General features: G+C 63.6%; 51 protein-coding genes and 1 pseudogene (2 of these 52 only partly in view). 25 read left to right on the top strand and 27 right to left on the bottom strand.

Annotation, left to right across the window (positions count from 1 at the left end):
• From GVL04_RS11760 to GVL04_RS11740, 5 genes and pseudogenes are all read right to left on the bottom strand, one after another.
• On the bottom strand, positions 1 to 868 hold the 5' portion of the coding sequence (locus GVL04_RS11760) for a beta-propeller fold lactonase family protein (RefSeq protein WP_200846827.1). 182 nt of this gene lie to the left of the window's left edge; 868 of the gene's 1,050 nt are visible here — the first part of the coding sequence; it begins with the start codon at positions 866 to 868; its stop codon lies beyond the left edge, outside the window.
• Positions 869 to 871: 3 nt separating this feature from the next.
• On the bottom strand, positions 872 to 1,702 hold the full coding sequence (locus GVL04_RS11755; protein WP_159704344.1) for an aldo/keto reductase: 831 nt from the start codon (positions 1,700 to 1,702) through the stop codon (positions 872 to 874).
• A 59-nt stretch (positions 1,703 to 1,761) separates the two neighbouring features.
• Positions 1,762 to 2,798 (bottom strand): annotated as a pseudogene (locus GVL04_RS11750) (NAD-dependent epimerase/dehydratase family protein).
• Positions 2,795 to 3,766 (bottom strand): aldo/keto reductase, encoded by a 972-nt coding sequence (locus GVL04_RS11745; RefSeq protein WP_159704341.1) that lies wholly within the window; start codon positions 3,764 to 3,766, stop codon positions 2,795 to 2,797. The pseudogene GVL04_RS11750 and the gene GVL04_RS11745 overlap by 4 nt, the downstream one beginning before the upstream one ends.
• A 32-nt stretch (positions 3,767 to 3,798) precedes the next feature.
• Positions 3,799 to 4,620: an aldo/keto reductase gene (locus GVL04_RS11740; protein WP_159704338.1), complete on the bottom strand. Its 822-nt coding sequence runs from the start codon at positions 4,618 to 4,620 to the stop codon at positions 3,799 to 3,801.
• A 201-nt stretch (positions 4,621 to 4,821) separates the two neighbouring features.
• Between GVL04_RS11740 and GVL04_RS11735 the strand changes: the two genes are divergently transcribed.
• On the top strand, positions 4,822 to 5,700 hold the full coding sequence (locus tag GVL04_RS11735; RefSeq protein ID WP_159704335.1) for a helix-turn-helix transcriptional regulator: 879 nt from the start codon (positions 4,822 to 4,824) through the stop codon (positions 5,698 to 5,700).
• A gap of 53 nt (positions 5,701 to 5,753) precedes the next feature.
• On the opposite strand, the gene GVL04_RS11730 is transcribed toward GVL04_RS11735, so the two are convergent.
• Positions 5,754 to 5,963: a dodecin gene (locus tag GVL04_RS11730; protein WP_011773002.1), complete on the bottom strand. Its 210-nt coding sequence runs from the start codon at positions 5,961 to 5,963 to the stop codon at positions 5,754 to 5,756.
• A gap of 186 nt (positions 5,964 to 6,149) precedes the next feature.
• On the opposite strand from GVL04_RS11730, the gene GVL04_RS11725 reads away from it, so the two are divergent.
• Positions 6,150 to 6,581 carry a universal stress protein gene (locus tag GVL04_RS11725; RefSeq protein ID WP_159704332.1) on the top strand — a complete coding sequence of 144 codons (432 nt, stop codon included), beginning with the start codon at positions 6,150 to 6,152 and terminating at the stop codon, positions 6,579 to 6,581.
• An 80-nt stretch (positions 6,582 to 6,661) separates the two neighbouring features.
• Here the strand turns inward: GVL04_RS11725 and GVL04_RS11720 are convergent, their stop codons facing one another.
• The 7 genes from GVL04_RS11720 to GVL04_RS24515 all read right to left on the bottom strand — a co-directional run bounded on the left by GVL04_RS11720 (position 6,662) and on the right by GVL04_RS24515 (position 14,908).
• A complete protein-coding gene (locus tag GVL04_RS11720) occupies positions 6,662 to 8,338 on the bottom strand; it encodes a thiamine pyrophosphate-binding protein (RefSeq protein WP_159704329.1) in 1,677 nt (558 codons plus the stop codon).
• On the bottom strand, positions 8,335 to 9,111 hold the full coding sequence (locus tag GVL04_RS11715; protein ID WP_159704326.1) for a cyclase family protein: 777 nt from the start codon (positions 9,109 to 9,111) through the stop codon (positions 8,335 to 8,337). The genes GVL04_RS11720 and GVL04_RS11715 overlap by 4 nt, the downstream gene beginning before the upstream one ends.
• Before the next feature lie 7 nt (positions 9,112 to 9,118).
• Entirely contained in the window at positions 9,119 to 10,750 is a 1,632-nt protein-coding gene (locus GVL04_RS11710; protein ID WP_159704323.1) for an NAD(P)/FAD-dependent oxidoreductase, read from the bottom strand.
• Positions 10,751 to 10,767: 17 nt separating this feature from the next.
• Positions 10,768 to 12,531, bottom strand: coding sequence for a flavin reductase (locus GVL04_RS11705; RefSeq protein ID WP_159704320.1), 1,764 nt, complete (start codon positions 12,529 to 12,531; stop codon positions 10,768 to 10,770).
• 27 nt (positions 12,532 to 12,558) lie between these two features.
• Complete coding sequence (locus tag GVL04_RS11700) at positions 12,559 to 13,800, bottom strand: styrene monooxygenase/indole monooxygenase family protein (protein WP_159704318.1); 1,242 nt, start codon at positions 13,798 to 13,800, stop codon at positions 12,559 to 12,561.
• A gap of 44 nt (positions 13,801 to 13,844) precedes the next feature.
• On the bottom strand, positions 13,845 to 14,633 hold the full coding sequence (locus tag GVL04_RS11695) for an SDR family oxidoreductase (RefSeq protein ID WP_159704316.1): 789 nt from the start codon (positions 14,631 to 14,633) through the stop codon (positions 13,845 to 13,847).
• Between the two features lie 116 nt (positions 14,634 to 14,749).
• Positions 14,750 to 14,908 carry a hypothetical protein gene (locus tag GVL04_RS24515; RefSeq protein ID WP_200846826.1) on the bottom strand — a complete coding sequence of 53 codons (159 nt, stop codon included), beginning with the start codon at positions 14,906 to 14,908 and terminating at the stop codon, positions 14,750 to 14,752.
• Positions 14,909 to 15,059: 151 nt separating this feature from the next.
• Here GVL04_RS24515 and GVL04_RS11690 point away from each other — a divergent pair, with 151 nt between their 5' ends.
• A complete protein-coding gene (locus GVL04_RS11690; protein ID WP_159704313.1) occupies positions 15,060 to 16,031 on the top strand; it encodes an AraC family transcriptional regulator in 972 nt (323 codons plus the stop codon).
• Here the strand turns inward: GVL04_RS11690 and GVL04_RS11685 are convergent, their stop codons facing one another.
• Both GVL04_RS11685 and GVL04_RS11680 read right to left on the bottom strand, forming a co-directional pair.
• A complete protein-coding gene (locus tag GVL04_RS11685; RefSeq protein WP_159704310.1) occupies positions 16,032 to 16,733 on the bottom strand; it encodes a FadR/GntR family transcriptional regulator in 702 nt (233 codons plus the stop codon).
• A gap of 77 nt (positions 16,734 to 16,810) precedes the next feature.
• Positions 16,811 to 17,611: an alpha/beta fold hydrolase gene (locus GVL04_RS11680; protein WP_159704307.1), complete on the bottom strand. Its 801-nt coding sequence runs from the start codon at positions 17,609 to 17,611 to the stop codon at positions 16,811 to 16,813.
• A gap of 131 nt (positions 17,612 to 17,742) precedes the next feature.
• Between GVL04_RS11680 and GVL04_RS11675 the strand changes: the two genes are divergently transcribed.
• The 5 genes from GVL04_RS11675 (at position 17,743) to GVL04_RS11655 (ending at position 23,082) form a co-directional block, all read left to right on the top strand.
• Entirely contained in the window at positions 17,743 to 19,266 is a 1,524-nt protein-coding gene (locus tag GVL04_RS11675; RefSeq protein ID WP_159704304.1) for a four-carbon acid sugar kinase family protein, read from the top strand.
• Positions 19,267 to 19,291: 25 nt separating this feature from the next.
• Complete coding sequence (locus tag GVL04_RS11670; protein ID WP_159704301.1) at positions 19,292 to 20,194, top strand: NAD(P)-dependent oxidoreductase; 903 nt, start codon at positions 19,292 to 19,294, stop codon at positions 20,192 to 20,194.
• Positions 20,195 to 20,298: 104 nt separating this feature from the next.
• Positions 20,299 to 21,765, top strand: coding sequence for a GntP family transporter (locus tag GVL04_RS11665; protein ID WP_159704298.1), 1,467 nt, complete (start codon positions 20,299 to 20,301; stop codon positions 21,763 to 21,765).
• Positions 21,765 to 22,640 carry a class II fructose-bisphosphate aldolase gene (locus tag GVL04_RS11660; protein ID WP_159704295.1) on the top strand — a complete coding sequence of 292 codons (876 nt, stop codon included), beginning with the start codon at positions 21,765 to 21,767 and terminating at the stop codon, positions 22,638 to 22,640. The genes GVL04_RS11665 and GVL04_RS11660 overlap by 1 nt, the downstream gene beginning before the upstream one ends.
• A 49-nt stretch (positions 22,641 to 22,689) precedes the next feature.
• Positions 22,690 to 23,082 (top strand): DUF1304 domain-containing protein, encoded by a 393-nt coding sequence (locus GVL04_RS11655; protein ID WP_159704292.1) that lies wholly within the window; start codon positions 22,690 to 22,692, stop codon positions 23,080 to 23,082.
• On the opposite strand, the gene GVL04_RS11650 is transcribed toward GVL04_RS11655, so the two are convergent.
• Together GVL04_RS11650 and GVL04_RS11645 are read right to left on the bottom strand one after the other, a co-directional pair.
• A complete protein-coding gene (locus GVL04_RS11650; protein ID WP_159704289.1) occupies positions 23,079 to 23,498 on the bottom strand; it encodes a VOC family protein in 420 nt (139 codons plus the stop codon). The genes GVL04_RS11655 and GVL04_RS11650 overlap by 4 nt on opposite strands.
• Positions 23,499 to 23,561: 63 nt before the next feature.
• The gene (locus tag GVL04_RS11645) at positions 23,562 to 24,581 is read right to left on the bottom strand and encodes an Lrp/AsnC family transcriptional regulator (protein WP_159704286.1); all 1,020 of its coding nucleotides are present in this window, start codon (positions 24,579 to 24,581) and stop codon (positions 23,562 to 23,564) included.
• Between the two features lie 126 nt (positions 24,582 to 24,707).
• Between GVL04_RS11645 and GVL04_RS11640 the strand changes: the two genes are divergently transcribed.
• The 4 genes from GVL04_RS11640 to GVL04_RS11625 all read left to right on the top strand — a co-directional run bounded on the left by GVL04_RS11640 (position 24,708) and on the right by GVL04_RS11625 (position 29,145).
• The gene (locus GVL04_RS11640; protein ID WP_159704283.1) at positions 24,708 to 26,126 is read left to right on the top strand and encodes an MFS transporter; all 1,419 of its coding nucleotides are present in this window, start codon (positions 24,708 to 24,710) and stop codon (positions 26,124 to 26,126) included.
• Positions 26,123 to 27,352, top strand: a complete 1,230-nt coding sequence (locus GVL04_RS11635; protein ID WP_159704280.1) for a M20 family metallopeptidase — start codon at positions 26,123 to 26,125, stop codon at positions 27,350 to 27,352. The genes GVL04_RS11640 and GVL04_RS11635 overlap by 4 nt, the downstream gene beginning before the upstream one ends.
• Before the next feature lie 81 nt (positions 27,353 to 27,433).
• Complete coding sequence (locus GVL04_RS11630) at positions 27,434 to 28,792, top strand: acyltransferase (RefSeq protein WP_159704277.1); 1,359 nt, start codon at positions 27,434 to 27,436, stop codon at positions 28,790 to 28,792.
• A complete protein-coding gene (locus GVL04_RS11625; protein ID WP_159704275.1) occupies positions 28,789 to 29,145 on the top strand; it encodes a GNAT family N-acetyltransferase in 357 nt (118 codons plus the stop codon). Before GVL04_RS11630 ends, GVL04_RS11625 begins: the two co-directional genes overlap by 4 nt.
• 3 nt (positions 29,146 to 29,148) lie before the next feature.
• Here GVL04_RS11625 and GVL04_RS11620 read toward each other — a convergent pair whose 3' ends face one another.
• Positions 29,149 to 29,730, bottom strand: a complete 582-nt coding sequence (locus tag GVL04_RS11620) for a hypothetical protein (RefSeq protein WP_159704273.1) — start codon at positions 29,728 to 29,730, stop codon at positions 29,149 to 29,151.
• Positions 29,731 to 29,875: 145 nt separating this feature from the next.
• Between GVL04_RS11620 and GVL04_RS11615 the strand changes: the two genes are divergently transcribed.
• Together GVL04_RS11615 and GVL04_RS11610 are read left to right on the top strand one after the other, a co-directional pair.
• On the top strand, positions 29,876 to 31,480 hold the full coding sequence (locus GVL04_RS11615; RefSeq protein ID WP_159704271.1) for a sigma-70 family RNA polymerase sigma factor: 1,605 nt from the start codon (positions 29,876 to 29,878) through the stop codon (positions 31,478 to 31,480).
• Between the two features lie 272 nt (positions 31,481 to 31,752).
• Positions 31,753 to 34,878: a DUF11 domain-containing protein gene (locus tag GVL04_RS11610; RefSeq protein WP_159704269.1), complete on the top strand. Its 3,126-nt coding sequence runs from the start codon at positions 31,753 to 31,755 to the stop codon at positions 34,876 to 34,878.
• Between the two features lie 117 nt (positions 34,879 to 34,995).
• Here the strand turns inward: GVL04_RS11610 and GVL04_RS11605 are convergent, their stop codons facing one another.
• On the bottom strand, positions 34,996 to 35,361 hold the full coding sequence (locus GVL04_RS11605; protein ID WP_159704267.1) for a hypothetical protein: 366 nt from the start codon (positions 35,359 to 35,361) through the stop codon (positions 34,996 to 34,998).
• Positions 35,362 to 35,648: 287 nt separating this feature from the next.
• Between GVL04_RS11605 and GVL04_RS11600 the strand changes: the two genes are divergently transcribed.
• From GVL04_RS11600 to GVL04_RS11585, 4 genes are read left to right on the top strand one after another with little or no spacing between them, the layout of a single operon-like run.
• A complete protein-coding gene (locus tag GVL04_RS11600; RefSeq protein ID WP_159704265.1) occupies positions 35,649 to 37,211 on the top strand; it encodes an aspartate aminotransferase family protein in 1,563 nt (520 codons plus the stop codon).
• Entirely contained in the window at positions 37,208 to 38,551 is a 1,344-nt protein-coding gene (locus tag GVL04_RS11595; RefSeq protein ID WP_159704263.1) for a lysine N(6)-hydroxylase/L-ornithine N(5)-oxygenase family protein, read from the top strand. Before GVL04_RS11600 ends, GVL04_RS11595 begins: the two co-directional genes overlap by 4 nt.
• Positions 38,548 to 39,138: a GNAT family N-acetyltransferase gene (locus GVL04_RS11590; RefSeq protein ID WP_159704261.1), complete on the top strand. Its 591-nt coding sequence runs from the start codon at positions 38,548 to 38,550 to the stop codon at positions 39,136 to 39,138. Before GVL04_RS11595 ends, GVL04_RS11590 begins: the two co-directional genes overlap by 4 nt.
• The gene (locus GVL04_RS11585) at positions 39,135 to 40,976 is read left to right on the top strand and encodes an IucA/IucC family siderophore biosynthesis protein (RefSeq protein WP_159704259.1); all 1,842 of its coding nucleotides are present in this window, start codon (positions 39,135 to 39,137) and stop codon (positions 40,974 to 40,976) included. The genes GVL04_RS11590 and GVL04_RS11585 overlap by 4 nt, the downstream gene beginning before the upstream one ends.
• A 52-nt stretch (positions 40,977 to 41,028) precedes the next feature.
• Here the strand turns inward: GVL04_RS11585 and GVL04_RS11580 are convergent, their stop codons facing one another.
• The gene (locus tag GVL04_RS11580) at positions 41,029 to 42,348 is read right to left on the bottom strand and encodes a BNR-4 repeat-containing protein (protein ID WP_159704257.1); all 1,320 of its coding nucleotides are present in this window, start codon (positions 42,346 to 42,348) and stop codon (positions 41,029 to 41,031) included.
• Between the two features lie 136 nt (positions 42,349 to 42,484).
• On the opposite strand from GVL04_RS11580, the gene GVL04_RS11575 reads away from it, so the two are divergent.
• Positions 42,485 to 43,264, top strand: coding sequence for an SDR family oxidoreductase (locus GVL04_RS11575; protein ID WP_159704255.1), 780 nt, complete (start codon positions 42,485 to 42,487; stop codon positions 43,262 to 43,264).
• 165 nt (positions 43,265 to 43,429) lie between these two features.
• Complete coding sequence (locus GVL04_RS11570) at positions 43,430 to 45,121, top strand: sigma-70 family RNA polymerase sigma factor (RefSeq protein WP_159704253.1); 1,692 nt, start codon at positions 43,430 to 43,432, stop codon at positions 45,119 to 45,121.
• Between the two features lie 3 nt (positions 45,122 to 45,124).
• Here GVL04_RS11570 and GVL04_RS11565 read toward each other — a convergent pair whose 3' ends face one another.
• On the bottom strand, positions 45,125 to 46,183 hold the full coding sequence (locus GVL04_RS11565) for an FUSC family protein (protein ID WP_159704251.1): 1,059 nt from the start codon (positions 46,181 to 46,183) through the stop codon (positions 45,125 to 45,127).
• 133 nt (positions 46,184 to 46,316) lie between these two features.
• On the opposite strand from GVL04_RS11565, the gene GVL04_RS11560 reads away from it, so the two are divergent.
• Complete coding sequence (locus tag GVL04_RS11560; RefSeq protein WP_159704250.1) at positions 46,317 to 46,787, top strand: SRPBCC family protein; 471 nt, start codon at positions 46,317 to 46,319, stop codon at positions 46,785 to 46,787.
• Entirely contained in the window at positions 46,784 to 47,299 is a 516-nt protein-coding gene (locus GVL04_RS11555) for a GNAT family N-acetyltransferase (protein ID WP_159704248.1), read from the top strand. The genes GVL04_RS11560 and GVL04_RS11555 overlap by 4 nt, the downstream gene beginning before the upstream one ends.
• On the opposite strand, the gene GVL04_RS11550 is transcribed toward GVL04_RS11555, so the two are convergent.
• The 3 genes from GVL04_RS11550 to GVL04_RS11540 are packed head-to-tail and all read right to left on the bottom strand — an operon-like array spanning position 47,300 to position 49,279.
• Complete coding sequence (locus GVL04_RS11550) at positions 47,300 to 47,719, bottom strand: VOC family protein (protein ID WP_159704245.1); 420 nt, start codon at positions 47,717 to 47,719, stop codon at positions 47,300 to 47,302. It abuts the gene before it with no gap.
• Between the two features lie 9 nt (positions 47,720 to 47,728).
• The gene (locus GVL04_RS11545) at positions 47,729 to 48,352 is read right to left on the bottom strand and encodes an FMN-binding negative transcriptional regulator (RefSeq protein ID WP_159704242.1); all 624 of its coding nucleotides are present in this window, start codon (positions 48,350 to 48,352) and stop codon (positions 47,729 to 47,731) included.
• A 6-nt stretch (positions 48,353 to 48,358) separates the two neighbouring features.
• Entirely contained in the window at positions 48,359 to 49,279 is a 921-nt protein-coding gene (locus GVL04_RS11540) for a DMT family transporter (protein ID WP_159704239.1), read from the bottom strand.
• Here GVL04_RS11540 and GVL04_RS11535 point away from each other — a divergent pair.
• Complete coding sequence (locus GVL04_RS11535; RefSeq protein ID WP_159704236.1) at positions 49,278 to 50,693, top strand: PLP-dependent aminotransferase family protein; 1,416 nt, start codon at positions 49,278 to 49,280, stop codon at positions 50,691 to 50,693. The two genes, GVL04_RS11540 and GVL04_RS11535, sit on opposite strands and share 2 nt — an antisense overlap.
• 153 nt (positions 50,694 to 50,846) lie before the next feature.
• On the opposite strand, the gene GVL04_RS11530 is transcribed toward GVL04_RS11535, so the two are convergent.
• Both GVL04_RS11530 and GVL04_RS11525 read right to left on the bottom strand, forming a co-directional pair.
• Positions 50,847 to 52,469, bottom strand: a complete 1,623-nt coding sequence (locus tag GVL04_RS11530) for an MFS transporter (protein WP_159704233.1) — start codon at positions 52,467 to 52,469, stop codon at positions 50,847 to 50,849.
• 263 nt (positions 52,470 to 52,732) lie between these two features.
• Positions 52,733 to 53,545 carry a putative protein N(5)-glutamine methyltransferase gene (locus tag GVL04_RS11525; RefSeq protein ID WP_200846825.1) on the bottom strand — a complete coding sequence of 271 codons (813 nt, stop codon included), beginning with the start codon at positions 53,543 to 53,545 and terminating at the stop codon, positions 52,733 to 52,735.
• Between the two features lie 247 nt (positions 53,546 to 53,792).
• On the opposite strand from GVL04_RS11525, the gene GVL04_RS11520 reads away from it, so the two are divergent.
• Together GVL04_RS11520 and GVL04_RS11515 are read left to right on the top strand one after the other, a co-directional pair.
• The gene (locus GVL04_RS11520; protein WP_159704227.1) at positions 53,793 to 54,038 is read left to right on the top strand and encodes a hypothetical protein; all 246 of its coding nucleotides are present in this window, start codon (positions 53,793 to 53,795) and stop codon (positions 54,036 to 54,038) included.
• Between the two features lie 89 nt (positions 54,039 to 54,127).
• Entirely contained in the window at positions 54,128 to 54,388 is a 261-nt protein-coding gene (locus tag GVL04_RS11515; RefSeq protein WP_159704224.1) for a hypothetical protein, read from the top strand.
• An 81-nt stretch (positions 54,389 to 54,469) separates the two neighbouring features.
• Here GVL04_RS11515 and GVL04_RS11510 read toward each other — a convergent pair whose 3' ends face one another.
• A protein-coding gene (locus GVL04_RS11510; protein WP_159704221.1) for an ATP-dependent DNA ligase crosses the window boundary here: on the bottom strand, positions 54,470 to 56,294 show its 3' portion. 761 nt of this gene lie beyond the right edge of the window; 1,825 of the gene's 2,586 nt are visible here — the last part of the coding sequence; its start codon lies beyond the right edge, outside the window; the stop codon is at positions 54,470 to 54,472.

The following is a 56,294-nucleotide window of genomic DNA, read 5'->3' as shown; positions in this document are numbered from 1 at the left end:
CGGCAAGGGGCTCGAGTTGCTTCCCGTCGTGGGTCACCTTCAGCACGCAGATCCGGTTGGAGCCCCGGACGCCCATGTAGGCGAATCGACCGTCCGGCGACAGCGCGATTTCCGCGCCCGAGTCGCCGTCGAACGGCTTGTTGATGCTGGCCGGAACAATTGCGGTGAGTTCGTATGTGCCGTCCGGCTCCATCCGAACCGCTGCCACCTCCACAGAGTATTCCGTGTCCACAAACACCGTTCCGCTGCGGTGCCGCGCCATGTGCCGCGGTCCCGAGCCCTTGGGCAGCACCACCTGATGGTCAGGCTGCAGGCCCTCGCCCGGCACGTACTTCCACACGCGAACCAAGTCATGCCCCAGATCGGTTGTCATGACCCTTCCGTCGGGAAGCATGAGGCTGGAGTGGGCACGGCTGGGCCGCTCGCGGTCGGTGGGTGCTGTGAAGTGGGGATCGACGGCGGCTGCCGCGCTTGTGCGCGACGTAATGGCGCCGTCGTCGTCCAGTTCGTAGAGGATGACCTGTCCATCGCCCCAGCACGTGGCCACAACAAACCGGCCTTGGGGATCCACGGCAACGTGGCAGGTGGCGTCACCTGCCGGCCAGGGTTCGCCGAACGCCTCCAGTTCGGCGTCGCCTGTCCGGCGATAGGCGCGCACTGTCTTGCCTTCCTCGGCAGCAGCATAGATAACGGGGACGGTGGGGTGCAGGGCGAGGAACGACGGTGAATTGGCCTCGATGGCCAAGCCAACGGACGTAAGCTGGCCATCTTCATCTGCCGAGAGCGCAGTGATTCCTTGTCCGTGGCCGTTCCTGTCGGCTGTGTAGCAGCCCACCCAGATCAGGGTTCCTGCGTCTCTTGCTGCCATGCGTCAGTGCCCCTGAACGTCCGAGTCGACGCCCGCGTCAGGTCCGCCGTCGAGGGTCTGCAGTTTGGTGAGGTCGTCCTGGTCCAGTTCGAAGTCGAAGACGTCCAGGTTTTCCTGCATCCGCTGTGGATTGGCTGTCTTGGGGATGGCAACGAGTCCCTGCTGGACATGCCAGCGGAGCACTACCTGGCCCGGCGTCTTTCCATACTTCCCACCGATGCTGGACAACACAGGGGCGTTGAGCAGATCGCTGCTGGCACCCAACGGGCTGTAGGACTCCGTGACGATGCTGTGCTGTTCGTTGAAGGACCGGGCGACCGACCGGGGAATGGAAGGGCTGACCTGAATCTGGTTGACTGCCGGCACAACGCTGGTTTCCGAGAACAAACGGTCCAGGTGCGCAGGCTTGAAGTTGGAGACGCCAATGGAGCGCACTTTGCCCGAGGCTTGCAGTTCCTCGAAGGTCTTCCACGTGGAGACGAACTCGTCGCGACGCGGGAGCGGCCAGTGGATCAGGAGCAGGTCAACGTACTCCAGCCCGAGGCGCTCCAGCGACCCGTCCAGTCCGGCAATGGCCTTGCCGGAGCCATGGAATTCGCCGTCCAGTTTGGTGGTGATGAAGAGTTCTTCGCGAGCCACTCCGCAGGCCCGGATACCGTTGCCGACCCCCTTCTCATTGCCGTACTTCTTGGCAGTGTCCACGTGCCGATAGCCGTGTGACACGGCCTCAACTACGGCGTCCGCAACCTCGGAATCATTCAACGGCCACGTGCCGAGTCCCAGTTGCGGGATCTTGAAGCCATCATTGAGCTCGATGAGTGGGGCAAGTGTCATGGCTTGGTCTCCTCTGGGTTTCTCTGTTTCTACGCTGACCGCTTGCTGCTTGGCAACAGCTATCTTCGCGACCAGTCATACAGCCGATCGCTCAACTCCATGAACTCCTCTTTCACTACCTGCAGCTCAGGGTGGGTGTCATGCCACTCGATGATCTCCCTGGCACCGTCCGCGAACGGAATGGTTGCCCGGTAATCAGGAACCAGCGCCTTGATCTTGGAGTTGTCGAACACCACGGAGTGGGAGCGGTCGCCCAGCAGGTTGGGGCCCAGTTCCGGGCTATGGGCGGCTATGGTCTCGGAGGAAACGTGAAACAGTTCGGGCTCCGCGACGCCGGCCGCGCGGGCAAAGAGTCGATAGACCTGGTCCCACGGCAGGAACTCGTCCGAGGTAATCGTGTAACTCTCGCCCGCTGCCTGTGGCCTGCCCAGCAGGCCGACAAATGCCTTGGCGAAATCCCTGCTGTGCGTCAGTGTCCACAGCGAGGTTCCGTCACCGTGAACCAGGACGGGCATCCCGGCGCGCAGGCGGTGAATGTCGGTCCAACCGCCCACCATCGCGATCTTGGTGCGGTCATAGGTATGGGACGGCCGCACCACAGTCACCGGGAAGTCCTCCTCCCGGTATGCCTCGAACAGGAGCTCCTCGCAGGCGATCTTGTCTCGGGAGTACTGCCAGAACGGATTCTTCAGCGGTGTCGATTCCCTGATCGGCAGCGTTGTTGGCGGTTTTTGGTACGCCGAAGCGGAACTGATGAACACGTACTGCCCTGTTCGACCTCGAAACATTTCCAAGCCGGCCAGGGCCTGATCCGGTGTGAAGGAGATGAAGTCCGCAACGGCGTCGAACTCCCTGCCTTGCAGTACCTCGCGCACCGCTTCGGCGTCCCGGATGTCTGCGTGGAGGACCTCGGCGCCGTCCGGAACCGGCCGCCCGGCCGACCGTCCCCTGGTGAGGATGGTCAGCCGGTGGCCCAGCGCGACGGCGCGTTCAGCCGCCGCCGCACTGATGACCCCGGTCCCGCCATGAACAAGATGTTCCGCGGCGAGACGGTGTCCGCCTGCGGGAGGAGGCTGCCCTGGATGAGGGTGCTCACCAGGCGTAATCCTCGGGAGCAGGACGGTGGCCCGGGAAGATGTCGTCGAGGCGTTTGAGGGCGTCCTCGTTCAGCGAGACGTCGAGTGCCCGGATGGCTGCGTCCAGCTGCTCCTGCGTGCGTGGCCCAACGATGGGTGCCGTCACTGCAGGCTGGTGAAGTAACCATGCCAGCGCGACATCACCGGGCGCGTGGCCGAGCTCGTCCGCGAAATCCTCGTACTGGCGGATCTGGTCCTCATGCTTCTTCAGGGTTTCGAGTGCCCGGCCCTCGACGCGGCGAACGCCCTGCTCTTCTTTCTTGAGAACGCCCCCCAGCAGGCCACCCTGCAGCGGCGACCACGGGATCAACCCAAGCCCATACTGCTGGGCCGCCGGAATCACCTCAAGCTCAAGTTCACGCCGGAAGAGGTTGTAGATGGACTGCTCGCTGACCAAGCCGGTGTAGTTCCTTCGGCGGGCAGCTTCCTGGGCCTGGGCGATGTGCCAGCCGGCAAAGTTGCTGCTGCCCGAGTACAGGATCTTGCCCTGCTGAACGGCAACCTCGATGGCCTGCCAGATCTCGTCCCAAGGGGTATCGCGGTCGATGTGGTGGAACTGGTAGATATCGATGTAGTCCGTCTGCAGGCGCTTCAGGCTCGCATCAAGTGCGCGCCTGATATTCAATGCTGACAACTTGGACTCGTTGGGCCGGTCCGTCATGGTGCCGTACAACTTGGTAGCCAGGACTGTCCGCTCGCGGCGCTCGCCGCCCTTCGCGAACCAGCGGCCGATGATTTCCTCGGTCCAACCACGGTGGCCGGTTCCGCCGTACACGTTGGCGGTGTCAAAGAAGTTGATGCCGGAATCCAGTGCGGAGTCCATGATCGAGTGGGCTGTTGCTTCATCCGTCTGGGGGCCGAAGTTCATGGTGCCCAGGCAGAGGCGGGAGACTTTCAGGCCGGAGCGGCCAAGGTGGGTGTACTGCATGGCTGTTGAGTCCTTTGCTTTTGTTCGGGAGCTTAGAGCTGCGTGAAAGCGGCGACGGCGGGATCGGAACCGATGCGGGCGCCCGCCTCAAGTGCCGTTATTGCTGCCAGTTCGGAGTCGGTGAGGCTGAGGTCGGCCGCGCCAAAGTTCTCGCGCATGCGGGTGGAGTCTGCGGATTTGGGAATCACGATGGTTCCCTGGGCGAGGTGCCAGGCCAGGATGACCTGTGCAGGACTGGTGCCGTGGGCAGCTGCAATGAGGGCCACCTGCTCGGCATTCAAGTCCTTGCCCTGGCCGAGCGGGCTGTACGCCTCAACGGCGATTCCCAAATCACGGCACTTGCTGGCCAGTTCGGCCTGCTGGAACGTCGGGTGGACTTCGATCTGGTTCACGGCAGGCACCACTTCTGCTTCCTTCAGCAGCGTGTCCACGTGGTCCGAGAGGAAGTTGGAGATGCCGATGGCCCGGATCTGCTTGTCCTGGTACAGCTTCTCCATCTCCTTCCAGGCCTGTGTGAAAAGGCCTTGGGATGGTACGGGCCAGTGGATCAGGTAGAGGTCGATGACCTCAAGGCCCAAGGCGTCCCGGCTGCGCTGGAAGGCGTCATAGGCCTCGCCTTGCTCGCCGTTGCGGAGTTTGGTGGTGATGAAAAGTTCTTCGCGGGGAATGCCCGAGGCCGCGACGGCGGCGCCAACACCGGCTTCGTTTCGGTAGGCAGCGGCGGTGTCGATGTGACGGTAGCCGGCTTCCAAGGCATCTTCCACGACCTTCTGCGTTTCGTCCGCAGGTACTTGGAAAACACCAAATCCGAGCTGGGGGATGGTGACGCCGTTATTCAATGTCAGCTCTGGCATGACGGTCTCCTTCGACGGGATGGCTATGGCGGTGACACTCCGTCTTCCTGGTTTCCAGAAAGCGTTTTCGGAGGCTCTGTACTGAGCCTATGCAGTTTTGGCGGCAGAGTCAGCAATCCAACCTGATCCTGTTTTTCCTAGGTCTGGCAGTCCTACCCACAATGATGGTCTTTCACACACCTGCAGCGGCAGAATAGACGGATGGGTCAAAGCGCCGAGTTCGGAAAATTCCTCAAAGTCATGCGTGCCCGCCTCTCACCCGAAGACGCCGGAGCGCAGGAGTCCAGCGGCGCCCGCCGCGTGCCCGGACTCCGCCGCGAAGAGGTGGCACGCCTTTCCGGCGTGAGCACCGACTACTACACGCGCCTTGAGCAGGGCCGCAACATCCACCCCTCCAGGGCTGTCCTGGATTCCGTGGCACGGGCATTGCGCCTGGACGCAGGGGAACAGGCACACATGATGGATCTGCTGGAGCACTGCGCCAGCTCTGCGGGCAACCCCGGACCCGTGCAAAAGGTGAGGCCTGCGTTGCGGCAGCTGCTGGACGCCGTCGGAGATGTTCCTGCCATGGTGTTGGGCCGGCGCGCGGATGTCCTGGCCGGAAACCGGCTGGCTCATTTGCTCTTTACCGATTTCTCGGTGCTGCCTGCACCCGAGCGGAACCTGACGCGATGGATCATCCTGGACCCCTCGGCCGGGGCGCTGTTCAGGGATTGGAAGACCGTGGCAGCCGAGGCCGTTGGGGCGCTGCGCATGGACGTGGGCCGGCACCCCAATGATCCCCAAACCAATCAATTGGTGGGCGAACTCGCCGTCCACAGCGATCATTTCCGTCAGTGGTGGGCCGGGCACAGGGTTGCCTCGCGCTCCGCTGGTACGGTCCGGTTGCACCACCCGGTGGTGGGGGACCTGGAACTGAACTTCGAAACCCTGAGTCTCCCGGACGACCCCGACCAGCTCCTCCGGGTCTATTCCGCGAAGGCTGGTTCGCCGTCGTCGGACGCTTTGACGCTGCTCAGCTTTGGTGAGGTTGGCACCCAAGCCCCGGTCCCCGAACCCGCTCGCCGAGACGACAGTTAATGCCAATGTTTTCCAGAAACATTGGCATTAACTGTCAACTCGCGTAGAGGGGTTCAGCGCTCCAGGCGGAACCCAAGCTTGATGGTCACCTGCCAGTCGGCCACTGCGCCGTCCTCCAGGTGGCCACGGATCTCCTTGACCTCAAACCAGTCCAGGTTCCGAAGGGTTTGGGAGGCTGTCGCGATGCCGTTCTTGATCGCGTCGTCAACGCCCTCGGTGGAAGTTCCTACAATTTCGGAAACGCTATATGTGTGGCCAGCCATGGTGCTCCTCATCATCGGTCCCTGAATCTCTGGAAACCGGCCCGCAAGGCAGGCCGTCCATGCAGATTAGCCCACTGATGTCCGCGCGGCCAGAGTCCCTTTGGCCCGGCTTTCGCCCGAGTCCTTGCTGGTGAGTGTAGATTTCTTGCAGCAGCACCCAGCGAATCCCCACAACCAGGAGTACTCATGTCAGAAGTTATTGTCGTCGGCGTTGACAACAGTGAGACTGCCAAGCGCGCAGCAGTTGCAGCAGCGAAGCTCGCCACGGCTCTCGGTGCCGAGCTGCACGTGATCAGCGGCTTCTCCGATGACCGCATCGAAGAATTCGGCAGCGGCAGCGACCGCATCACCGTCTCGTCGGCAGACTCCGCAGAATACGTCGCCCGCAAGGTTTCCGAAGAACTGGACGTCCCCGGTGGCAGCGTCAAGTACTTCGCAGCCCGCGGCACTCCGGCCAATGCCCTGATCAACTACGCAGAGACCAACAATGCCTCGCTGATCGTGGTCGGCAACAAGCGCATGAAGGGCCTCGGCCGTGTCCTGGGCAGCATCGCCAACAGCGTGGCACACGGTGCTCCGTGCGACGTGTACATCGTCAACACGGACGTGGACGCGTAACCCACCCATGTAAGTAGCAGCAGAGCGCGTTTTCAGAGCTCAAAACGCGCTCTGCTGCGACCTGGTTGGGCTGCCCGCGCTTAGTGGCCCTGGAACGCCTCAGCCAGCCACCACGAGCCACCGTCGGAAGCGATCTTCGCGTCGATGACCAAGGGGCGGTCCTGCGTTCCGGCTTCGTAGGCGGCGATCCACGGGCGTATCGCTTCGAGGTCGGCTACGTTCCGGACGGTCACGCCTTCGGCCCCGAAGCCGCGGGCGATCGCGGCGATGTCGGTGTCGGGGAAGACCACGCTGGAGAGGTCTGCTTCTGTATGTTCCGAGGCGAAGTGATGGACCTCGGCTCCGTACGCGGCGTCGTTGTACACGATGCACACCAGCGGCAGTTTCAGCCGGGCGGCGGTTTCCAGTTCGCTGATGCCCATGAGGAATCCACCATCTCCGGCGCCGAGGACCGGCAGCCGGTGCGGTTGCGCCAAGGCGGCCCCGATCGCCGTGTACAGTCCCAACCCGATCGCCTGGAACGCTTGGGTGAAGCAGAAACCGAACTCGTCCGGCACAGCAAGATACTGGCTGGGATAGCCCATGAAATTGCCCGAATCGACGGCCACGATCCGCTCTGCGGGGAGCATGGAGTCGAGTTCGCGGCTAAGGACGCGCGGATCGATGGACGTCGCCGTAGAGAGGTCTTCTGTGGAAACGTCCCGCCACCGCGAACCCTGCTTGATGGCCAGGGCGTTGGCTTCGGTGCGGTACTTTTCGGCGGGCTCCGGCTGCACGGCGCGCAATGCCTCCAACGCGTCGGCGGCCGTCAGCGCCGAGTCGCCCAGGAGCCCGAGGGTGATGGGCCGGTTCGCGCCCAGCGCGGAATCCTCAACGTCGATCTGCACCACGTTCGCGACGGCGGATATCAGCCGCCCATGCCGCATGGTCCACATATTCAAGGCGCAGCCCCACCCCACGATCAGGTCCGCATCGCTGATCAACTCGGCGGTCAGCGGGGAGGAGAAACCTCCGGAGATACCGAGGTTGTGGGAGTCGCCGTTGAACAGCCCGTTTGCCACAGCAGACGTCGCCACCAGCGCCCCCGCATGGTGCGCCAGCTCCAGGATTTCGTCCCGGGCGCCCCGTCCGCCCCGTCCGGCCACGAAAACCGGCCGTTCGGCGGCGGAAATCAGCGCCACCAGTTGCCCAATGGCGGCAGCATCCGGGCGAACCTTCAAAGCTTGAGGCACGACGACGGTACCCACCTCGTCCGCAGCGGTGGCACTTTGGACGTCCAGCGGCAAGCTCAGGACAACCGTGCGGCGCTCGTTCACTGCGGTCCGGAAAGCCCTGGCGGTGTCCGCGACAGCTGTGGCGGGGGAGTGGATCCGTTCCGCGACGGCGCCGACGCTCCGGGCCAAGGCATCCTGGTCGATCTTGAAGTTGGACCTGATCGCGGCAGCTTGGGTGTCGGCAGTCAGGACGATCATTGGGGTACGGCCCTTCGCTGCCTCCCCGATCCCCGTGATGGCGTTGCTCAGCCCGCAGCCCTGATGCGTGGTGATCACGCCAACCTTGCCTGACATCCGGGAAAAGGCGTCTGCCATGGTTGCGGCGCCGCCCTCGTGCCGGGTGGCGGTGAACGGGATACCTTCGGCCATGAGGGTGCTTGTGACGTCGAAGTTGCCGCTGCCCACTACACCGAACACGTGGCCGACGCCGAGCTTGGCCAGCGTCCTGCCCACCAGGGCCGAAACCCTAACCTGTTCACTCATGCTTTTTCCACCAACGCGTATACCCGGCTCGGGCTGCCCGTGCCGCCGACGATCGGCAAGGGAGCAACCACCAGCGTGGCGCCCGTGACGGGGAGCCGGTCCACGTTCCGCAGCGAGGTGACGCCGTACTTGTCCGCTCCGAGCAGGAATGAGTGGACGGGGAACATCGGATCCAGGGCACCAGCCTGGCCGGCGTCGATGCCCACGGTTTCAACACCGAAACCGCTGATGGAGGCGTTGCCGGCGAGCCACTTGGCACCTGCCGCGGAGACCCCCGGTGTGTGGGGTCCGGCGTCGTCCGCGTTGGCGAAAGCCGCGGCGTCGGTGCCGCGGGCCGCCCAGCCGGTCCGGAAGATGATCCAGCAGTTCCCGGGGAGGGCGCCGTGCTCTTCCTGCCACTGTTCGAAGTGCTCCGGTTCGAGGAGGAAATCCGGGTCCGCGGCAACTTCTGCGGTCTTGTCGATCACCACAACGGGACCAACCAGTCGCTGCGGCTCGATCTGGTCCACGGACTTGCCGTCCTTGCCCGTGATCCAGTGCACCGGAGCGTCCAGGTGCGTCCCGGCATGTTCGCCCACGGTTACGTCGTTCCACGCCCAGGCCGGGCCGGCGTCGTCGAAATTGCTCACGGGCGAGACGGACAAGCCCACCGTGTTCGCGAACGGCTGCGGCAGGTTCAGGATGGGGGTTTCGGAACTCAGGGGCGTGGTGAGGTCGATGATCTCCACCGAACCGCTCGAAAGGGCTGCAGTGAGCCCGGCCAGAACAGACATTGTTCTCCTATCGCTTGCTTGGTTTCAGTGCTGCTTGAAAACGGGAAAAACGGGATGGCTGTGTGGTCAGTTTTTGGGCCACCAGGTGCCCGGAACCGCCTGACAGTCCGGGGCCCGGGTGGGTTGAGGCGCCGATATGCCAGAGCCCCTGGATGGCAGTCCGGTGTCCCGCTGCCTGCGGGAAGGGCCGCCAGAGGAGGTTCTGGAAGAGCTCGGCGGAGCCTCCGTAGGGGTCGCCGTTCACTGCGTTGGGGTTCGCGGCGAACAGATCCGTCGGGGCGATGATGTCCGAGGCCAGGACCGTAGCCCGGGTGCCAGGGGCGAAATGCTCCAGCCGGGCTAGAACGCGCTCCAGGTAGCCCTGCTTCAGTTCGTCGGTCCACCCATCCTCAACCGAAAGTTCTCCGGCAGCGTCTCCCACCGGGGTGAACGGCAATTCCTGCAGCTGCAGCCACAGCGTGGCCTTGCCTTCCGGTGCCCGCGATGGATCCAGGACGCACTGCTGGCCCACCACCACCGTGGGCTCGCTGGGCAGCAGGCCGGCCTCGGCCTGGGCGCACGCAATACCTGTGCTGTCCGAACCGTTGCTGATGTGAACCAGCGGAACCCGGTTGAGCCGGGGATCGAGCCACTCCACGGGCTTATTCAAGGCGAGGTGGATCTGCATCGCACCACGGCCGTTCTGGTAGCGTTCGGCAGCCGCGGCGGTTCCGGCCGGCGGCTGGCTGAGAAGGTGTCCGTAGAGTGCTTGGGGAGAGACGTTGGCCAGCACGGTACCGGCTGAAAGACTGCCCTGCGAGGTCCGGACCCCCGTTACAGTTGTGCCCGAAACCAGGATCTCCTCCGCCTCAGCGCCCAGCAGGATCCGCACCCCGTTGTCCCGCATCAGAGACTCAAAAGCGGCCACAAACTGCGCAGCCCCGCCCTTCACCACCGGCAGCCCGAAGCCGTGCATGCTCATGGCCATCACCGGCAACATCACCCCGCCTGTTGCCTGGTCCGGGCCCAGCCCTGCATGCAAGAGCCAGGGGGACCACAGCTGGTCAGCTTCCCAGCCATCGAAGCGGCTCCGTACGTAGTTCCGTCCGCTCATCACCGAGTCACGGACAAAAGCCTCTGTCCCGGAGAAACGCCCGCGTCGGACGGCCCCGAAGGCGATTTTCGCGACCTCCCCAAACGATCGAAGTTCTGCCCCGAACGCCCCGAAAACCGTGCCGGAGTTCCGGCCGAGGTCGTCAAGCATGGCCAGATAGGCGGCCTGGTCGCCCGGAATCTTGAACGCGGCGGCTGTTTCAGCCGGATCCCGGTGAGCGATCACCACGCGTTGGGCTCCCGTGGCGGGGTCCGCAGCAACGCTCGCCGTCACCTCGCTGGTGGTGTTGCAGTATTCCAGCCCCCTGGCGTGCAGCTCCTTGCCCAACGCCGAGTACGCGCCGCCTGACACGAACAGAGGATGCCAGGAAGAGAAGGAGTCGTGGACAAAGCCCGGCAGGGTCCGCTCCGAGGAGTGGATGAAGCCTCCCAGCCGGTCCGCACGCTCGATAATGCACACGCGCTTCCCGTCCAGGGCCAACTCGGCTGCCGCGACCAGGGAATTGATGCCCGAGCCAATGATTGCGACATCAACGGAATGGTCCATATCCGCTCCTTTCAAAACTAGAAATCCGGGTGGCTGGCGGTGGCGTGGTATTTGCCGGCGTGGAACACCAGGGGAGCGCCGCCGTCGTAGTTGTAGCTCTCCACTTCACCCACATAGATGACGTGGTCGCCGGCGTCATGCCGGGAGACCGTGCGGCACTGGAAAGTGGCCACGGCGCCGTCCAACAGCGGGACGCCGGCGATGCCCTCGGTTGTCTCCGTCCCGGCGAATTTGTCGGTTGCCGGCGTTGCGAACTGACGGGACAGGACGTGTTGGTCGCTGGCCAGGATGTTGATGGCGAAGTGCGTGGCATCCTCGAAGTCGCCCAGGCTTGGTGCGCGCTTGCTGGGGCACCACAGCACCAGTGGCGGTTCCATGGAGACTGACGTGAAGGAATTCGCGGTCATTCCCACCTTCCGGCCGTCGGCGGCAACAGTGGTCACCACGGTAACCCCCGTGGCGAACTGGCCCAACGCGCCCCTGAAATCACGGACGTCGAAAACCGACGTGTCTTCTTCTTTGCGGGCCTGCATGGAGTCCGCTGCTGCAGTGGGATCGAACCACCAAGGGTACGACGTCCGCGGATCATCGAACCCGCCCACAATGCTCGCTGCCAATGCCGGATGCTCCGCAGCCTCGCGCAGCAGTGTCTTCTGGTGGTCCCTGCGCGGCTTGAGCAGATCGTTGGTCCACTCAACCGCCCACTGACCCCAACCACGCCAGAACTCGTCGAATGTCCGCTCCATCCAGGCGCGGTCAAAAGGCTGCTGGCCACGGCGAACGATCGAATCAAGGTAGTACTTGGCGGCCAGCGTGGCGTTGTTGGAACCTTGCCCGGTGAGGGGATCGTTGAGGAGCACGGCGTCGCCCAGGCCGAAGACCAGACTGCCGTTCCCAAGTTCCCCGACGGCGGATCTTACCGTGGGCGTGATGCGTCCCAGGAGCGTGGCGCCGCTATCGGTCAGTTCCGCGGTGGCGAAGTTTTCTGCCTCGTGCGGGAAGTGCTCGCGCAGGATCTCCAGTGATCGCCCGAGTTGCTCTTCTGGGGTCCCGACGTCGGTCCAACGGTCCATGGGGCCACCCACCACGCCCTCGAACACCATCATGCGGCAGGGGCCGGAGACGGTCAGGCCTGGGAACGTGAAGAACTCGCCGACGCCGGGTGCCATGGACATGCGGATGGCGTCGCCGCCGCTGGGGTTGCTGTCGGGTGACGCGTCGGTGGCGCCGGCGGCAGCACCGCCGTCGGGCTTGACGTAGTTCAGTGCCAGAACGCGCTGCGGCCGGTCGAAGGGCGACTTCGCCTTGTCGCGCGGGAAGATCTGGCCGATCTCGCCCTTGCCAGTGCTCACAATGACGAGTTCGTAGTCGCGGGCCAGCTCTTCGAGCATGCGTGGGGTGACCTTCTCGATCCGGAAGTCGCCGCCGTTGGACACGAAGGTCTCGATCCACAGGGCACTCTTGATCCGCTGGTCGATGGAACGGGCGGGCCCGTCCAAGGGAGCTTGCCACTCGATGGGTTCGTCGGCTTCCACGCGCAACTGGATGGAGTCGATCTCCGGTACTGATCCGGACCCGTAGAATTCCGTGAGCGCTGTCCCCAATTGGGCCTCGGCGTCGAGGGCTGTGGAGAACATGCACTGGCTGGACATGACCTTGCCGGTGCGGATCTGGGCCGCGGAACGGTCGGACAAGAGTGTTACCGCGTAGCCGTCCCGTTGCAGGCCCAAAGCCAGCTGGGCGCCGGATTCCCCGGCCCCCACGATTGCTATCTTTCGCATGATTGAGTCCTTATTAGCAGGGTTGTGCTACGAAACCTTGGCGGCAGAAAGGCTCGCAAGGTAGTTGGCGGCTTTGTCCGGGTACATGAACCAATCCTGGAATTCCGGAGGATGGTTGAAGCCGTTGGCGAAGCGGTGCGCGATGTCCGGCTCGCTGTTCGCGGCGCCCAGGAGTTCAAGGACATGGGGCGGCGGCGGGGCCAGGAGGGCATTCGTCCAGTGTGCAACGTGCTGCGCGTAATCCCAATAGCGCTCGAACGTCGCCTGCATGAACGGTGCGTCGAAAACCGCACCACCGTGCTGGATGATGCTGTCCAGATATGACGCCGCGCACTTGCTCGCATTGTTGGACCCCTGTCCGGTGATGGGATCGTTCAAGACCACGACGTCGGCCAGGCCCAGTACCTGCCGGCCGCTCGGCAGCGTGGCAATCGGGTGGCGGACGGTCGGGGCAAACCTGCCCTGGAGGACACCATTGGCATCGGTCAGTTCCACATCAGTGGCCCGCTCGGCTTCCCACGGCAGGAAGGTCTTCAGGATGTTCTTGGAATTCTCCAGATGCTTTTCCGGGGTGAGGCCCTTCCATGTGTCCATCGGGCCGCCGGGCACGCCTTCGAAGACCATGATTTCGCACGGTCCGGTGGTGGTGAGCGCGGGGAACACGAAGTACTCGCCAACGCCCGGAATGAGGTTGAACGAAACGGCTGAATAGTCCTCGCGGGGCTTCAAGCCCTTGACATACGTCAAGGCCAGGGCTCGCTGCGGGGCATCGTAGGTGCTGCGTTCGGCGTCGCGGGTGAACAGCTGGGCGATCTCGCCCTTGCCGGCGGCCACAATGACCAGATCCGAGTTCTGCGTGTACTTTTCCAGCTCTTCCACGCCTGCGTCTTCGAAGACCAGCTCCCCGCCGCGTGCCGTGAACTCCTCCATGAACCGCGGGAACTTCACCCGCTGGTCGATCGACTTGGCGTGGTGGTCCAGGCGGGAGGCCCAACTGATCGCCTTCTCGCCCGGCAGCTCGGGGTGGGGGATGGTGAACGAGATGCCGTCCACGGTGGGGGCGTCAGGCCAGAAGTCCAGCCCCAGCGCCCGCTCGTGCTCCAGCGCGTTGTGGAAGATGCATTGGCTGGAGGCCACTTTGCCTTCATGGATTTCTTCCGGCGTGCGATTGGAGATGGTGGTGACCTGGAATCCGGCGTCCAGCAGGCCGATGCCCAGCTGCAGTCCGGACTGGCCGGCCCCGACGATGGTGATGTGGCGTTGCGTCATGGTGTTGCCCTTCTCTCTGGTGGAAGTTGTGGTGAAGCGTGGTGCTAGTTGGCGGCCAGCAGCGGAATGGTTTCTTCGGCGCGTTCCGGACCCAGTGCGGAGTAGCCGCCGTCGACCGCCCAATCTGCCCCGGTGACGAAGCTGGCCTGGTCGCTCGCAAGGAACGCGACGACGTCACCCACCTCATGTGGCCGGCCTACGCGCTTGAGGGCGTGGAACGGGGCGGCCACGGAATCGGTCTTTTCGAGGCTTCCGTTGCTGAGGGTGTCCATGATGTTGCTCCATACCCAGCCCGGGCTCACGGAATTGACCCGGATGCCGTCTTCCGCGAAGTCCACGGCCATGCTGCGCGTGATCTGGACCAAGGCGGCCTTGCTGGCCGGGTACAGCCAGCGGCCGGTTTGGGCGATCGAGCTGGAGATCGAGGTGAAGTTGATGATGGCGCCGTGCCCGGAGGCCTTGAGGTAGGGGCGGGCTGCGTTGCTTGCCACTACTGCGCTCACGAGGTTCACGTTGAGGGCTTCGAGCCAGTCGGCGCGACCGGAAGCGGCTCCGTCATCCTTGTAGGTGCAGGCTAGGTTCACCAGGATGTCCAGGCCGCCGTGCTGGGCTACCGTCCCGCTCAGGAGAGCGTTCACGGCGGCGTCGTCGGTGATGTCCGTGTGGGAGTAGTGGATTCCGTCGCCCAGTCCGGCGGTGAGCGATTCGCCGTCGGGAACTATGTCCGCAATCACCACCGTGGCTCCGGCGTCGCGCAGGGCGGTCACCACGCCGTGGCCCACTTTGGTTGCCCCGCCAGTGACGATTGCTGTCCTGCCTTCGAGTGCTGACATAACCAGACCCTTTCATCGCGGATTAGCTGTTACGAAAATATGACGCGCGTCATAATCTTCCTGAATGCGACTCTAGGCAGTCGCTTCCCACTTGGAATATCCACTTGGCGCAGGGGTCATCCGAATTGCGCAGGGTCTTCCTCTTCTTCGTGCCAACCGACCCAAGCCGCGGAGGTGAGTCGGGTGTCCTTGGCTTGGAGCTCCGCCGCCCAGAGCTCGAAATGGTTCCGATCCCATTCTTCGCGCCGGTCGTGCACGAGCTTGATGTTCTTCACTTGTCCTCACCCCGCTTCCTTGGTTGTTATGGTTTTGTGAGCTGCGTCATACTTGTCTTAAAAGCGACTCTAGACAGCCGCTGCACTCCGGAATATCCGCTCGACGCGGGGATCATCCGAAAAGCGAAAAGACCTGTGAAGTAGGTGTCGGATGGTGAGGATTCTTCCCCGGGACGTTCTGCGGGGGCGGCCGACGACGGCCACTACCGACGTGGACGAAGCACACGCCAAAATTGCCGAGCTGTTCTGCAGCCACGAACTGGCGCCACGGACGAGGCAGTCGTCAGTGGACATGAAGCTGCGATCCCTGCACCGTGGCGACGTGGGGATAGAGTTCCTTGACTACGGCGCGGACGTTCGGATTGACCCTGAGGGCCTGCAGGATTTCCACCTTGTCCAGATCCCGTTGGCAGGCCACGCATCCATGCAAGTTGGCTCAAGCATTGTTGACTCCAGCCCACGTTTGGCCACGGTTCCGCCCATCGACCGGCCATTTTCCATGAGCTGGGACGGCGGTAGCCCGCACCTGATCGTCTACGTCCGGCGCTCAGCGCTGGAGCGCGTAGCCGGGCAGTTGAACGGCGGCGAGAGCCCCGTGGCCCTTGGCTATGGCATGGACCTCACGGGTGCCGCCGGTCGCGCCTTCTTGAGGTCCGTCGTCGAACTTCATGACGACATGATCAGCCAGCCGCAGTCCGCAGCCCCCGCGTTTGTGCAGGGGTTGTTGGCGGACAGCATGGTGTCGCGGTTGCTGATGGCGATGGAACTACCCGGTAGCGGGACCCGGGACGCGGATTCCGAAAGCCGCCTGGTCCGCGAGTGTCGCGAACTGTTGGAAAAGCACGCTTTTGAAGAACTGACTGTCCCGGACATCGCCGAGTGCCTGGGGGTTTCGATCCGCACGCTGCAGACGGCCTTGCGGGCAGAGGCCGGTGCGACGCCGTCGGAGCTGCTGCGGAGTATCCGGCTGGATCGCGCCCACGAGATGCTGCTGGAAGCAAGCCCGCGCGAGCAGACGGTCACGGCCATCGCGGAACTCTGCGGCTTCACGCACCAAGGGCGGTTCTCCGCGCTGTACGTCAAAGCCTTCGGCGAGTTGCCGAGCGAGAGCCTGCGCCGCTAGCTAGGCCTCCAGTACGTACGTCTTCAGGTCATCCAGCGTCTGCTGCATATGGGCGTCCATGGCGAGACGCGAGTCGTTGGGATTGCGTGACTCCAATGCGGCAGCAATTTTCCGATGATGGCCGATCGCGTGTTCCTGGATTTCCGGGAACGCCGAGGTCTCGGTGCGCCTGGCCTCGAGGACCCGGTGCAGCGGCTCAAACAGGACGGCCACGAACACGTTGCCCGAAGCGTGGAGGATCACGTCGTGGAAGGCGAGGTCTGCCTCCACAAAAGCTGCGAGGTCGTTGGCCTCATGGGCTGCCTGCATTTTTTCAACGTGTTCCTTAAGCGCAACCAGCTCGTCGTCTGAGATGCGCTCCGCCGCGAGTTCGCACGCACCGGTTTCGAGCATCCGACGGAGCTCAATGAGCTGGATCGCCGCAGCAGCGTCCTTGGTTCCCTCAGACGCAGCACGCAGCACGGCTTCCAGCGATGCCCACTGGTTCAGGGGATTCACAAAGGTTCCGCGGCCCCGCTCGACGCTCAGGATTCGCTGCGCCTCAAGGGTTTTCATGGCCTCACGCACGGTCATGCGGCTTACCTCGTGCTTGGCGCTGAGCTCCAACTCTCCAGGGACCACCGTTCCAGGCGGAAACTCGCCAGCGATGATCCGGTCCAGCAGCTCATCAGCCACGACGCCGACCAGCGACTTGCGTGCCATGTATCCCCATTTCCTGTACTCCGGACCGCCCGACGCCCCGTGGATCTTCCCCCGGGGCGGGATGGTTGTCAGACATCTTACGCTGGCGGTGGCCAGCTCGTTCTCCAAAATTCGTGCAGTGTGTCGGCGCATTCTTGCGGCTGCTCCCAGTGGACGCTGTGACCCGCTCCGGGAATGGCCTTCAGGTGCCGATTTGGGCTGGCGTCCACGAAGGCCGCCATTTGCTCGATGGACCGCACGCGGTCCCCGGTCCCGGCGATGACCAGCAAGGGCGCGTGGACGCGCCCGGGCACTGAAGGCTCGACGCCGGTCATTGCCGCCAACCCGCTCGCGGCCAGAACCGCGAACGGTGCGTCGAAGCCTTTGCTGAGCCGCTCCATGTCGTCCCCGGCCAGTTCCCCGTACCAAGCGTTCATCAGCTTCGCCTTGGTGCCGGCGTCGAAAAATCCCTGCTCCAGCTGCGAAACCAGCAAGTTCTTGAATCCCTCGTTCTGTGGCGCGGGGACCATGCCCACCAAAGTCACCGTGGCAACCAGATCGGGCCGGGCTGCCGCCAAGGCCAGGGAGACGCTTCCGCCCATCGAGTGCCCCACGAGATGCACCGGACCGGCTCCCCGACCGTCAAGTGCCGCAGCAACCGAGGCTGCTGCGGAGTCCAGTGTCCACTCATGCTCATCGGGTAATTCGTCTTCGGGGTGGTAGCCCGGAAGGTCAAGAATCCAGACCGGCCTGCCGTCGTCGAGCAGTTTCCCTGCCAGCGGTTCCCAATACATCGAACCCGAAGCCCAGCCATGGATCAGCACCGCCGGGACTTCGTCCGCAGCGTCCGTGGGCATCCGCACATCCACGAAGGGAAGCGGCACCGCGCTGTCAGCCATGCACCCAGCCTAGTGACGGCAGGCACCTTGCGCGGTGAAGAGCCGTGTGTCACACTAGCATTCAAATGTTAGATGTCAGACATCTTACATTCACTCAACCGCTACACAGATTTCCCACGATGGAGTGCACAGTGACCCTTGAAGCAGACGTTCTGGCCGCCTTCCCGGCGGAAGTCCAGATTCCCGCTCAACTGGTGGCCGACGCCGTAGCAGCGTCCGCAGCCACCACCCCGCGCGTGCTGGTTGTCCTGGACGACGACCCGACAGGCACGCAGTCCGTGGCTGATCTCGCAGTCCTCACGCGCTGGGAAGTGGAGGACTTCACCTGGTCCTTCACCCACATCCGTGAGAACCAGACCAAGCCCGCCGTCTACGTCCTCACCAACACCCGCAGCCTGGACCCGGCAGAAGCCGCCGCCCGCAACGAGGAAATCGTCCGCAACGCCCTGGCCGCAGCCGCTGGCAACGGTACTGGTCCTCGGCTGCGCCTCGGCTTCGTCAGCCGCAGCGACTCCACCCTCCGCGGCCACTACCCGCTGGAGCCGGACGTCATCGCAGCCACTGTTGCAGCCGAAACCGGCGAAGCAACCGACGGCGTGGTGATCGTTCCCGCTTTCCCCGACGCCGGCCGCGTCACCATCGGCGGCGTGCACTACACGCGCGGCACCGGAGAAAGCGTCGGAACACTCACCCCCGTTGCCGAGACGGAATTCGCCAAGGATGCCAGCTTCGGCTTCGCCAACTCGGAGATGGCCAAGTATGTGGAGGAGAAGTCGCATGGCCGGTTCCCCGCCAGCGACGTGATCGTTCTTGACCTGAACATCATCCGTGCCGGCGCCTCCGCCCAGGACCCCACCATCTCCGCCAAGGCCATCGCCGATGCCCTGGAGTCCGCCACCAACTCCACCCCGATCGTGGCCGACATCGTCACCGAAAACGACTTCCGCGCACTGGCTTTGGGTCTCGAAGAAGCCGAACGCCGCGGCAAGAAGCTCCTTTACCGTGTTGGTCCGCCGTTCGTCCGTGGCCGCATCGGCCAGGAAATCCGCACCGCGCTGACCTCCGAAGAAGCCTTCGCGGGAAACACTCCCTCCACAACCGGTGGCTTGATCGTGGTCGGCTCGCACGTAGGCGTCACCACGCGCCAGCTCAATGACCTCAAAGCCGCACACGGCTCGGCACGGACCATCGAGATCGACGTCGAGAAGCTCATTGCCGGAACCAAAACCGAGGGCGAAGCCGAAGCCGATGCCTATATCGGAACCGTCGTGTCCGACGTCGTTGACGCCCTCCACCAAGGCGACGTGATCGTCCACACCAGCCGCCTGCTCATCAAAACCGACGACGCCGCAGCGAGCCTGAAGATCGCCCGCACCGTCTCCGCCGCCGTCGTGGCCGTTGTGAACCGGACGCTGAAGACCTTCCCGCCGCGCTTCGTCATCGCCAAGGGCGGCATCACGTCCTCGGACGTCGCCGCGCACGGCCTGGAAATCCGCCACGCAATCGTCCGCGGACCCATGCTCCCGGGCATCGTTTCGCTGTGGGAGCCGGTGGACGGCCCCGCGAAGGGCATCCCGTACATCGTCTTCGCCGGCAACGTGGGCGACGACCAATCCCTGACCCAAGTCACCCGCAAACTCAGCGCCACTTTCTAAACGCACACATTCAACGGAGAACACCATGACCAGCAGCAACTACACCGTCACCGTCCTGGGCCTCGGCGCCATGGGCCTGCCCATGGCAACCCGCCTCGCGTCGGAGCTCACGGTCCACGGCTTCGACATCGCCGAGCCGCGCCTGGAACTCGCGGCAGCGGCCGGCATCAAGACATTCGCTTCCGCCCGCGAAGCTTCGAATGGCGCTGACGCGCTGCTCCTGGCCGTCCGCAACGGCGAGCAACTCAACGATGTCCTCTTCGGAGAGAACGGCGTCGCCTCGGTACTGAAGCCGGGCGCCGTCGTGATCCTTGGCAGCACCGTTGGCACCGAGGCCATCCCGGCCACGGTGGAAAAGCTTGCAGAGTACGGCGTTGCGCTGGTTGACGCTCCGCTGTCCGGCGGTCCCAAGCGTGCCGGCGAAGGTGACCTGCTGATCGTTGTCGGCGCCGAGCCCGAGGCTCTTGAGAAGGCGCGCCCCGCACTGGAACTGCTGGCCTCCACCCTGAGCATCGTGGGCGACAAGCCCGGCGACGGCCAGGCACTCAAGACCGTCAACCAGCTCCTTTGTGGCGTGCACATCGCTGCCGCTGCCGAGGCCATGGCCCTTGCCGATGCGCTGGGCCTCGACCAAGCCAAGACCCTCGCTGCCCTCGAAGCCGGAGCCGCTGGTTCCTTCATGCTCTCCAACCGCGGTCCGCGCATCCTCGAGGCCTACTCCGAAGACGGCGCCGAGGTCCTCAGCCGCCTGGACATCTTCGTCAAGGACATGGGCATCGTGGGCAAGGCCACCCGCGCCGCAGGGCTTGCCGCGCCGGTGGCCGCCGCTGCTGAACAGCTTTACCTTCTCGGCCAGGCCCAGGGCCTCGCCGCTGCCGACGACTCCGCCGTCATCAAGGTTGTTGCGCCCTCCAAGCGCACCGCCTAACCACTCCCACCAAAGAACCCGCGACGACGGCGGTCCCCCCTTCGCCGTCGTCGCACCTCCCGCCGGTCTTCTCTAGACTGGTATGTCAAAGGAGACACCCCCCAATGAATCCCCTCGTCAACTCGCTGATGGTTCGGGCGGCCGATGCCCCCGCCATCAAGCCCGCAGTGGAGCTGGGAACACCGCTTCTGCTGACCATCGCCGCTGCAGGAATCGCATTGCTGCTGGTGCTGATCATCCGCTTCAAGATCCAGGCTTTCGTCGCCCTCCTGGCCGTCAGCATCCTGGTGGGCGTCGCAGCCCAGATTCCGCTCAAGGACATCTTCACCGTGGTGACCACCGGCGTTGGCAGCACCATGGGCAAGGTCGCCTTGCTGATCGCCCTCGGTGCCATCCTTGGCCGCATGATCGAGGTGTCCGGCGGCGTGCAGTCGCTGGCAACCCACTTCACTGAGAAGCTCGGAGCCAAACGCGTTGCTGTTGCTTTGACGGCCGTGGGCTTCCTGGTGGCCATCCCCGTGTTCTTCGAGGTCGGCGTGATCGTCCTGGTCCCGATCGTCTACGCGTTCGCCAAGATCGCGAACGTCCACCCGATCAAGTTCGGCCTGCCCATGGCCGGCATCATGCTGTCCATCCACGTTGCAGTCCCGCCGCACCCGGGCATCGTGGCCGGCGCCGGAGTGTTCGGCGCGGACATCGGACTCATCACGATGATCTCGCTCATCATCTGCATCCCGCTCGGATTCCTGTCCTACTGGGTTGCCAGCATCATGAACCGCAAGGACTACGAGCTTCTCCCCGGCGTGAAGCAGCAGGTGGAAGAATTCGGTTCCGAATCCCTGGTCCACGTTGGCCACGAAGGTCCGGGCGCCCGCGCCATTGCTCCTCCGCGTCCCGGCCTGATCATGTTCCTGATTGCCGCCCCGATTGTCCAGATCCTCCTGGGCACCGTCGGCACGCTGACCATCGCCAAGGACAACTACTGGTACGGCGTGGCCGCGTTCATTGGCAACCCGTTCTTCGCGCTCCTGGTCGCCGTCGCCCTGTCCTTCTTCCTGCTTGCTGTCCGCCGCAACTGGTCCCTCAAGGAAACTGGGGAGATCTTCGAAGGCGCGCTGCCTCCCATCGCGTCCATCCTCATGGTCGTTGCTGCAGGCGGCGTCTTCGGTGAAGTCCTCCGTACCTCCGGTATCGGCGCCGCCCTTTCGCACACCCTGGACAGCCTTGGCCTTCCGGTGATCGTGCTCGGCTTCATCATCTCCTTGGCACTGCGCGCCGCCCAGGGTTCGGCCACCGTCGCCATCGTGACGACCACCGGCCTGCTTACTTCCGCGGTCATGGAGGGTGGCTACTCGCCCGCCCAGATCGCCGTGATTGTCATCGCGATCGGCTTCGGCTCGCTGGGCCTCTCCCACGTGACTGACGCAGGCTTCTGGACCGTGATCCGCTACTACGGCCTCACCGTGTCCGACGGCCTCAAGACCTGGACTGTCCTGACCACCATCCTGGGCCTGGCCGGCTTCGCACTGACGTACGTCGCCTGGATCCTGGTGGGAGGACTGGCCCACTGATGCGCACCAAACTCGACCACCTGGTTACCTCTGCACTGGCCTCCGGCTCCGCTGTTCCGGCCTTCACCTGCTACGACTTCACCACCGCACTGGCTGTTGTTTCGGCTGCCGAGGAAGCACGGCTTGGGGTCATCCTGCTGGTGGCCCCGAAGACGGCTTCCACTCCGAACGGGCTGCGCCTCATCGCTGCCCTGCGCGGCCTGGCGGATGACGCCGGCGTTCCGGTCTCCGTGCAGCTCGACCACGCATCGGACTTGCAGGTCATCCGTGATTCCGTGGCTGCAGGTGCGGACGCCGTCCTGGCAGACGGTTCGTCCTTGCCCTACGAGGACAACATTGCCCTGGTCCGCGAAGTCCGTGCCGCGCTGGACGCGCAAGGTGCATCCGACGTCGTGATCGAAGCAGAGCTCGGCGGTCTTGCGGGCGACGAGGACAAGGCGTTCGGTGCGGAAGATGCAGCGGACGACGCCGGCACTCCGGTACCGGGGCTCACCAACCCGGCACAGGTGGCCGACTTCGTGGAGCGAACCGGGGCGCAACTCCTCGCCGTTGCGGTGGGGAACGTGCACGGCAAGTACAAGGGCGAGCCGAACATCAGGTGGGACGTGCTCCGGGATGTCGCCGCGAACACCAACGTGCCGCTGGTGCTCCACGGTGCTTCCGGCATTCCGGCAGACGAGCTTGCAAAGGCGCCGACCATGCAGGTGGGCAAGGTCAACTTCAATACGGAACTCCGGACCGGAATCCTCTCCACTCTCGAAGCTGAAACTTCGGCGCACCGCGCGGACGGCGAGAACCTCCAAGGCCTGCTGGCCAGGTGGAACGGTTCCGCTGCGATGTTCGCGGGCGCCACGCTGGAACTGCTTAGCGCCTGAGCCCCGGCGTATCACCGGCACAGTACATCAGGGAGGCTAGGATCAAACCATGATCCTGGCCTCCCTGATTTTTGCCCTGATTGCCGCCCTGCTCCACGTTTACATCTTCACCATGGAGTCCATCACCTGGACCAAACCGGCCACGTGGAAGCGTTTCAGCCTCACCTCGCAGGCTGACGCCGAGACCACCAAACCCCTTGCCTATAACCAGGGCTTCTACAACCTGTTCCTGGCCATCGGCGCACTCATCGGCATCATCGCCGTCTGGGCTGGGTCACCCCAGGTCGGCTGGACCCTTGTCTTCAGCAGCTGCGGTTCAATGCTCCTGGCAGCCTTGGTGCTCGCAGCGAGCGGCAAAAAGTATCTCCGTGCAGCGACGCTACAAGGCACCACTCCGCTGCTCGCGGTCGTGCTCGGGGTGCTGGCGGTAACGCTGGGCTAGTGCTCCGGCGGGCCAGCCTGCGCTGCGGCTTCGTCCATCCAGAGGACTTCCCAGTGGTGGCCGTCCAGGTCACGGAATGCCCGGCTGTACATGAAGCCAAGATCCTGCGGGTCATACGTTTCGGACCCGCCGGCCTCAAGCGCCTTGCTGGCCAGGGCGTCCACGGATTCGCGGCTGTCGGCGGAGAGGGCGACGATTGCCGCCGTCGAGTTCTTGGTGTCTGCGATGGGCTGTTTGGTGAATTGGCTGAATTTGTCGTGGGTCAGGAGCATGGCGTAAATGGTGTCGCTGAAGACCACGCAGGCGGCTGTCTCGTCGGTGAAGTTTGGGTTGATGGAATAACCAAGTGCTGTGTAAAAGGCTTTGGAGGCCTCGAGGTCGCTGACGGGCAGGTTTACGAAAATGGACGTAGTCATGCGTCTGATCCTGCCGGTGTTTCTGCGCCCCGTCCAGACCCCAATCACCACTTGTGGATTCCTTTAAGGTGCTTCCCTCCACAGCGGAAGGGGCACCACGGACAGACTGCGTCCGCTCCCGTCAAGCACGTGGCCCAATCGTTTGTAGGTACGGACGACGGCCTGCCGGGAGATCACTGTGCTGCCCGGTGCGCGCTCTGCCAGTTCCCGTTCAAACGCCTGGGCCTCCAAGTAGTCTCGCACCCACAACGTGACCACCAGGTTCTGCGTGCCCAGCACTTGGGCACAGAGGCGACAGTTGCTTTGTGCCGCGAAGTAGCGGCCAATGTCGTCAACGAATTGCGCCGGGATGTTGAGCATGAGCGTGACCTCCCGCAGGCCTCTGTTCGCTGCAGTAGAGGCATCGCACCTCAGCGTGACGTAGCCGGACGCCAGAAACCGCTCCACCCGGCGTCGTGCTGTTTGCGGTGAAACGCCACAGGCGGTGCCCAGATCAGCCCAACTGGCGCGGCCGTCGTTGGCGAGTTCCTCCAGCAGTGCGGCGTCCAATCGATCGAGTGAGTAGCCTGCGGGCGCGGCCTTGGACTGCGACGAGACCTGTCGAGCGCGAGCGGGTTCCAGCGTCCCACTGCGCCATTCAGAGGCCTGCCGGTACAGCTTGGTGACGAAAACGACCTCGCGGTGCGTGACGCCCGGAAGCTTCGGAAAGGAGTCCGTGACAATGTCCATCAGTTCGTCGTGGCTCGCCGCGAAGCAATCAATGAACACATCGTGCGAGCCCGTGACCATCGACACCGTGCCGAAGGCGGGCTCCGCGCACAGCCGTTGAATCAGAGCCTCGGTTTCGCCAGGCAGCGACGAGAGTTGGATGAAAGCGGACCAACCTGCGTTGAGGTAGCGCTGGCCGGGGGACGGCGTAATCCATGCCAGCCGGCTCTCCGCCAGGCCTTGCCAGCGCCGCGCGACGGTTGGGCCGGACAACCCCAGCGCATCCGCCACCCGGCTCCATTCCGCCCGCGGATTGATCTGGAGTGCATTGAGGATTTCCAGGTCCAACTCGGTGATGATGGATGATTCGTTCAATATTCGCTGCCTTGTGTTGGTTTCGAACAATCTGGAGCTCAGTGTAATTGACCACCCTAACGTTGTGACTCGCATCACCACAGGCGAATCCGGTCGAATCAACCGGCACAACATCCAAGGAAACACATGGCAAGCAACACAGCATCTCCTGCGGCAGCGGCCACCACCCGCAGGGCCATAGCGGGCATGATCCTGGCAATGGCGCTCATCGAGTCGCTCAGTGGCGTCACCCAGGGGTACTTGAACCCCATCCTGCCTGCGCTGGGACCGGTCTTCGAGATTGACGACCCCACCATCAACGGCATTTTCCTCATCTCCAACGTCAGTTTCGCGGTCCTGACCCCCATCATTTCGAGGCTCGGCGACAGCTACGGTTACCGTCTTGTGCTGCGGTGGTCCACCGGTGTGGTGACTGTCGGCGTGCTGCTCATGGCGTTGTGGCCATCGCTGTGGACGGTGACCCTGGGCGTTGTCATGCTCACCTGCGTGGTGGGCTTCATCCCCCTGATGATGGGAATCCTCCGCGTTACCAGCCACGCTGATACCCGCACGGGTGTCAGCGTCATGATCGGCATGCTCATGATCATGGTGGGTGCCGGTGGCTTGCTCGCCGGGATCGTGGGCGTCACGGATCCCACCTTGGGGTTCTGGGTCGCTGTGCCATTCGCGGTGATCGCCTTGGTTTGTTCCTTCTTACTGCCCGACGCCGGGATCCCGACTCGTGAGGGCATCGCCCTGGCCCCGCTGTTGGCGTGCTCGCTCGGTCTCATCGCCTTTGTTGTGGCGCTCTCCATGGCACCGGAATGGGGATGGCTGGACGCCCGCACGCTGGGGGCCGGTTTGCTGGGACTCGCACTGCTGGCCTATTGGGCCAAACGCGATTACAGCGGCGGTGCCGGCAGTCGGTTCATGGACTTGCGCATGCTCGCCAATCCGCGGATCCGGGTCATTTCCCTGGCAACGTTCTTCTTCGGCTTTGCCTCCATCAGCTACTTCGGCACCAACGGTATCTTCCTGCACTCCAACCCGGACAAGACCGGCTATGGGTTTGGCCTCAGCCCCCTGATGATTGCGATCGTCCTGGCCTTGGCTTCCGTTCTTTCGCTGGTGTCCTCATTACTGACAGCACGGGCCTTGCGGCGTTTCGGTGAGCGGGCCACGCTCGTTCTTGCCGGCGTCATGCTCGCAGGCGGATTCCTGGTCATGATGCTCGCCCATGGTTCCTTTGCCGGCTACTGCCTCGGCTTCGCGATGTTCAACCTGAGCCTGGGGATGTACCAGGCGGGAACCCGCTCCCTGTCGGTGGAGGGCGTTGCCTTGGAGGAAACGTCAACGGCCGCGGGGCTCAACGAGCTGGCATTGTCAGTAGGCATCGCGGTGGGAGCGGCAGTAGTCAAACTATTGTCATCAGCGTCCGTCGAGTCCGGCCGCATCACCGAAACCGGGTTGTTGACCATCTGGGGAACCCTGGCGTTCGCGGCACTGGTTGCTGCAGCGGCCAGCGCCCGCTACCCGAAGCGACAGCCCGCTGGGGTGACGGCATGACCGCCGGGGTTGAAAGCGGGACCCGGGGGTCCGCCGTCGTGATTGCTTCCCAACGCGACCTTCACGCCACGCGGGACAGCCTTCACGCCACGCTGGACAGCGCAGTGCAGCGTTGGATGACGGAAATTCTGGACCTCAGCCACGCCATCCACGCTGATCCGGAGCTTGGTGGGGAGGAGTTCCGCGCCGTCAAACGCGTTCAAACGTTGCTCCGAAAAGCCGGGTTCACTTTCGATGAAGCGCAGCCGGCGCAGCAGACGGCCTTCAGCGCGAGATACGGCACCGGTGAACTGGTGGTGGCGCTCTGTGTTGAATACGACGCCTTGCCGGACATCGGGCATGCCTGCGGCCACAACGTCAACGCGGCCAGTGCGGTGGGGACAGCCTTGGCACTGGCCGCTGTGGCCCGGGAGCTGGACATCACCGTCAAGGTGCTGGGGACGCCGGCGGAAGAGACCACCGGAGGCAAAGTGGACCTGATCGAGGAAGGCTTCTTCGACGACGTATCGCTCGCCATGATGGTCCACGCCGGCGCTGCGGATGTAGTGGGGGGCTCCTCGTTGGCGATGTCCATGTGGGAGGTGCTTTTCGAAGGGCGCCCGGCACACGCGGCAGCAGCACCTTCTGAAGGGGTCAACGCTTTGGACGCGCTGGTGGTCGCACAGTTGGCCATTGCTTTGGCGAGGCAGCAACTCCCGGCCGGATCGATCGTGTCCCTTATCGTCACCGAGGGTGGCAGCGCCGTCAACGTCATTCCCGAGCGTGCACGGGCGAGTGTGGAAATGCGGGCTCCCGGAATCGACCAGCTGCGTCTGATCCAGGACAAGGTCCGGCGCTGCCTGGAAGCCGGCGCCCTCGCGAGCGGTTGCACCCTGCACGTGACCCCGAAGGGCAACGATTATGCCGAGTTGCAACAGGACCCGTTCCTGTCCCAGGCCTACCGGGAAGCGATGCAGGACAAGGGCAGGGACGTTTCCTTCAACGCAGATCCTGTGGCTTCCACGGACATGGGCAATGTCTCGCAAGTGGTGCCATCCATCCACCCCGTTGTCGGCTATGACGTGCGTGGCGCCGCCCACCACACCGCGGAGTTCGCCGCATTCGGTGCAACGGCAGGAGCGGACACGGCTGTTTTGGAAGGATCGTTCGGGTTGGCGGCAGCGGCATGCGCAGCAGCCCGAGACCCGGAACAGAGGAGGCGGCTGCTCCGGGGTGGGCGGGACTAGCCTGGCCCGCCTGCTGGCTCCGGCCCCCGCCCGGGCGGACAATGGAGTCAGCACGCAGGTGCGTGCCTCGTAGGGAGAGCCATGGAGAGGGACACGTATCCTGCGGTCAACGCAATAACGGCTGCGCGAAGGGATCCGGCGATCGATCTTGTCCGCTTCACCTGCCTGCTGGTGGTGGTGGCATGCCATTGCATGATGGTCAGTTCTGCTTTACACAAGGACGGGACGGTCACCACGGAGAACGTGCTCATGGATCAAGGCTGGTTTGTTCCCGTTGCCTGGGCGCTCATGATCGTTCCGTTGTTCTTTGTCCTTGGCGGTGTGACCGGGCTGCAGTCGTGGCGGCGGTTGAAGGCTCGCGGCGGTACCGGGTTCGACTTCGCCCAGCTCAGGCTCCTGCGCCTGGTCCGCCCGGCCATGGCACTGCTCGCTTTCATGTGGGGAGGGCTGTGGGTGGCGCTGCTGCTTGGTGTCCATCCCCAAGTCATCCAGCTCATGACCGCCGGCGCGGCCATGCCCTTGTGGTTCCTGGCCGCCTATCTGACCGCGCAGCTCAGCATTCCCCTCATGGCCCGGTTTCACCAACGCGCACCATTGCTGACTCTGGCGGCTTTGGTGGTACTGATTGTCACCGTCGATTCCCTTCGCGGCGCTCTCCCCGTGATCGCGTTCACCAATCTGATCTTCGTGTGGTGCGCGGTCCAGCAGTTGGGATTCCTCATGGCCGACGGCTTCTTCGAACAGCGCAGCCGCACTTGGCTGGTTGGTGCCGTTGTTTCCAGCAACTTGCTCCTGGGACTCGTGACTGGCGTGGCTGTTTATCCCGGGAACATGGTGGTCAATATCAACCCGCCCAACCTGTGCCTGCTGTTGCTGGGCATCTCGCAGGCCGCAACACTCCAACTGCTGCGAAACGGCATTGGATGGCTTGCGGGAGTTCGCTGGATCCAGTCGACGATTGCTGTCGTGGGGCGCCGATCCATGACCGTTTACCTGTGGCATCTGCCGCTGCTGGTAGGTATGTCAGGGCTGCTGTTGCTCACCGACCTACCCAAACCCCTGGCCGGGACCGCAGAGTGGTGGTGGGCGCGAATTCCCGTCTTTTTCGCTGTCGTGAGCCTGCTCGTTCCGGTGGTGTGGCTTTTTGGCCGCCTTGAGAACCGTCCGACGGCGGCCAGCCACGCCCGTGGTCCCTCGCGTACCGCTGTGGTGACGGCCGCCGTCGTGGTCTTGATTCCAGTGGCGGACGCAGCGTTCAACGGTTTGACGCTGGCTCTGTTGGGTGGGGGAGCGGCATGCTTTGCCCTTTCAGTTCTTTTGCTTGGCAGGGTTCCGACGCCGGTGCTGCCGCCACCGCCCGTAGGTAATGTCCTGGAGCGTCGGGAAGGTCGGTCGCCCACGTTGCCAGAGCCAGGTTTAAGTGCCAATCTCGAACCATGACCGAGTACACGGATTCACTGGCAGAGTCTTTTCGCCCTGGCGTCACTACGGTGCGCAATGACAAGTTCCACCGCTATGAGCTGCACGTAGACGGCGAACTGGCCGTGATTTCACAGTTCCTGGACCGGCCCGGTCACATCGACTTCATCCATACCGAAACGAAGCCCCAGTTCAATGGCCAAGGCCTGGCCAAGGTGCTGGCCCATTTTGCTTTGGACGATGTGGTGGCGGCCGGCAAGCGCATCATTCCGCATTGCCCGTACATCGCTGCGTACCTGAAAAAACATGAAGGATACGAGCAGGATGTCGACTGGCCCGCGGAGAAACCGGTGGGCGAACCGGACAACGAGTAGGGCCTAAGCGGGCACCGGCCGCCCGGCGTCCTTCCTGCGCCTTCGCGGCTGTTCGGCCCTGTCGAACGGGAACGGCCAGTCCTTCCGTGTACCGCTGAGGGAGACTATCGCGTCGTGCTCATCGGAAATTACCCGGCCGCGGCATGTCGCGCGGACCTGCATTGCGCTGACCAGGCAGCCGCCATGGATGTGGTCGGCGTCCGTGACCAGGTAGGAAAAGCTCCGCATCACGGATTGGCCGGGAGCCAGGAGGCGGATTCGCAGGTCACGCTCGACGGGTTCTGCTGTGTAGGACAACATCTCCATGCCCTCGTTGGTGAAGGAACGGGGTACCAGCGTCACGTCGCGAAGGTGGCTTGCGGAGTCGTTGGTGATCCACGCGGTGAAGATGACGGTATCGCCCGGAATGGCCACGGACCTGTCAGCTCCATAGACCAGAGCAACATGTCCCGCATTCTTCTTCCTGGCGAGCATGGCCGAACGGCGTGGCGGCAATCCGCGAACGATTGCGTTTTGTTGCTGCGCTGCGTCCTTGTGGATGGCACGCATCAGCTTCAGGAAGGGGCGGGGGCGCTGGATGTCCATTGTTCCTCGATTCGCACCTGGGGGTTGGAAGGTCACGTCATATACGTGGGGCGGGAGGCGGAATCGTGATGCGAAAAGAGGAGTTCTCTACAGGCGGGGGACACCCGATTCAAGTCAAACGACTTCTGATGTCACACTATTGTTTATGGATCAAGTATTTGCGGTAGGCGCCGACGGGGAGTCACCAACTTTGGCGATGGCCACCGGCAGCGATCCCCAGATCATTTCTTTGGTGCGCCAGGGTGTCACGAATGCGTTCGACGTGCTTTATGAGCGGCATTTGAAAGTCGCCCAATATGTGGCCCGCTCCCAGGCGGACAACCCCAGCGATGCCGATGACGTCGTGGCCGAGGCTTTTGCCTCGATCTTCCAACTGCTGACAGAAGGCAAGGGGCCTAAGGAGTTTTTCCGGTCCTACCTCCTGACAGTTGTGCGGCGTACCGCCCACGATCGGAACCGCAAGGCCCGCCGCATGCCGACCGCAGACGATGACACGCTTCTCGATACGCCTGTTTTGGATGACGATCCCGTCCTCAGCGACCTTGAGTCGACCATTATGGCCAAGGCTTTCAAATCATTGCCTGAGCGTTGGCAGGCCGTTCTTTGGCACTTGGACATCGAAGGCCTGAAGCCCGCAGCGGCTGCTCCCTTTGTGGGGCTTACCCCCAACGGTGTTTCGGCATTGGCGCTAAGGGCCAGGGAAGGCCTGCGCCAGGCTTACCTGCAACATCACATCAGCGGTACGGTTGACGAAGCCTGTGACGAATATGCCAGCCAATTGGGGAAGTACGCCCGCAATGCGCTGAAGCGGACGTCGAAGGAAAAGGTCGGCGAACATCTGGAAGGCTGCGCCAAATGCACGGCTTTGTTGCTGGAACTCAATGACGTCCAAGGCGGCATGCGCGCCATCCTGTTCCCGTTGCTCACAGGGATCACATTCACCCCGGGTGTAGCTGCAGCCATTGGCTACGGAGGAACGGCAGCAGGCGCGGCCGCTGGCGCAGGAAACGCTGTACCGGGCAACGTCGCCAGCCACGGGTTCCGCAGCCTTAGCAAAGTATGGAAGTTGACCGCTGCCGTTGTCTTGGGTGTGGTGGCGATGGCTGGTGCGCTAGCTTGGTTTCTTCAGCCGGCTTCGCAGTCCACCGCCACTTCAGAGGCTACGTCCGACGTCCCTCCGGCCAAGGAAGCGGCGCCCACGGCGACGCCTAGTCCCTCCGAATCACAAACGTCCGCACCGGCATCGGGACCTCCCGTGGAAGCGGCACCCCAGCTTCCCGCCGTCGTGATTCCTACGGCGGCGCCGTCGCCGCGGAGTGCCGTCGTGGTCGACTCCGGGACCGTAACGTCGACGCCGGCAGCCACGGCTTTGGCGTCCACGGCTTCCTCGACCCAAACGGTTGACGCTACATTCTCGGCCGCCGAGGGGCCGATTCCGACGGAACGGGAACTGCAGGTGGAGTTCTCGCTTCAAGGTGAGGGCGTACCGACAAGCGGTGACGTGCTCTTCATCATTCCGGACCAAGCGACTTTTCTGGCGGGACAGACGGTTGCCCCAGCGGGATGGAAATGCGCCAACGAGTCTTCGAGTGTCCGCCAGGTTCGTTGCACCACTGATTCCCTGGCCAATAACGGCCTCGCGTTCACGCTGGGAATTGCCATGCCTGCCTCCGCTGAGAGCGGAACGTTGAACTACCGATTCACCGGGCAGGGCGTCGTCACCAAGAACTTCACCAACACCTTCCACTAGGCGCTCTCTGCATTTTGCGGCTGACCTCGCTTTAGTTACGCCAGCGGGCTTTAGCGTGCCCTTTGGTAAGCCTTCGGTTGGCATTCCACGCCCGGCAGGACCTGCCCGGGAGTAGTCTGCCGAGAATTTCTTAAATATTTTTGAAATTTCTCAGATTTTCGCGTCACGAACACGCGACTTCTTCCACTGGAGTACTGGCGAGAAGCCTAGCTCGATGCCGGTTCGTGTCTGTGGATCGGCCTCTTGCGTGACCACTAGAAGCGAGAAAACCCGTGAAACACACACGTCCACAGAAGCTGTTGGCGGCAGTTGTCGCCACAGCGATCATGTCGCTGTGGGTAGGTGGCGCCTTAGCGCCGCCAGTCTTGGCCACGACGCCCGGCACCCCTGGCGTAGCTCAACCAGGCACACCCGTCTACACGGAAGACTTCTCGAACCAGAATGCCACCGCTGGTGCCATCAGCATTCTCGACTACGCGGGTGGCCCGGCCGCAGCCAACGAGATGTACACGGCTGATACGCCCTATACGCCGGCCGGCGGACAATGTGACGGCTGGATACTGAACTCCCTGACCCCGCTGCCGACCTCTGATACCGGTTGCCTCAGGAACCAGCCCGAAGGCTGGGGCCAAATCCAGCAAATGTCGACTGCCCTCGGCATAGCGCAAGGGCAAGCAGCATCGCAGGCTGCCAGCAACCAGTCGCTCTCTGAGTACACCAACAGCGCCTCGGGAATCATTGCGCCGGGTGTCCAGTTCCGTACCAAAGCCAACACGATTCCCGCGATCGCGGGCCATTACTACGCCGTGTCCGGCTACTTCGCACAGGTGAATTGCCATGCGGCACACGCCAGCGAGACCTTCAGCCTTCTCATCAACGGCACACGGCAAGTGCTCAGTACAGGGCTTGACCCCTGTGGCGGCAGCAACCTGGCAAAAGTGCAGGTCACTAAGCTCCAATCTGCTGCCTACCAGATTCCCGCGGGCACAACCCCTTCCCTTGGCCTCGAGCTGAGGAACGAAGCCACCACCGGATCGGGTAACGACGTCGCCTTCGACCTCCCGCAGATTGTGGACGTCACGCCCCAAGTGGACAAGTCCTTCACGCCCTCCCTCATCGGACCTGGCGAAACCTCCACGGTTACCCTGACGGTGACCAATACGGATGACCTGAAGGCCAAGAACGACTGGTTTATCACGGACACCCTCCCGGACGGAGTGGTTGTCGCCGGGACCCCAAACATTGGGGGCACGTGTGTTCAGACGTCGGGTACCAATCCATTGGTACGGACGGCCATAGCTGGAAGCAACACCCTTTCCGTCATGGGCGGTGATATGGCGTTGGGAATGACCTCATGCACCATCACCGTAGATGTCACGGCCGCCGGGGAGGGAACCTATGTCAACGGTTCCGCCAACATCGCGATCAACCTCAACCCTCCGGCAAACGCCACTCTGATCGTTCGTGCACCGCGCCTCGAGCTGACCAAGGCACTGGACGCCCCGAGATTGCTGGATTCGGATCAATTCACCGTTGAAATCCATACGGGTTCAGCCACAGGACCCGTTGTCAGCAACACCGCCAACGCGACCACCACCGGTACGGGTTCCACTGTTACTGCTGGTACGGGCGTGACTGGCGAATACATCGCCACAGCAGACGCCACCTACTTCCTGACCGAGTCTGGCGGCGCCAACCTGGCCAGCTATGACAGCGCCATCACTTGCGTCGATGCCAACGGTCTGCAGGCCGGACTGCCCAACGGTGATGCCTTTGATGGTTCGCTGGATCTCGCACCCGTTGCCGGCGCCGATATCAGCTGCGTGCTCACCAACACGGCCGTTCCGGCAACGGCGATGGAGTTCACCAAGTCTGCGGATGCATCTGATATCCAGACGCCGTCGGTTGCAGGCGACCAGATCACCTACACCTTGACTTCGAAGAACACCGGAAACGTGCCGCTGACTGGCGTCACCATCAATGACCCGCTGCATGGCCTGTCCGCGCTGACCTACACCTGGCCGGGTACCCCGGGCGAGCTGCTGCCCGGCCAGACGGTGACCGCTAAGGCAACGTATGCGATCACGCAGGCTGATATCGAGGCGGGGCACGTTGCCAACTCGGCAACCACCACAGGTAATCCTCCGACAGGTCCACCAGTCACCCCGCCGCCCGCAGGAACCGATACCCCGTTGACTCCTGGTCCGGCCATGGAGTTCAGTAAGTCAGCCGACTCTTCTGACATCCAGAATCCGTCGGTTGTAGGCGATCAGATCACCTACACCTTGACTTCGAAGAACACCGGAAGCGTGCCGCTGACTGGCGTCACCATCAATGACCCGCTGCATGGCCTGTCCGCGCTGACCTACACCTGGCCGGGTACCCCGGGCGAGTTGCTGCCCGGCCAGACGGTGACGGCTAAGGCAACGTACGCGATCACGCAGGCTGATATCGACGCCGGTCATGTCGCCAACAGCGCCACGACCACGGGTACTCCGCCCACCGGTCCGCCGGTAACTCCTCCTCCGGGCGAAACGGATACCCCGTTGATCCCGGCTCCTGCGATGGAGTTCAGCAAGACCGCTGTGGCACCTGCAATGGACGGGCCGTCGATGGTGGGTGACGTGATTACCTATGATTTCACGGCCAAGAACACCGGCAACGTCACGTTGAAGGACGTGTCCATTTCGGATCCGCTGGCTGGTCTCTCACCGCTCACTTACACCTGGCCAGGCATCCCGGGCGAGCTGCTGCCCGGCCAGACGGTGACGGCTACGGCAACGTACGCGATCACGCAGGCTGATATCGACGCCGGTCATGTCGCCAACAGCGCCACGACCACGGGTACTCCGCCCACCGGTCCACCGGTAACGCCACCTCCGGGCGAAACAGACACCCCGCTAACGCCGAATTCCGGCTTGGCGTTCACCAAGACAGCGGATGCTTCCGGCGTGGGCGACCCCACCAAAGTGGGTGACATCATCAGCTACAAGTTCACGGCAAAGAACGCCGGGAATGTGCCCATGACGGATATTGCTGTCAACGATCCGATGCCGGGCCTGTCGGCCGTGGCTTACGCCTGGCCTGGTGCTGCAGGGACCCTGCTGCCCGGCGAGACGTTGACTGCAACGGCAACTTACGCAATCACCCAGGCGGACATCAACGCCGGCAAGGTCGCCAACACGGCGACCGCGTCGGGTACGCCTCCGACGGGACCCCCTGTCACCACACCACCTGCAAGTGTTGTTGTGACTTTCCCGCCGGTTGTTCCGAACCAACCTGAAGGCCCACTGGCGAACACGGGAGTTGTCCTCACCGTGTTGCCGATCAGTCTTCTGGTGGTTGGCTCGGGACTGTTCCTGTTCCTCGTTGGACGCCGCAAGCGTTCCGAGGCGTAGGACAGGAATGCGCGGCAATCGGGGCCCCAACCCCGGTTGCCGCGCATTTTCCTTGAACTCACAAAACCGGAAAGAACCAGTCAGCCATCACATGAGTGCGGCCGCCGTCGTCAACTACTACCTGGTCGGTCGCTTCTTTTGCCACTGAACCGCGTGCCAGAACAGGAGGCCGGCGGTGATCAGGGCGGCGCCCAAGAGCGCATACGGTGCGTTGGAGAACATCATGAAGTTCACTTGGGCTGATTCGGCGGACTGGACTGGCATAGGCCCCACCATCGCGCTGATCGCATTAGTAAGAGCCCACATTCCGAACCAAGCAAGGCCGGCGTCGAGAACCCACAACGCAATGATGAACGGGTTGACCGGGACGCGCTTGCGTTCGGGGCCTGCGGTCTCCGGCACGTGGGGGCTGACGGCCTGCACGGCGTTCCCATGTTCGTCGATTTCGCGGAAGCCGATGCGCTCGTGAACGTGGTCCTTCATGTGGTCCCCCAACCGTTGACAGCGGATAGTCCTTGCACTCTACCCCTTGTCGCCCGGAAGGCGGGGCCCGCGCATGTGGCCTGATGGCAACACTCGGTGGCCGAAAAGAGTGCCATATTTTGCACCCAAAGGGGCCTGAAGAAAAGTCAATGACGTGCTACCGGGCGGTAGAAGCACGAGAAACCGCCTTCTAAGCGAAATAGGTCACAAAAGTTTGACGGAAAGGTTTACCTAAGTAAGGCTTGCCTTTGCTAATAAGCGCCCCAACGCAATGGAAGGAAGCTGACGTGACGTCACCTAGTGTCGAAGAGCGGATCGCTCAGGAGCAGGATTTTGGCTCCAAAGTGGAACTGGCCCTCGCTGCCACCAACCAGCTGTTCAACGCACGAAATTCTCCCAGTTACGTCGCGCAGGTTCTTCAGGGAGTCAATGCGGTCTCCACCAAAGTCCAGCGGACCACCCAGCCGTTCACCGGCGTCGGGCATGCTGAACTGAAGGCGAAGGTCGGAGCCGTCGATCTTGAGCGTCCGTTGCCGGACACGGCCGCCGCTCTCGAGGAGCTCGACGAGCTCTACCTCAAGGACGCCATCTACTTCCACGATTCCCGCTACGCCGCGCACCTTAACTGCCCGGTGGTCATTCCCGCGTTGGTTGGCGAAGCGGTGCTCTCTGCCGTGAACTCCTCCATGGACACCTGGGACCAGAGCGCCGGCGCCACCATGATCGAGCGCCGCCTCATCGATTGGACCGCGGAGCGCATCGGGTTCGACGCCGAAGCTGACGGAGTGTTCACCTCGGGTGGCAGTCAGTCCAACTTCCAGGCACTGCTGATTGCCCGCAATCACGCCGTCGCCAAGCTGCGGGCCGCGAATGGGGACGCACGCCTGCCGCACCTGCTGGACCGGCTCCGGATCTTCACCTCCGTGGACAGCCACTTCAGCATCCAGAAGTCTGCTTCGATGCTGGGCCTCGGCTTCGACGCCGTTATCGCAGTGCCTACCAGCGAAGACCACCGCATGGACCCGACCGCCCTCGCGGCCGCTCTGGCTGAAGCGCACGACGCCGGCCTGGTGCCGATGGCGGTCGTGGCAACTGCCGGGACAACGGACTTCGGTTCAGTTGACCCGCTGTCCGAAATGGCCGCCTTGGTTCGCGCCTACGATTCCTGGCTGCACGTGGATGGCGCCTACGGTGGAGGACTCATCGTTTCCGGCCGCCACCGCCACCTCCTGAACGGGATCCACCTTGCGGACTCCGTCACAGTGGACTTCCACAAGACCTTCTTCCAGCCGGTCAGCTCCAGCGCGGTCCTGGTCCGCAACGGCTCCATGCTGGGCCACGTCACCTACTACGCGGACTATCTGAACCCGGAGAGCGCCGCGAAGGCCGAGATCCCCAACCAAGTGGACAAGAGCATCCAGACCACCCGCCGCTTTGACGCCTTGAAGCTGTGGCTCACGCTGCGCATCATGGGTGCAGACGCGATCGGTGCGCTGTTCGATGAAGCGATCGACCTCGCCGCGCGAGTGGGAACGCTGCTGGCTGACGACGCCGAATTCGAGCTCGCCGCCGCACCGCAGCTGAGCACTTTGGTGTTCCGCTACCGCCCCGTGATCGACGGCGTTCAGTTGGATGAGGATGCTGCGGACGCCCTTAACCCGGCCATCCGCGCCGCGATCTTCGCCTCCGGTGAGGCCGTTGTTGCCGGCACCAAGGTGGCGGGCCGCCACTACCTCAAATTCACCCTCCTCAACGCCGAGGCGAGCCTGAGGGACATCCAGGAAATCATCGAACTTATCCGACGGACGGGCGACAGCCTGCTCGCGGACACCACGGAGGCTGCAGCGTGAGCACCCAAGACAACGGCAAGATTTACGACGTCGCCGGTATCGGCGTCGGGCCTTTCAACCTGGGCTTGGCCGCGCTGAGCGAACCGGTGGAAAACCTCGACTGCGTCTTCCTTGACCGCAGCGAGTCCTTCGATTGGCACCCCGGCATGATGCTGGAGCCCGCGCACCTGCAGGTCCCGTTCATGGCGGACCTCGTTACTCTGGCGGACCCGACGTCGCCGTTCTCCTTCCTGAACTTCCTGAAGCAGACGGGCCGCCTGTACCGCTTCTATATCCGGGAGAACTTCTACCCGCTGCGCGCCGAATACAACCAGTACTGCCAGTGGGTGGCCGGCCAGCTTGAGTCGGTTCGTTTTAGCACGGATGTGCTGGATGTGACGTACGACGACGGCGTGTACCGCCTTTCGGTCCAGGGCCCGGACGGCGCTGAGGTACTTCGCGCCCGCAAACTGGTCCTTGGCACCGGTACGTCCCCGTACGTTCCGGACTCCTGTGCAGGGATAGTCGAAGCTGGCGGGCTTGTCCTCCACAACGCTGACTATCTGTCGAGGAAGAGTGAGCTGCAGTCCAAGCGCAGCATCACCATCGTGGGCAGTGGCCAGAGCGCCGCTGAACTCTATTACGAACTCCTTCAGGAAATCGACGTCTACGGCTACCAGCTCAACTGGGTGACCCGCTCCGGTCGCTTCTTCCCGCTGGAATACACCAAGCTCACGCTTGAGATGACCTCGCCGGAGTACGTGGACTACTTCCACTCGCTCCCAGGCGAGCAAAGGGACTCCCTGATCAAGAGCCAGAAGAACCTGTACAAGGGCATCAACTCGGACCTGATCGACGACATCTACGATCTCCTCTACACCAAGAGCCTTTCCGGCATGGTGGACACCCAGCTGCACACGCACTCGTCCCTCACTGCCGCAGAGTGGGACGCCACCACGGGCACCCACACGCTCCAGCTGCACCACGAGGAACACGGGCAGAGCTACTCGCTGGAGTCCGAGGCCGTCGTCCTCGCTACCGGCTATACCTACAAAGAGCCCGCCTTCCTGGCCGGCATCCACGATCGCATCCGCCGCGACGCCAAGGGCCGCTTCGACGTCGAGCGCAACTATGGGACCGGCGTCGAACCCGGCGAAATCTTCGTCCAGAACGCCGAGCTGCACACGCACGGTTTCGTCACGCCGGACCTCGGCATGGCTGCCTACCGCAACTCCTGCATCCTGCGCGAGATCACGGGCCGCGAGGTCTACCCGATCGAGCGCAGCATCGCGTTCCAGCAGTTCGGTGCGCCCGCACCCGTGGCCGCAGTACTTCCGGAAACCGCTGGAGCCGCTGTATGAGCTTCACATTCCGGCCCGTCGATCCGGTGACGGACGCACCCGTCCTCCACAGCTGGGTCAGCCAGGAGTATGCACGGTTCTGGGGCATGGTTTCGGCCACTGAGCAGGACGTTGTGGAGGAATACACGAAGATCTCCGACTCGGGCCATCACCAAGCATTCTTGGGGCTCGACGACGGCGTCCCCGCCTTCCTGATGGAGCGGTACCGTCCCGAATCCTCGCCGTTGGCGGACGTCTACGAGGTCCAGGACGGCGACATTGGAATGCACCTGCTCGTGGCCCCGCCCAGCGGTGACCCGCAGGCTGGTTTCACTACGTCCGTCATGCAGTCCGTGATGGCCGAACTGTTCGACGACCCGGCAACCCAGCGGGTCGTCGTCGAACCTGACGCCCGCAACCACAAGATCCATGTGCTCAACGAGAAGGTGGGCTTCCGCCCCCACGGCGTGGTGACCCTTCCCGCCGTCGATCCCGCCGAAGACCACAAGCAGGGGCTCCTGAGCTTCTGCACGCGCGAGGATTTCCTCGCCACCCTGACCCCGATTCTGGCCGCGCCCGTCGCGGCGACCAGAGGAGAATCCCTGTGACCACCACTGCCGACAACGCGACTAAAACCGCCGTTGATTCCGTGTCCCACCTGACCCCTGAACGCTGGGCCATTGCCAACAGGCACTTGGTCCGGAAGGCGATCGCCGAGTTCTCGCACGAACGCATCCTGGTTCCGGAGCTGATCCGGGAGGAGGGCGCCGGCGTCGGCCTTTACAAGGTGGTGAGCGACGACGACACCGTTGAGTATCGCTTCCGGGCGCGCCTCCTGCAGTTGGAGCACTGGTCCGTCTCCGCGGAATCCATCGTGAAGCTGCGTGACGGCGAGGAATTGCCGGTGGACGCTTTGGACTTCATCGCCGAGTTCCATGAGGCACTGGCCATCCGCCAGGAAATGCTGCCTGTCTATCTGGAGGAAATCAGCAGCACGCTGGCCAGCCACGCCTACAAGCAAGGCAAACCGTTCAGCTCGGCCCAGTTGGCTGCCGGCGTCACCGGCGGCGCAGACCGGGCCGCCGACTTCCAGGCCATCGAACACAGCATGACCGAGGGCCACCCTTGCTTCGTGGCCAACAACGGCCGGCTGGGCTTCGGGATTGTCGATTACCACGCGTTCGCGCCGGAAACAGGTGCCACGGTGAAGCTGCAGTGGATCGCGGTGCACCGCAGCAAGGCAGTCTTCACCTCAAGCGCAGGGCTGGACTACCGGACGCACTTTGAAGCCGAACTCGGCCCGGCCACCCTTGATTGGTTCAACGCTGAACTCTCCGCATCCGGACTGGCCCCCGAGGACTACCTGCTCATGCCAGTCCACCCCTGGCAGTGGGACAACAAACTCACCGTGACGTTCGCGGCTGAAATCGCCCAGCGCCACATTGTCCACCTCGGAGCCGGCGAGGATGCTTACCAAGCGCAGCAGTCCATCCGCACGTTCTTCAACACGGACTACCCGGAGAAGGCGTACGTCAAAACGGCCATGTCAGTGCTGAACATGGGCTTCATGCGTGGCTTGTCGCCGCAGTACATGAAGGCGACGCCGGCCATCAACGACTGGCTGCAGGAACTGATCGGAAATGACCAGGAGCTCCAGAACCGGGGCCTGGCCATGATCCGTGAATCAGCAGCCATCGGTTACCACAACCACTATTACGAGGCTGCGTCGGCCAAAGGCTCACCGTACCGGAAGATGCTCTCGGCCCTGTGGAGGGAAAGTCCCCTTCCGCTGCTCAAGGACGGGCAGCAGTTGGCCACCATGGCATCGCTGCTGCACGTGGATGCGGCCGGGAACTCCGTGGTGACGTCACTGATTGAGCGGTCCGGCCTGGCGCCCACTGAATGGCTTCGCCGTTACTTTGAGGCTTACCTTGTGCCGCTGGTCCACTGCCTCTACGAGTACGAACTCGCGTTCATGCCGCACGGCGAAAACGTCATCCTGATCCTTGAGGACGGCGTGCCCGTCCGCGCGATCATGAAGGACATCGCCGAGGAAATCGTGGTCATGGGGGACAGACTGGAACTGCCGGAGGAGGTCTCCCGCGTGAAGGCCGAGATTCCCGCCGAGGAAATGGTCCTGGCCATCTTCACCGACGTGTTCGACTGCATCTTCCGCTTCCTCGGGGCCATCCTTGTGGAGGACGGGACGCTTCGCGAGGACGAGTTCTGGGGAACCGCAGCTGCCGTACTCCGCGAATACCAGCAGCGCCACCCGGAGCTCGCGGATCAGTTCGCCATGCACGATCTCTTCGCTGCGGACTTCGAGCTGTCCTGCCTCAACCGCCTGCAGTTGCGGAACAACCAGCAGATGCTGGACATCTCGGATCCCTCCGGTGGGCTCCAGATGGCAGGCCGACTGGCCAACCCCCTGGCAAAGTTCGCCTAGCAGATCTCGCCGAGGTGGCAGTTAATGGCAATCGTGGTCGCAGACATTGTCATCAAATGCCACCTCGGCGCACTACTACCTGGGTCTCGTAGGCCTGCGACGACTTCATTGATCCCCGGAACCAGCACACTGCGTGCACCGACGGGTCGCCGGGCACCACCATTGGGCGAAGGTTGTCCACGGTGGAGTCTTCGGTCACGGCTTCCCACGACCAGCTGGTGCCGGCGTCGGAGGTCACACCGCGGTAGATCTCGTAGTGCGCAGTAGCAACAGCAGTTCGTGGATCCACCGGAGTGGAGATGTACACCCGGTCCAGGTTGTTGGGATCCACGGCGCCCAGCCCTGTGTAGTCCTGCTCGTGCGGCAGTAGGCCGGGGCCGGCGACGGCGAGCGGATGAAGTTCCCAGCGCACCCCATCAAAGCGGGCGTACAGCAGGCGGTGATCGTCGACGTCGAGCATTTGCTCCCGCTGCAGCGGACCGTTGACGTCGTTGGCCCGGCAGGTGACGATCGCGGCGAGTTCCTTGCCCTGCCGGCGAAGGTCAGTAGTCCAGCCATGGGTGAGGGTGTCGCCGTCGAGCGTCATCCCGGCCTCAAAAACGGTGGTGAGAGCCATCTGGTTGATGCCCGCCGAGCCGATCACGGGCTTGCTAACAACGTGCCCCTCGGCGTCATGGAGAGCATCGCCTTGGATGTAGCCGTGGTAAATGCTGTTGTTGAAGTCCCGCGGGTGGTGGTCCGTGGTGATGAGGTCGATGCGGTCAATGCCATTGGAGGCGTACCGGGTGTACCCGTTGACGTAGCCGATCTTCGGGCGCGTGAAGAGCTTGCCGCCGTAACCCCAGGTGCTGCCGTCGTCCTCGGAGATCATCAGCGTAGGGTCATCGTTGATGGCGCGGACAAAGTTATAGACCCGGTTCTCCGCGCTCAACGCGTGCAGGTTGGAGTAGGTGGCACCGCGCCCGTCTGAAAGCTCAGTCCAATCGAACTGCTGCTCCGGTTCCCATTCTGAAGCGTCGTGCGGGCGGGCGGAAACCCGCCACCGTGAGTAGTTGTCCGTCTTGTGCTTGGCGTACATTGCCACGTAACGGCCATCCGGCCGGATCAGGAGAGCCGGCGCATTGTGGTCATCGGCCTCCAGGCGTTCGTGGAGGACGTGGATGCTGCACTCGCCGGAAGCAAGATCCAGGACAGAGATCTCGATGTTGCCCCCGCGATCGAGTCCTCCCGGGCCCTCCGGCGCGGCGACAGACCCGACCAGCAGCGAGTTGTTGGCGGGATCGATGAGTGCCCGCTCATCCTGGAACCAGCACCAGGCGCCGTTGTTGTTGAGGACCAGTGGCTCCTGCAGGGATGGGGCGTCGTTGACCATGGGAATCCTTTGCGACTTTGCATCGTTTCAAAACCCATCCTACGCACCGAGGTGCCAGTTAGTGACAACCCGCCTCGGTGGCATTGTCATGAGGTGCCATCTCGGCGGGGGCTGGGGAGGGGACTAGTCTTGGCGCATGACGACACGAGCCAATGAACTCACTGCCTTGGTCACCGGAGCCACGGCCGGGCTCGGTGCCGAATTCGCGCGCCAGTTGGCCGAAGCCGGACACCACTTGGTCTTGGTGGCCCGGGACGAAGAACGCCTGAAGGGCAAAGCCGAGGAGCTGGAACGCGACTTCAGTATCTCGGCAGAGGTCCTGTCCGCAGACCTGACCACCGACGTCGGGGTTTCGGCAGTTGCTGACCGCTTGCGGGACGCGGGCCGTCCGGTGGACGTGCTGGTCAACAACGCCGGCATCGGGCTTCTGAAGTCGTTCGAGAGGAACGACCTGGATGAGGAACGGCGACACCTTCGGCTGCACGTCCAGACACCCATGGAGCTGTGCCACGCTGCCCTCGAAGTGATGCTGGCCCGGGGGAACGGCCGGATCATCAACGTGGCGAGTGTCGCCGCCTTCGCCAACCGCGGCACCTACTCGGCGGCCAAGGCATGGCAGGTGACATTCAGCCGGTGGGCGAACATCACATACGCGAAGTCCGGCGTTCAGGTCACTGCCGTATGCCCGGGTTTCACCCACACAGAGTTCCACGATCGCATGGGCATGGATAAGTCCGTGGCTCCCCGATTCCTCTGGCTCACTGCCGAGCGAGTGGTGCGCGAAGGGCTGGAGGACAACGCCCAGGGCAAAGGTGTCTCCATTCCGACGCGCAGGTACAAGGTGGTCAGTTTCTTCGCACGCATCCTTCCCGCGCACCTTACTTCCGGACCACCCAGACGGCCGCTGGAGCCGTAGGCCTCCCAAAGTGTTCACTTGATGGGCTTCCGGCTTTAGGCTGAGGCTGGAGTGCGGCACCGGGGCGCGGCGGCTGTACGGGGGCTACAGCAGCGTGGCTCCGCAAAGGGGTCCGCAGGTCCTCGTTTGCCCGCGAACGATGCCGTGTCCGAAACGGGTAGCGACATGGGCGGAACAGCACCGGCGGACAGCGATATGGGGTTGGTCCTCCAAGTTCGCGCAGGCGACCAAGCCGCTTTCGAGGCACTCTTCGCGAGGCACCATGGGGTGGCGCGGAAGGTAGCGGCAGCGCAGGTGGATAACTTTGCAGACGTTGACGACGTCGTGGCAGACGCTTTCACGTCCGTTTACCAAACCATGGCCGCCGGGAAAGGGCCCGACACCTTCTTCCGTGCGTACCTGCTGACAGCCGTGCGGCGTTTTGCCCACCAGGCGAATCGTGGGGCGTCCCGTACCCGCCCCACCGCTGAGTCGTTCGAGTTGGATTCGGCGGTGGTCCATGATGATCCTGCCGTGGCTCAATTCGAATCCACGGCTGTTGCCCAAGCGTTCCGTTCCCTTCCTGAACGCTGGCAGGAAGTCCTTTGGTACGTAGATATCGAAGGGTTGAAGCCGGCTGCTGCTTCGACGTTGCTCGGCTTGACTCCCAACGGGGTTTCGGCCCTGGCACTTCGTGCGCGGGAACGCCTGCGCCAGGTGTACCTGCAAAACCACATCACAGCATCCTCGGGAGAGGACTGCGAGGAGTACTCGGCGAAGTTGGGTGCCTACGCCCGCGAGGGTCTGAGCCGCCGCAGCCAGGACAGGGTACGGGCACATCTCGAGGGCTGCCCCAAGTGCACTGCCCTGCTGCTTGACCTCAACGATGTGCAGTCAGCTATGCGGGCTGTGGTCTTCCCGTTGGTAGCAGGAGCGGCGTTTACTTCTATCTTCCCCGCGCTTGCGGGCGCCGGTGCTGGCGCAAGCACGGGCGCCGGCTTGGTGCACGGGACGCCGCACAAGGAGATGGCCATCTTCTGGAAGGTGGGCGCTGGAGTGCTGGCCGTAACAGCAGTGTCGGTGGGCGCGGCCGTAGCGTTGGGTGGCGCAGGATCAAACACGGCGGGGGCGCCGGTGGCGGAGGCCTACCCCACCGCCGAAGAGCAAGCTTCGCAGGGTACTGATCCAGTCGGCCCGGGAGCCGGGAAAGAGGAGCAGCCCCAGCTTCCGGACGCCGATGAGCCTTCGAACGGAGCGATCGAGAAGCCTGCCGCGTTTCCCTTTCCCATACCAACCAAATCAGCGCCCAGCGGGTTTCCAACACCCTCGCCGACTCCGAAGAAACCACTTTTTCCGACGTTCGCACCCACGGGGCCGCCGACCCTCCCGGCCCTGGTGCCGACTCCGGGCCCAACTCCGACCTCGAGTCCAACGTCAACGCCAAGTCCTTCAGCAACGCCAAGCCCCACACCCACACGAACCCCTTCGCCCACTCCCAGCCCCACCTACACGCCATCACCGGTGCCCGCAGTGACAGCCAACTTCCGTACAGAACCGGGTACCACGGCCTCGGACGTGAATGTCATCATCATCTTCAAGTTTCGGGGAGGGGCGGTGCCCTCCGCCGCCGAAGCGGTATTCACGATCTCTGAAGGGGCCCACATGATCCGCGGAAAACTCGCTGAACCGGCAGGTTGGACGTGTGGTTCCGGTGATGCCGCCACCCGGCAGTTCCGCTGCAGCAGCACGGCTGTGGACCCTGATGAGCTCGAATTCTCGCTCGGAGTTTCCAAAGTGGATGACGTGGGGACCACCACGATGTACTACGAGTTCGGCGGCCCGGGCATTGAGACGGCAACCTTCTCCAGCACGTTCTGACAGCTACTGCGCCACGCGACTCCGCGGTGCCCGAACCAGCACAGCCACCGCGATGCCCACCACCGCTCCCACGAACGTCTCGATGGCACGCTCCATCACCAGCACGCCGGGATCCATGGGTGCCGCGAGTTGCGCGATCAGCAGGATCACGGGCGTGAAGAACACCATGGCCCACCCGTAATGCCGCGCCATGAACAGCTCGGTGGGGAACTGGCACAACACCACCAGTACGGCGAGGACCACTGCGGTCTGCCCCGGGAAGTACTGGAGCGGTGATAGCGGACTGGGGAAAAGTACGACGGCGACCACCGCCAACCCGAGGAACGTCCCCACAATGCGGTGGATGCCGCGGTGGACGCGGCTGGGGAGGTCGGCGCCGGCGAGGGGAACGGCTGCGGCAGCCATGGCCCAGTGCGGGTGGCCACTGCCGCTCAGCACTCCGATGACCCCGGCGGCACTTACCGCGAGGGAATAGCGTGCAGCATGGACCAAGGCGGCCTGACGCAGCGGGCCGCGGAGGACAGGCACATCGCGGGCAGCGCCAGCTTCCCAAGTGCGGTGCCGGAACCAGCCGGCAAAGCCAACCACCAAGGAAAAGGCGGCGGATGCGGCCCCGATGAGCACCGCCGTCGTCCACGGAACATCGGTGGGAACCGAAGCGCAGGCGCCCAACGCGAGGATGCCGAAGAACGGGCCGATGGGTTTGAGGCGTACGGCGTCCGCATAAAGGGAACCTACTCCGGCGAACAGGGTGGCCACGAGCACCAGCCACCACGAGTGGATGTGATTGACGGATAGGAACACGCCAATGGTCAGCCCGCCCACCAGGAACAGGGCCGCCTGGGCCTGGTGCTTCAGCCGCAATTGATGTGTCTCGTTGCGGCCATACATACCGGTCAGAGCACCGAACACGGCGTACATCATGAGGTCCGGACGGCCGATGAGGATGAGGAACAGTCCCGGCACCGCGACACTTAGGGCAACGCGTACGGCCGAGAGGCGATCGTTGTTGGCGGGGCCCAGCCGGTGCAGTTCGCGGGCATGGGCGATGATTGCGGGCACGGGGAAACACCACCAATCATCGAGGGACTCCCTTGAAAATTATCAGGACGACCCAGCGCCCCGCCATAAGCCCAGTCACAAGCCGTAGCGAGATAGGGCACACGCACCCCTGAAGGTCTGGGAAGATCGAGGTATGCCCGTCGCTTTCGTCTGCCGCACCCGCTCCGCCATGCCGCCGCAGGAGTTGTTCGATCTCGCCCGCAACATTGACGCCCATGTGGGGTCCATGACCAAGAGCCGCGAGAAGGCCGTGGACGGTGTCACCACGGGTTTGATCTCCGAAGGCGAGACTGTCACCTGGCAGGCATGGCACCTCGGGGTCCGGTTCCGCATGACCAGCCGCATCACGCGGATGGAGGCGCCGGCGTCGTTCTCCGATGAACAGGTGAAGGGCCCCTTCAAGTACCTCCGCCACACGCACGAGTTCCGGCCGGACGGAAGCGGGACCCTCATGGTGGACACCGTGGAGTTTGCCGCCCCGTTCGGTCCGTTGGGCCGCCTGGCGGAGAAGCTGGTGCTGGCCCGCTACCTGCAGAACCTGATCGAAGTACGCAATGAATTCCTGGTGGCCCAAGCGCCACCAGCGCTGGATACGCGGCCATGATCAGGCTCGCGCATGCGGACGATCTGCTGATTTTGCAGGACATCGAGCGTGCCGCGGGCCAAGCTTTCGGGGCGTTGGGAATGGAGTCAATCGCCGAGGACGAGCCCCTCGCAGTCGAGGAGCTTAACCACTATGCAGTAGCTGGCCGGGCCTGGGTGTTCGTGGACGGGCTCGACTATCCGGTGGCTTATCTCCTGGCGGACGTTGTGGACGGAGCCGGCCACGTTGAGCAAGTCAGCGTCCACCCCGACTACGCCCACCAAGGACTGGGCCGCGAGCTGCTGCATGCGGCCCGGGTGTGGACCAGAGGCCACGGAATGCAACGGCAAACCTTGAGCACGTTCAGGGATGTGCCGTGGAACGCCCCGTACTACCGTCGCCTTGGGTTCGAAGTGCTCGACGCCGGCACCTGGGGTCCCGAACTAACCCGCCTCATGGAACATGAGGCTGAGTTGGGCCTGACCCGCTGGCCTCGCGTAGCGATGTGGCGTCCGGCGGTACCGCCCAAGTAGCTAACCCGCCACGAGTTCAACCTCGTAGCTGTCCGTGTTGATCAGGTACGCGGCGTAATGGTCCGGACCGCCGGCATGCGGGTATTTGGACTCGAACATCTCGTACCAACCGGCGTCCGCGCCGAGCGCCCGGATCCGGTCCACGTTTTCCCGGGTCCCGGCGTGGAAGGCAATGTGGTTGAGCCCCGGATCCGTGCGGCGGTGCGCGGTCCCGGTGATGGCGTCCGAACATTCCACCACGATGTATGTGTCGCCGATCTTCCAACTGCACCCGGTGGGCCACTCCTGGAATGGCTGATAGCCGAGCTCGCCCAGCAGCCAACCCCATTCCTCAATGGCACGGTCAAGATGCGGCACCCAGATCTCAAGGTGGTGGAGCGCCCCTTTGGGCCTTGGGGATTCCGAAGCAACCTCACGCATGCGCCGAGTCTACGAGGTCCGCGCCCGTTCCACATCTGCCGCGCTCGCCGGGTCGCCCACGGTGCGCAAGCCCTCGATGACCCCGGTCACGTCTGCGGCACTCCGGTTCTGGCTGAGCTTCGTCTTCGCCTCCACCCGGGTGATCACAAGTTCGACGCCGACAATCGCCTTGAGCTGCCCGGCGATGAACCGCTCGGGTGCTTCGTCCACCGTCCAAGGCTGCGGCATCGCGGCTTCGTGCTGGTTTGAGAGGCGGCGCACGTGCCGGGCCAGCCATTCGGCGTCGTCATGGATCACCAGCTCGCCGTGGACGTGGGCGATGGAGTAGTTCCAGGTCGGCACCACCCGGCCGTGCTCGGCTTTCGAGGCATACCAGGAGGGCGAGATGTAGGCGTCGTTGCCCTGCACGATCATGAGTGCCTCACCGGTAACGGGCGAGGACCACTGCGTATTGTTGCGGGCCATGTGGGCGTGCAGGGCACCGTGGTCACCTATCGATGGTTCGTAGACAAACGGCAGGAGCGTGGCGAGCAAGCCGTCCTCCGACATGGTCACGAGGTTTGCGGCGCCGGCGTCCTGGAGCAGTGCCTCAACGGCTTCGGCGGAGGGGGCAAAGTGTGCGGGTGTGTACATGGTTTCCTACTTCCTGAGCCGCACGCGGACAGCTGCACCGGCGCAGACGATGACAATGAGGCCACCCACTACGGTGGTCCACGTCATCGGCTCGCCCAGGAGGAGGGCGGCCCACGCGATGGTCATGACGGGTTGGACGAGCTGGATCTGGCTGACCTGTGCCATGGGCCCGATGGCCAGGCCGCGGTACCAGGCGAAGAAGCCGAGGAACATGCTCACTACACCCAGGTAGCCGAAGGACAACCACTGGACGGGCGTAGCGTTTGGCATGCCTGAGCCCAAAGACAACAGAGTCAGCACGATCATGGCGGGCGCAGCCACCACCAACGCCCAGGAGATGGTTTGCCATGAGCCGAGTTCGCGGGCCAGCAAACCGCCCTCTGCATAGCCAATGGCAGCAGCAAGGACCGCACCGAGCAGCAGGAGGTCGGCCCAATGCAGGGAGCCGAAACCGCCGGATTGAACAAAAGCGAAAACCAAGGCGGCCACAACACCCACGGCAGTAAGGACCCAGAAGAGCGGGCGGGGACGTTCCCGTCCCCTGATGACCGCTGCGGTAGCTGTGGCTGCGGGTAGTAGCGCGATTACCACGGCGCCATGGCTGGCAGAGGTGCTGGTGAGGGCGAAGGTGGTGAGCAAGGGGAATCCGGCCACAATTCCGCCGGCCACGACGGCCAGTCGGAACCACTGGCGGCCCTGTGGAAAACGCTGCCGGGTCAGGGCCAGTGCCAGCGCCGCAAGGATGGCTGCCACGACGGCCCTGCCCGCTCCGATGAACAGGGGAGACATTCCCTCCACAGCCACGCGGGTGAGTGGCACGGTGAAGGAGAAGGCAACAACGCCGAGGAGGCCCCACCAGATTCCGGTCGATGTCCGGGTGGATACCACTGGCCGCGAAAGTGTAGTAGCGCTACTATTGTGACTCATGAACAACGATAGCAGTTCCCTGATCGTCTCGCGAGTAAAAGAATGGATCGCAGGGGCGACTCCGGGAGCCAAACTGCCGTCTACCCGCCAACTCGTGGCCGAACACAAGGCAAGCCCGGTCACCGTTCAAAAGGCCCTGCGGACGCTCACAGCCCAAGGCTTGATCGAGAGCCGCCCGGGCGTCGGGACATTCGTCCGGGCGTATCGCACGGCACGGCCTTCGGACTACGGCTGGCAGACAGCCGCTTTGAGGGCAGCCCAGGCCGCGCGTCCCCTGAATTCAGCCGCCATGCGCAGCGCCTCCAACGACGTCATCGCGTTCCACTCCGGCTACCCGGCCCGCGAATTGCTCCCCGAACGGCTGGTACGCGCGGCGCTAACACGTGCCGCCCGCGGAGTCGCCGCCCTCTCAAGGCCGCCGGCACAAGGCATTCCCGAGCTGCAATCGTGGTTCGCGCAGGAGCTCAGCACCTCAACGCCAGTGGGCGTTACGCCGCCCCAGCCGAGCGACGTCATCGTACTTCCCGGCAGCCAGAGCGGACTCAGCTCGATCTTCCGCGGACTGGTGGGGCACGGCCAGCCCTTGCTGGTGGAGTCGCCCAGCTACTGGGGCGCGCTGCTGGCGGCCGGCCAAGCGGGCGTGAATGTCATTCCTGTCCCCAGCGGCCCGGAAGGACCCGATCCCGACGAACTGGACAGGGCCTTTGAGGAATCCGGGGCACGCCTGTTCTACGCCCAGCCCAACTTCGCGAACCCCACGGGTGCGCAGTGGTCGGCGGAACGCGGCGAGGAAGTCCTGCGGATCGTCCAGCGGCACGGTGCCTTCCTTGTGGAGGACGACTGGGCGCACGACTTCGGCATCACCGCCCCGTCCGTTCCGATCGCAGCCAAGGACGACTCCGGCCACGTGGTCTATATCCGCTCGCTGACCAAGAGTGTCTCGCCGTCAGTCCGGGTCGCCGCTATCATCGCGCGTGGTCCGGCTCGCGAACGCATCATGGGCGCGCAAGCCGCGGAGTCGATGTATGTTAGCGGCCTGCTTCAGGCGGCGGCGCTCGACGTCGTCACGCAACCGGCGTGGCAGACCCACCTTCGCGGTCTCAGTCATCAGCTCCAGTCACGCCGCGACCTCTTGGTCACCAGCCTGCGGGAGCACGTTCCGCTGGCGCACCTCAGCCATCTGCCCAAAGGCGGCCTGAACTTGTGGTTGCGGATGCCGGACGGGTTCGACGTCGAACAGCTCACCAAGGATTGCGAAGCGGCCGGGGTGCTCATTGCCGCCGGAACGGAGTGGTTCCCCGCGGAACCCGAAGGCCCCTACATCAGGCTCAATTACGCGGGACCCAACCCGGGAGCTTTCCCGGAAGGCGCCCGGATCATCGGCGAGGCAGTCAAAGGCTTGCTGCAGGCCTGAGGCGGGTGCCGCCGTCGGGCGCCTAAGAGCAGGGCGCTTAACAGCCGCAGCCACCAGCATCAAGGAGAGCGCCTTGGGGCTGGTGGCTACGGTGGGCGGCAAGCTGCCGCGAACTATCCGTGTCGCTGTGCAGAAGTTGCAGGCAAAGAGTTCCTAAGCGGGGGTCAGGTCCTTGTTGCCTTTGCCAAACACGGCGTCATCGATTGGCTGGCCGTCGAACGGCATCTCGTCCAGGTTGATCAGCGGGTTGGTGTCCTGGGTTGCTACGAGCTCGCGTGCTTCAGCCTGGGTGTCCACGCTGGGCATGGAGCCCGGCAGGGGACGCTGGGCCGATTCGCGCAGGAAGTAGATGGCGATCGCACCGATGATGGACGTAGCCATCAGGTAGTACGCCGGCATCATGTCATCGCCGGTGCCCTCAATGAGGCCCTGGACGATGAACGGCGTGGTTCCGCCGAAGATCGCCACCGAGAAGTTGTAAGCGATACCCATTCCGCCATAGCGGCTGGACGTCGGGAACAGTGCCGGCAGGGCCGAAGCCAGGTTGGCGATGTAGAACGTCACCGGGAAAGCGATCAGCGCAAGGCCGGCCAGTGTGGACCAGATCTCGCCAATGCCGATCAGGAGGAAGGCAGGTACCGAGAACACGATGGTGCTGCCTGCGCCTACCCACAGGACGGGGCGGCGGCCGATACGGTCCGAGAGCTTACCGGTCAGCGGGATGCACACGGCCATGATCACCAGGACCGGGATGGTCAACAAGGTGCCGTGGACGGGGTCGTAACCCTTGGAATCCGTCAGGTACGTGGGCATGTACGAGGTCAGCGCGTAACCAACGGTGTTGGCTGCGGCCGCGAGGATCATGGCCAGCACGATCTGGCGCCAGTAGGCCTTGATGATGCCAATGGGTCCCTTGGCGACGGCAGCATCCTGGGATGCGGCATCCTTGGCAGAGGCTTCCTGGGCGTCCAGAGTTGCCTGGAACTGGGGAGATTCCTCGATCTTGCTACGGAAGTACACCGCGATGAGGCCCAGCGGACCAGCGATCAGGAACGGAATCCTCCAACCCCAGTCCTCCATGGCGGCCTGTCCGAGCGTGAGCTGCAGGACCGAAACCAAGGCGGCGCCGAGGGCGAAGCCGATGTAGCTGCCCATATCGAGGAAGCTGGCGAAGTAACCGCGGCGCTTGTCCGGGGCGTACTCGCTGACGAACGTTGTGGCACCGGCGTACTCGCCTCCAGTGGAGAAGCCCTGGATGAGCTTCAGGATCACCAGCAACGCGGCGGCCCAGATGCCGATCTGCGCGTAGCCGGGAAGGAGGCCGACGGCGAACGTGCTTGCCGCCATCAGCATCAGCGTTGCTGCGAGGACCTTCTGGCGGCCAACCTTGTCGCCGAGCCAGCCGAACACCACGCCGCCGAGGGGGCGGGCGATGAAGGTTGCGGCGAAGGTGCCCAGAAGGAAGAGTGTTTGGACGGACTTGTCTGCTTCCGGCAGGAAGACAGGGCCCATGGTGGTGATGAGGTAGCCGAACACGCCGACGTCGTACCATTCCATGGTGTTGCCGACGATCGTGCCGCCGAGTGCTTTGCGCAGCATCGGCTTGTTCACCACGTTAACGTCGGACTCTTTGAGCCGGCGCTTCGGGCGAAGCTTCGTTTTCTTCGTTGCGTTCTTTACTGCGTTTGCGGCGCCCGTGGGGGCTGCCGGTTCCTGGTTTCCGGTGGCGTTCCTTGCGCCATCCGGAGAGACGGACTTGCTTTGGTCTATGGGCATTTGGGCTTCTCCTAGGGAGGTCATTTGCTTGCGACTTCTGCTGCCCCGCTCTGGGCAGGGTTTCAATTTTACGCGTTTTGGGCCGAAAACCCGAGTTGAGATCGGATTTTTGGGCCATATGAGGGTGCAAATTGCCTAGCTGTGTTGCATCTCATTACCCGCTCTTGCCCTGCAATCACGCGGATGTTGGCCTGTTTTTGCCCCACAAAGCACCTTGTTACCAAATTGTTTAGCTGAGCCAACTTAACAGGGCGGATTCGGGACTAAAAGCTGATGGTTTGCCGGGTCCCGCTGTTCCATCCGAGCACCACTGTGGCGTCCAGTTCCTCATCGGATGCCACCATTGTCTGCATCCCCGCCTTGGTCAGGATCCTTACCGTCTGCCCGGCCTGTTGCTGCGAGGTTTCGATCAGGAGCACACCGCCAGGCGCCAACCACTCAGCCGCCCCCTGCGCAACCCGACGTTGAACAGCCAAACCGTCAGCGCCGCCGTCGAGCGCCATCAGCGGCTCGTGGAGCCGCGCCTCCGGTGGCATCATCCCGATGGACCGGGTGGGAACATACGGCGCATTCGCCAGCAGCACGTCCACTTTCCCGCGCAGTTCGAGGGGGAGGGCTGTGTAAAGATCGCCTTGATGGACGTGCCCGCCACGGGGCTCAACGTTGCGGCGCGCACACTGGACCGCCGCGGGATCAATGTCCGCCGCGTGCAACTCGCAGCGCCCCAGAAAATCGCTCAACGCTGCGCCCAACGCTCCCGACCCACAGCAAAGGTCGACGACGACGGCACCGGGCCGGGCGATCATCGCCGCCTGACGCACCAGGAACTCCGTGCGACGACGCGGCACGAATACCCCGGGTTCCACGGCCATGCGCTGCCCGCAAAATTCCACCCAGCCGACAATGTGCTCAAGGGGCAGTCCACTGACGCGTTGGCTCACCATGCGGTTGAGCTCGTCCAGGTGGCGGGCCGCGTCAACGAGGAGCCGGGCCTCGTCTTCGGCGAAGACACAGCCAGCGGCGCGCAGGGTGGTGGCAACGTCGGCGGTGACGGCAACGTCGGATCCCGGGGTCATGTTCGCCATGCTAGCCAAGGGGTTCCCAAAGTTCTCAGTTTTTGGTTAGGGTAAGAGGCATGGGAACACTGATTTTTGAGTAGACCGGCGCCTGCTGCCCAGTAGCACGCACCGAGTTTCACCTGACAAAAATCCACGCCTGTTGAGGCCCTGCCTCCATGCCGTTCCTGTTGTCGACGCCTTTTTCTCGAACCGCAACGCCATGGCACAAGTGTCTCTTCAGGACTCACACTCTAGGAGTCCACGAATGACTGCCAACCCTTCCGACAACACCACACCTGAGGACGCCACCCCTGGGAGCGGAACCGAATCCGCTGCCCAGGCTCCGGCTCCCGGCGGCATCAAGTCGAAACTGACTGATGCGCAGAAAGCCATGCTCGCCAGCAAGTCCGGTGGCGGTGCTCCCGCCGGCTGGCAAAGCACCGGCAAGGGCCACAAGCCCACGTCGGCCAGCGGCAAGCTGGCCAAGACGGAGAAGAAGGTCCGCTGGTAGGAAGCAGCAGCCAGCTGATTCCTGCAGACAAGCCTCTCCGGCGCACCTAGTATTGAAATCCCTTCGTTTCACTCTGGAAAGGAAGAACCATGACTGCGAAGCATGAAGCTGAAAACATCAATCCCGAGGTAGCAAGCCACTTGGTGGAGTCCATGGACATGGCTCCGATGCCCGAACCGGCAACCATCGCGGTTGCTCTGAGCACGGAACCGGGCAATCAGTGGCCTGACGGGAACGGCAAACGCCGGCACCCGAAGGACCGCGACCAAGCCCACGGACGCATGGGCCAAGGCGCAGCTGTGACGGCGATCCACAGAACCAGCCGCCCGCAGATGCCGCACTCCTCCTAAACCCGCACGACTCCCAGCAGCCAGCCCAACTGAGTAGCAGCAGTCCGCGTTTTGAGCCCTCAAAACGCGCACTAATGACACCTAGTTGGGCTGGCTGACGTCTGAAGGGGACTTGTCCGGACGCCACCCACGCCACACTGGGTGCCGCAACCGGCCCGGGCCTGTCCATTCTCCGAACGTCACCTCGGCCACGAGGTCAGGACTCACCCACTTGGCGCCCGCGGCGTCCTCCCTCGGTATGTCAGTGAAGGGGGAATTGCTGACTACCAGGGGCTCCAGCTTTTCCATGATGTCCCGGAGCTGCCAATCCTTGAACCCGCTGCCAACCCTGCCCACGTAGTGCAGCTTGTCGCCGTCCGGGATGCCCAACAGCAATGACCCGAACGTCCCGCTTCGGGCCCCCGCGCCGGGACGCCAGCCACCCACCACCACCTCCTGGCTCTGCTCCAGCTTGAGCTTGAGCCAGGACCTGCTGCGGCGCCCGATCACGTAGCGGCTGTCGGCCTTCTTCGCCATGACACCTTCCAGGCCAAGCTCCGCGGCGCTGGTCATCAGGTCTTCCACGTCGTGGTCCAACACAGCGGAAAGGTGAAGGGGGCAGCCTTCGCGCAGGCGCTCCGCAAAGGCAGAAAGCCGTTCGCGGCGCTCGCGGAACGGCAGGCCGCTCAGGTCCGTGCCGGCGTCGTAAAGGAGGTCGAACAGCATGAGCTGCACCGGCACAGTTGCCTTTGCCCGCTCAATGTCCGCGCTTTTGACCAAGTTCATCCGGAGCTGCAGCCGACCAAAATCAGGCCGGGAGCCCTTGCCGAGTGCCACGATTTCGCCGTCGGCCACAAAGTCGCCTTCGGGCCAGCATGCACGGTCAGTGAGCTCCGGGTAGGTTGCCGTGAGGTCGTTTCCGTTGCGGCTCATGAGGCGGATTCTTCCCTCGGTTCCCGTGATGACTGCACGGATCCCGTCCCACTTCAGCTCATAGAGCCAATCGTCGCCGCGGAGATCCTCCGTGGTCCCCGAGGTAGCCAGCATGGGGGTGTAGTTCGGCATGGCTTGGGGTGCAGGCGGCTGGGCAGGCGGCTCGACGGGTGCGGACATGGCGGCCTTGGCAGCCTTCCACCCTCCCGGCTGCTCCTTCATCAGGTGGATCAGCCAGTTTTGGCCCGTGTTGATGAGCGCGAACCGCTTGGTGCCATGCAACCCACCGCCGGGCTCGCCCGTGAGGGTCGCGATCACTTCCTTGCCGTCGCGCCACTTCTCGCACGTGTACTCGCCGCGGTCCCAGATGCTGACCGTCCCGGCGCCGTATTCACCTTTGGGGATGACGCCCGCGAAGTTCGCGTAATCCATGGGATGGTCTTCGGTGTGCACGGCCAGGTTGTTCCGGTCCGGGGTTTCGGGAACGCCGCGGGGGAGTGCCCAGGAGACCATGACGCCGTCGTGTTCCAGCCGGAAATCAAGGTGGTAGCGGCGGGCGTGGTGCTCCTGGATGACGAAAATGCCGCCCGGTGGTGGCGGATCGCCCGGCTTCGGCTGGTCAGAGGACGGCGCCCGTGTGGCAGACGCAGACGCAGCCGACGACGACGGAAACGGCTCCGGGGTCTTGTCAGGATCGCGCATCCCGACGTACTTGGCGAGACGGTTCTCGACCGTCACCGCCCGCTCCCGGGAGGCACCGGCCCCGCTGGTGCTTGAACTGCCGGTGCTTGAACTGCCGTTGCCTGAACTACCTCCGGCAGCACCGCCGTCGTTATTGTCATCCTCGCCGTGCGGCGGCAGGTGCCGTTCGGAGATGGACGCGAAGTGGTCCTTGCCGGCGGCGACCCGCTTCATCACAGCGGTGTAGTCGAGATGGTCCAGCGATGCTGAGGCGAGTTCCCGCCAGGTGCGCGGCGCGGCAACTGTGGGGAAC

The sequence above is a fragment of the Arthrobacter sp. 18067 genome, assembly GCF_902706295.1.
Lineage (GTDB): Bacteria > Actinomycetota > Actinomycetes > Actinomycetales > Micrococcaceae > Arthrobacter.
The sequence above is the reverse complement of the archived record's forward strand: the minus strand, read 5'-3'. Positions and strand labels throughout refer to the sequence as shown.

What these genes read in the sequence shown, in the direction of transcription:
- GVL04_RS11755 (WP_159704344.1), bottom strand. Translation starts at nt 1,702, where the DNA reads ATGACACTTGCCCCACTCATCGAGCTCAATGATGGCTTCAAGATCCCG.
- GVL04_RS11745 (WP_159704341.1), bottom strand. Translation starts at nt 3,766, where the DNA reads ATGCAGTACACCCACCTTGGCCGCTCCGGCCTGAAAGTCTCCCGCCTC.
- GVL04_RS11740 (WP_159704338.1), bottom strand. Translation starts at nt 4,620, where the DNA reads ATGCCAGAGCTGACATTGAATAACGGCGTCACCATCCCCCAGCTCGGA.
- GVL04_RS11735 (WP_159704335.1), top strand. Translation starts at nt 4,822, where the DNA reads ATGGGTCAAAGCGCCGAGTTCGGAAAATTCCTCAAAGTCATGCGTGCC.
- GVL04_RS11730 (WP_011773002.1), bottom strand. Translation starts at nt 5,963, where the DNA reads ATGGCTGGCCACACATATAGCGTTTCCGAAATTGTAGGAACTTCCACC.
- GVL04_RS11725 (WP_159704332.1), top strand. Translation starts at nt 6,150, where the DNA reads ATGTCAGAAGTTATTGTCGTCGGCGTTGACAACAGTGAGACTGCCAAG.
- GVL04_RS11720 (WP_159704329.1), bottom strand. Translation starts at nt 8,338, where the DNA reads ATGAGTGAACAGGTTAGGGTTTCGGCCCTGGTGGGCAGGACGCTGGCC.
- GVL04_RS11715 (WP_159704326.1), bottom strand. Translation starts at nt 9,111, where the DNA reads ATGTCTGTTCTGGCCGGGCTCACTGCAGCCCTTTCGAGCGGTTCGGTG.
- GVL04_RS11710 (WP_159704323.1), bottom strand. Translation starts at nt 10,750, where the DNA reads ATGGACCATTCCGTTGATGTCGCAATCATTGGCTCGGGCATCAATTCC.
- GVL04_RS11705 (WP_159704320.1), bottom strand. Translation starts at nt 12,531, where the DNA reads ATGCGAAAGATAGCAATCGTGGGGGCCGGGGAATCCGGCGCCCAGCTG.
- GVL04_RS11700 (WP_159704318.1), bottom strand. Translation starts at nt 13,800, where the DNA reads ATGACGCAACGCCACATCACCATCGTCGGGGCCGGCCAGTCCGGACTG.
- GVL04_RS11695 (WP_159704316.1), bottom strand. Translation starts at nt 14,633, where the DNA reads ATGTCAGCACTCGAAGGCAGGACAGCAATCGTCACTGGCGGGGCAACC.
- GVL04_RS11690 (WP_159704313.1), top strand. Translation starts at nt 15,060, where the DNA reads ATGGTGAGGATTCTTCCCCGGGACGTTCTGCGGGGGCGGCCGACGACG.
- GVL04_RS11685 (WP_159704310.1), bottom strand. Translation starts at nt 16,733, where the DNA reads ATGGCACGCAAGTCGCTGGTCGGCGTCGTGGCTGATGAGCTGCTGGAC.
- GVL04_RS11680 (WP_159704307.1), bottom strand. Translation starts at nt 17,611, where the DNA reads ATGGCTGACAGCGCGGTGCCGCTTCCCTTCGTGGATGTGCGGATGCCC.
- GVL04_RS11670 (WP_159704301.1), top strand. Translation starts at nt 19,292, where the DNA reads ATGACCAGCAGCAACTACACCGTCACCGTCCTGGGCCTCGGCGCCATG.
- GVL04_RS11665 (WP_159704298.1), top strand. Translation starts at nt 20,299, where the DNA reads ATGAATCCCCTCGTCAACTCGCTGATGGTTCGGGCGGCCGATGCCCCC.
- GVL04_RS11660 (WP_159704295.1), top strand. Translation starts at nt 21,765, where the DNA reads ATGCGCACCAAACTCGACCACCTGGTTACCTCTGCACTGGCCTCCGGC.
- GVL04_RS11655 (WP_159704292.1), top strand. Translation starts at nt 22,690, where the DNA reads ATGATCCTGGCCTCCCTGATTTTTGCCCTGATTGCCGCCCTGCTCCAC.
- GVL04_RS11650 (WP_159704289.1), bottom strand. Translation starts at nt 23,498, where the DNA reads ATGACTACGTCCATTTTCGTAAACCTGCCCGTCAGCGACCTCGAGGCC.
- GVL04_RS11640 (WP_159704283.1), top strand. Translation starts at nt 24,708, where the DNA reads ATGGCAAGCAACACAGCATCTCCTGCGGCAGCGGCCACCACCCGCAGG.
- GVL04_RS11635 (WP_159704280.1), top strand. Translation starts at nt 26,123, where the DNA reads ATGACCGCCGGGGTTGAAAGCGGGACCCGGGGGTCCGCCGTCGTGATT.
- GVL04_RS11630 (WP_159704277.1), top strand. Translation starts at nt 27,434, where the DNA reads ATGGAGAGGGACACGTATCCTGCGGTCAACGCAATAACGGCTGCGCGA.
- GVL04_RS11625 (WP_159704275.1), top strand. Translation starts at nt 28,789, where the DNA reads ATGACCGAGTACACGGATTCACTGGCAGAGTCTTTTCGCCCTGGCGTC.
- GVL04_RS11620 (WP_159704273.1), bottom strand. Translation starts at nt 29,730, where the DNA reads ATGGACATCCAGCGCCCCCGCCCCTTCCTGAAGCTGATGCGTGCCATC.
- GVL04_RS11615 (WP_159704271.1), top strand. Translation starts at nt 29,876, where the DNA reads ATGGATCAAGTATTTGCGGTAGGCGCCGACGGGGAGTCACCAACTTTG.
- GVL04_RS11605 (WP_159704267.1), bottom strand. Translation starts at nt 35,361, where the DNA reads ATGAAGGACCACGTTCACGAGCGCATCGGCTTCCGCGAAATCGACGAA.
- GVL04_RS11590 (WP_159704261.1), top strand. Translation starts at nt 38,548, where the DNA reads ATGAGCTTCACATTCCGGCCCGTCGATCCGGTGACGGACGCACCCGTC.
- GVL04_RS11580 (WP_159704257.1), bottom strand. Translation starts at nt 42,348, where the DNA reads ATGGTCAACGACGCCCCATCCCTGCAGGAGCCACTGGTCCTCAACAAC.
- GVL04_RS11575 (WP_159704255.1), top strand. Translation starts at nt 42,485, where the DNA reads ATGACGACACGAGCCAATGAACTCACTGCCTTGGTCACCGGAGCCACG.
- GVL04_RS11570 (WP_159704253.1), top strand. Translation starts at nt 43,430, where the DNA reads ATGGGCGGAACAGCACCGGCGGACAGCGATATGGGGTTGGTCCTCCAA.
- GVL04_RS11560 (WP_159704250.1), top strand. Translation starts at nt 46,317, where the DNA reads ATGCCCGTCGCTTTCGTCTGCCGCACCCGCTCCGCCATGCCGCCGCAG.
- GVL04_RS11555 (WP_159704248.1), top strand. Translation starts at nt 46,784, where the DNA reads ATGATCAGGCTCGCGCATGCGGACGATCTGCTGATTTTGCAGGACATC.
- GVL04_RS11550 (WP_159704245.1), bottom strand. Translation starts at nt 47,719, where the DNA reads ATGCGTGAGGTTGCTTCGGAATCCCCAAGGCCCAAAGGGGCGCTCCAC.
- GVL04_RS11545 (WP_159704242.1), bottom strand. Translation starts at nt 48,352, where the DNA reads ATGTACACACCCGCACACTTTGCCCCCTCCGCCGAAGCCGTTGAGGCA.
- GVL04_RS11535 (WP_159704236.1), top strand. Translation starts at nt 49,278, where the DNA reads ATGAACAACGATAGCAGTTCCCTGATCGTCTCGCGAGTAAAAGAATGG.
- GVL04_RS11540 (WP_159704239.1), bottom strand. Translation starts at nt 49,279, where the DNA reads ATGAGTCACAATAGTAGCGCTACTACACTTTCGCGGCCAGTGGTATCC.
- GVL04_RS11530 (WP_159704233.1), bottom strand. Translation starts at nt 52,469, where the DNA reads ATGCCCATAGACCAAAGCAAGTCCGTCTCTCCGGATGGCGCAAGGAAC.
- GVL04_RS11525 (WP_200846825.1), bottom strand. Translation starts at nt 53,545, where the DNA reads ATGACCCCGGGATCCGACGTTGCCGTCACCGCCGACGTTGCCACCACC.
- GVL04_RS11520 (WP_159704227.1), top strand. Translation starts at nt 53,793, where the DNA reads ATGACTGCCAACCCTTCCGACAACACCACACCTGAGGACGCCACCCCT.
- GVL04_RS11515 (WP_159704224.1), top strand. Translation starts at nt 54,128, where the DNA reads ATGACTGCGAAGCATGAAGCTGAAAACATCAATCCCGAGGTAGCAAGC.